At 66.7% G+C, this 56,864-nt stretch carries 48 protein-coding genes, 8 tRNA genes and 2 pseudogenes (1 of these 58 running past the window's edge); 18 read left to right on the top strand and 40 right to left on the bottom strand.

The window, feature by feature from the left end:
- Positions 1-607 carry the 3' portion of a helix-turn-helix transcriptional regulator gene (locus G3N62_RS11925; RefSeq protein WP_034188878.1) on the top strand. Its footprint begins 272 nt before the window's first position, so only the last 607 of its 879 coding nucleotides appear in the window; the start codon falls outside the window, past its left edge; its stop codon occupies positions 605-607.
- A gap of 23 nt (positions 608-630) precedes the next feature.
- On the opposite strand, the gene G3N62_RS11920 is transcribed toward G3N62_RS11925, so the two are convergent.
- From G3N62_RS11920 to gltX, 9 genes are all read right to left on the bottom strand, one after another.
- A complete protein-coding gene (locus G3N62_RS11920) occupies positions 631-1,095 on the bottom strand; it encodes a GNAT family N-acetyltransferase (RefSeq protein WP_034188879.1) in 465 nt (154 codons plus the stop codon).
- A 337-nt stretch (positions 1,096-1,432) separates the two neighbouring features.
- Positions 1,433-1,509: transfer RNA gene (locus G3N62_RS11915), tRNA-Asp, on the bottom strand.
- 73 nt (positions 1,510-1,582) lie between these two features.
- Positions 1,583-1,658: transfer RNA gene (locus G3N62_RS11910), tRNA-Glu, on the bottom strand.
- A gap of 65 nt (positions 1,659-1,723) precedes the next feature.
- A tRNA-Asp gene (locus tag G3N62_RS11905) sits at positions 1,724-1,800 on the bottom strand.
- A gap of 79 nt (positions 1,801-1,879) precedes the next feature.
- Positions 1,880-1,955: transfer RNA gene (locus G3N62_RS11900), tRNA-Glu, on the bottom strand.
- A 63-nt stretch (positions 1,956-2,018) separates the two neighbouring features.
- A tRNA-Asp gene (locus G3N62_RS11895) sits at positions 2,019-2,095 on the bottom strand.
- An 81-nt stretch (positions 2,096-2,176) separates the two neighbouring features.
- Positions 2,177-2,252, bottom strand: a tRNA-Glu gene (locus tag G3N62_RS11890).
- Positions 2,253-2,389: 137 nt separating this feature from the next.
- Positions 2,390-2,465 (bottom strand) — tRNA-Ala (locus G3N62_RS11885).
- A gap of 127 nt (positions 2,466-2,592) precedes the next feature.
- On the bottom strand, positions 2,593-4,002 hold the full coding sequence (gltX, locus tag G3N62_RS11880; protein WP_034188880.1) for a glutamate--tRNA ligase: 1,410 nt from the start codon (positions 4,000-4,002) through the stop codon (positions 2,593-2,595).
- A gap of 279 nt (positions 4,003-4,281) precedes the next feature.
- Between gltX and G3N62_RS11875 the strand changes: the two genes are divergently transcribed.
- The gene (locus G3N62_RS11875; protein ID WP_034188881.1) at positions 4,282-5,196 is read left to right on the top strand and encodes a patatin-like phospholipase family protein; all 915 of its coding nucleotides are present in this window, start codon (positions 4,282-4,284) and stop codon (positions 5,194-5,196) included.
- Positions 5,197-5,331: 135 nt separating this feature from the next.
- On the opposite strand, the gene G3N62_RS11870 is transcribed toward G3N62_RS11875, so the two are convergent.
- The 6 genes from G3N62_RS11870 to G3N62_RS11845 all read right to left on the bottom strand — a co-directional run bounded on the left by G3N62_RS11870 (position 5,332) and on the right by G3N62_RS11845 (position 12,394).
- Positions 5,332-6,006, bottom strand: a complete 675-nt coding sequence (locus tag G3N62_RS11870) for a C40 family peptidase (RefSeq protein WP_124670781.1) — start codon at positions 6,004-6,006, stop codon at positions 5,332-5,334.
- 128 nt (positions 6,007-6,134) lie between these two features.
- Complete coding sequence (locus G3N62_RS11865; RefSeq protein WP_124670782.1) at positions 6,135-7,757, bottom strand: dipeptide ABC transporter ATP-binding protein; 1,623 nt, start codon at positions 7,755-7,757, stop codon at positions 6,135-6,137.
- Positions 7,754-8,851 (bottom strand): ABC transporter permease, encoded by a 1,098-nt coding sequence (locus tag G3N62_RS11860; RefSeq protein ID WP_124670783.1) that lies wholly within the window; start codon positions 8,849-8,851, stop codon positions 7,754-7,756. Before G3N62_RS11860 ends, G3N62_RS11865 begins: the two co-directional genes overlap by 4 nt.
- A gap of 48 nt (positions 8,852-8,899) precedes the next feature.
- Positions 8,900-9,943: an ABC transporter permease subunit gene (locus G3N62_RS11855; protein ID WP_034188885.1), complete on the bottom strand. Its 1,044-nt coding sequence runs from the start codon at positions 9,941-9,943 to the stop codon at positions 8,900-8,902.
- Positions 9,944-9,994: 51 nt separating this feature from the next.
- Positions 9,995-11,878, bottom strand: a complete 1,884-nt coding sequence (locus tag G3N62_RS11850; RefSeq protein ID WP_034188886.1) for an extracellular solute-binding protein — start codon at positions 11,876-11,878, stop codon at positions 9,995-9,997.
- A gap of 150 nt (positions 11,879-12,028) precedes the next feature.
- Positions 12,029-12,394 (bottom strand): hypothetical protein, encoded by a 366-nt coding sequence (locus tag G3N62_RS11845; RefSeq protein ID WP_034188887.1) that lies wholly within the window; start codon positions 12,392-12,394, stop codon positions 12,029-12,031.
- A 296-nt stretch (positions 12,395-12,690) separates the two neighbouring features.
- On the opposite strand from G3N62_RS11845, the gene G3N62_RS11840 reads away from it, so the two are divergent.
- The 4 genes from G3N62_RS11840 to G3N62_RS11825 all read left to right on the top strand — a co-directional run bounded on the left by G3N62_RS11840 (position 12,691) and on the right by G3N62_RS11825 (position 18,850).
- Entirely contained in the window at positions 12,691-15,909 is a 3,219-nt protein-coding gene (locus tag G3N62_RS11840) for an efflux RND transporter permease subunit (RefSeq protein ID WP_124670784.1), read from the top strand.
- Positions 15,899-17,074 (top strand): efflux RND transporter periplasmic adaptor subunit, encoded by a 1,176-nt coding sequence (locus G3N62_RS11835; protein ID WP_124670785.1) that lies wholly within the window; start codon positions 15,899-15,901, stop codon positions 17,072-17,074. Before G3N62_RS11840 ends, G3N62_RS11835 begins: the two co-directional genes overlap by 11 nt.
- On the top strand, positions 17,067-18,482 hold the full coding sequence (locus G3N62_RS11830) for an efflux transporter outer membrane subunit (protein WP_124670786.1): 1,416 nt from the start codon (positions 17,067-17,069) through the stop codon (positions 18,480-18,482). Before G3N62_RS11835 ends, G3N62_RS11830 begins: the two co-directional genes overlap by 8 nt.
- Positions 18,483-18,592: 110 nt before the next feature.
- Entirely contained in the window at positions 18,593-18,850 is a 258-nt protein-coding gene (locus tag G3N62_RS11825) for a DUF4148 domain-containing protein (RefSeq protein ID WP_034188890.1), read from the top strand.
- Positions 18,851-18,923: 73 nt separating this feature from the next.
- On the opposite strand, the gene G3N62_RS11820 is transcribed toward G3N62_RS11825, so the two are convergent.
- Genes G3N62_RS11820 through G3N62_RS11810 form a run of 3 tightly spaced genes read right to left on the bottom strand, consistent with a single transcriptional unit; the run spans position 18,924 to position 21,686 of the window.
- Entirely contained in the window at positions 18,924-19,589 is a 666-nt protein-coding gene (locus tag G3N62_RS11820) for a winged helix-turn-helix domain-containing protein (protein WP_059561975.1), read from the bottom strand.
- Positions 19,590-19,608: 19 nt separating this feature from the next.
- Entirely contained in the window at positions 19,609-21,000 is a 1,392-nt protein-coding gene (locus G3N62_RS11815; RefSeq protein ID WP_206141238.1) for a HAMP domain-containing sensor histidine kinase, read from the bottom strand.
- An 11-nt stretch (positions 21,001-21,011) separates the two neighbouring features.
- Positions 21,012-21,686: a response regulator transcription factor gene (locus tag G3N62_RS11810; RefSeq protein ID WP_124670787.1), complete on the bottom strand. Its 675-nt coding sequence runs from the start codon at positions 21,684-21,686 to the stop codon at positions 21,012-21,014.
- A 218-nt stretch (positions 21,687-21,904) separates the two neighbouring features.
- On the opposite strand from G3N62_RS11810, the gene G3N62_RS11805 reads away from it, so the two are divergent.
- On the top strand, positions 21,905-22,204 hold the full coding sequence (locus G3N62_RS11805) for a DUF4148 domain-containing protein (protein WP_034188893.1): 300 nt from the start codon (positions 21,905-21,907) through the stop codon (positions 22,202-22,204).
- 113 nt (positions 22,205-22,317) lie between these two features.
- On the opposite strand, the gene cyoD is transcribed toward G3N62_RS11805, so the two are convergent.
- From cyoD to cysS, 12 genes are all read right to left on the bottom strand, one after another.
- Positions 22,318-22,650 carry a cytochrome o ubiquinol oxidase subunit IV gene (gene cyoD, locus G3N62_RS11800; RefSeq protein WP_011352504.1) on the bottom strand — a complete coding sequence of 111 codons (333 nt, stop codon included), beginning with the start codon at positions 22,648-22,650 and terminating at the stop codon, positions 22,318-22,320.
- Entirely contained in the window at positions 22,651-23,259 is a 609-nt protein-coding gene (gene cyoC / locus G3N62_RS11795; protein WP_034188894.1) for a cytochrome o ubiquinol oxidase subunit III, read from the bottom strand.
- The gene (cyoB, locus tag G3N62_RS11790; protein ID WP_034188895.1) at positions 23,259-25,265 is read right to left on the bottom strand and encodes a cytochrome o ubiquinol oxidase subunit I; all 2,007 of its coding nucleotides are present in this window, start codon (positions 25,263-25,265) and stop codon (positions 23,259-23,261) included. Before cyoB ends, cyoC begins: the two co-directional genes overlap by 1 nt.
- 3 nt (positions 25,266-25,268) lie before the next feature.
- The gene (gene cyoA, locus G3N62_RS11785; RefSeq protein WP_034188896.1) at positions 25,269-26,156 is read right to left on the bottom strand and encodes a ubiquinol oxidase subunit II; all 888 of its coding nucleotides are present in this window, start codon (positions 26,154-26,156) and stop codon (positions 25,269-25,271) included.
- A 269-nt stretch (positions 26,157-26,425) separates the two neighbouring features.
- Positions 26,426-27,955: an NADH-quinone oxidoreductase subunit M gene (locus G3N62_RS11780; RefSeq protein WP_034188897.1), complete on the bottom strand. Its 1,530-nt coding sequence runs from the start codon at positions 27,953-27,955 to the stop codon at positions 26,426-26,428.
- A 482-nt stretch (positions 27,956-28,437) separates the two neighbouring features.
- Positions 28,438-29,826 carry a hypothetical protein gene (locus tag G3N62_RS11775; protein WP_124670801.1) on the bottom strand — a complete coding sequence of 463 codons (1,389 nt, stop codon included), beginning with the start codon at positions 29,824-29,826 and terminating at the stop codon, positions 28,438-28,440.
- A 205-nt stretch (positions 29,827-30,031) separates the two neighbouring features.
- Positions 30,032-30,125 (bottom strand) — tRNA-Ser (locus tag G3N62_RS11770).
- A gap of 110 nt (positions 30,126-30,235) precedes the next feature.
- The gene (locus tag G3N62_RS11765) at positions 30,236-31,489 is read right to left on the bottom strand and encodes an aspartate kinase (RefSeq protein ID WP_034188899.1); all 1,254 of its coding nucleotides are present in this window, start codon (positions 31,487-31,489) and stop codon (positions 30,236-30,238) included.
- A 343-nt stretch (positions 31,490-31,832) separates the two neighbouring features.
- Complete coding sequence (gene tilS, locus G3N62_RS11760; RefSeq protein ID WP_124670788.1) at positions 31,833-33,254, bottom strand: tRNA lysidine(34) synthetase TilS; 1,422 nt, start codon at positions 33,252-33,254, stop codon at positions 31,833-31,835.
- 46 nt (positions 33,255-33,300) lie between these two features.
- Complete coding sequence (locus G3N62_RS11755; RefSeq protein WP_006478433.1) at positions 33,301-34,272, bottom strand: acetyl-CoA carboxylase carboxyltransferase subunit alpha; 972 nt, start codon at positions 34,270-34,272, stop codon at positions 33,301-33,303.
- 103 nt (positions 34,273-34,375) lie between these two features.
- Positions 34,376-35,203 (bottom strand): DNA-3-methyladenine glycosylase, encoded by an 828-nt coding sequence (locus G3N62_RS11750; protein ID WP_034188901.1) that lies wholly within the window; start codon positions 35,201-35,203, stop codon positions 34,376-34,378.
- Positions 35,204-35,246: 43 nt separating this feature from the next.
- Complete coding sequence (gene cysS / locus G3N62_RS11745; RefSeq protein WP_034188902.1) at positions 35,247-36,644, bottom strand: cysteine--tRNA ligase; 1,398 nt, start codon at positions 36,642-36,644, stop codon at positions 35,247-35,249.
- A 233-nt stretch (positions 36,645-36,877) separates the two neighbouring features.
- Here cysS and G3N62_RS11740 point away from each other — a divergent pair, with 233 nt between their 5' ends.
- The 4 genes from G3N62_RS11740 to G3N62_RS11725 all read left to right on the top strand — a co-directional run bounded on the left by G3N62_RS11740 (position 36,878) and on the right by G3N62_RS11725 (position 39,620).
- Positions 36,878-37,600 (top strand): tetratricopeptide repeat protein, encoded by a 723-nt coding sequence (locus G3N62_RS11740; protein WP_034188903.1) that lies wholly within the window; start codon positions 36,878-36,880, stop codon positions 37,598-37,600.
- Between the two features lie 40 nt (positions 37,601-37,640).
- On the top strand, positions 37,641-38,216 hold the full coding sequence (locus G3N62_RS11735) for a peptidylprolyl isomerase (RefSeq protein WP_034188904.1): 576 nt from the start codon (positions 37,641-37,643) through the stop codon (positions 38,214-38,216).
- Between the two features lie 88 nt (positions 38,217-38,304).
- Complete coding sequence (locus G3N62_RS11730) at positions 38,305-38,796, top strand: peptidylprolyl isomerase (protein WP_006478428.1); 492 nt, start codon at positions 38,305-38,307, stop codon at positions 38,794-38,796.
- Between the two features lie 23 nt (positions 38,797-38,819).
- A complete protein-coding gene (locus tag G3N62_RS11725) occupies positions 38,820-39,620 on the top strand; it encodes a UDP-2,3-diacylglucosamine diphosphatase (RefSeq protein ID WP_034188905.1) in 801 nt (266 codons plus the stop codon).
- A gap of 52 nt (positions 39,621-39,672) precedes the next feature.
- Here the strand turns inward: G3N62_RS11725 and cysE are convergent, their stop codons facing one another.
- Together cysE and G3N62_RS11715 are read right to left on the bottom strand one after the other, a co-directional pair.
- Positions 39,673-40,446, bottom strand: coding sequence for a serine O-acetyltransferase (cysE, locus tag G3N62_RS11720; protein WP_034188906.1), 774 nt, complete (start codon positions 40,444-40,446; stop codon positions 39,673-39,675).
- 292 nt (positions 40,447-40,738) lie between these two features.
- Positions 40,739-41,563, bottom strand: a complete 825-nt coding sequence (locus G3N62_RS11715; protein ID WP_034188907.1) for an RNA methyltransferase — start codon at positions 41,561-41,563, stop codon at positions 40,739-40,741.
- 280 nt (positions 41,564-41,843) lie between these two features.
- Between G3N62_RS11715 and G3N62_RS11710 the strand changes: the two genes are divergently transcribed.
- Positions 41,844-42,647, top strand: coding sequence for an inositol monophosphatase family protein (locus G3N62_RS11710; RefSeq protein ID WP_034188908.1), 804 nt, complete (start codon positions 41,844-41,846; stop codon positions 42,645-42,647).
- 317 nt (positions 42,648-42,964) lie between these two features.
- Positions 42,965-44,587, top strand: a complete 1,623-nt coding sequence (locus G3N62_RS11705; protein ID WP_034188909.1) for an NAD(P)/FAD-dependent oxidoreductase — start codon at positions 42,965-42,967, stop codon at positions 44,585-44,587.
- Positions 44,588-44,705: 118 nt separating this feature from the next.
- On the opposite strand, the gene G3N62_RS11700 is transcribed toward G3N62_RS11705, so the two are convergent.
- Positions 44,706-45,401, bottom strand: a complete 696-nt coding sequence (locus G3N62_RS11700) for an isoprenylcysteine carboxylmethyltransferase family protein (RefSeq protein ID WP_034188910.1) — start codon at positions 45,399-45,401, stop codon at positions 44,706-44,708.
- Positions 45,402-45,766: 365 nt separating this feature from the next.
- Between G3N62_RS11700 and G3N62_RS11695 the strand changes: the two genes are divergently transcribed.
- Entirely contained in the window at positions 45,767-46,303 is a 537-nt protein-coding gene (locus G3N62_RS11695) for a 2'-5' RNA ligase family protein (protein WP_082744779.1), read from the top strand.
- Positions 46,304-46,368: 65 nt separating this feature from the next.
- On the opposite strand, the gene G3N62_RS11690 is transcribed toward G3N62_RS11695, so the two are convergent.
- Positions 46,369-47,034: a nucleotidyltransferase family protein gene (locus tag G3N62_RS11690; RefSeq protein ID WP_319001520.1), complete on the bottom strand. Its 666-nt coding sequence runs from the start codon at positions 47,032-47,034 to the stop codon at positions 46,369-46,371.
- Positions 47,035-47,200: 166 nt separating this feature from the next.
- Here G3N62_RS11690 and mutS point away from each other — a divergent pair, with 166 nt between their 5' ends.
- Entirely contained in the window at positions 47,201-49,858 is a 2,658-nt protein-coding gene (mutS, locus tag G3N62_RS11685; protein WP_069706658.1) for a DNA mismatch repair protein MutS, read from the top strand.
- On the top strand, positions 49,839-51,110 hold the full coding sequence (locus G3N62_RS11680; RefSeq protein ID WP_124609700.1) for a hypothetical protein: 1,272 nt from the start codon (positions 49,839-49,841) through the stop codon (positions 51,108-51,110). The genes mutS and G3N62_RS11680 overlap by 20 nt, the downstream gene beginning before the upstream one ends.
- Here the strand turns inward: G3N62_RS11680 and G3N62_RS11675 are convergent.
- Positions 51,090-51,635, bottom strand: coding sequence for a peptidylprolyl isomerase (locus G3N62_RS11675; protein WP_034188913.1), 546 nt, complete (start codon positions 51,633-51,635; stop codon positions 51,090-51,092). The two genes, G3N62_RS11680 and G3N62_RS11675, sit on opposite strands and share 21 nt — an antisense overlap.
- A gap of 32 nt (positions 51,636-51,667) precedes the next feature.
- Between G3N62_RS11675 and G3N62_RS11670 the strand changes: the two genes are divergently transcribed.
- Positions 51,668-52,888, top strand: a complete 1,221-nt coding sequence (locus tag G3N62_RS11670; protein WP_124609699.1) for a cupin domain-containing protein — start codon at positions 51,668-51,670, stop codon at positions 52,886-52,888.
- A 56-nt stretch (positions 52,889-52,944) separates the two neighbouring features.
- Positions 52,945-53,191 (top strand): annotated as a pseudogene (locus G3N62_RS36420) (hypothetical protein).
- On the opposite strand, the gene G3N62_RS11665 reads toward G3N62_RS36420, so the two are convergent.
- The 5 genes and pseudogenes from G3N62_RS11665 to G3N62_RS11645 all read right to left on the bottom strand — a co-directional run.
- Positions 53,192-53,395: a hypothetical protein gene (locus tag G3N62_RS11665; protein WP_006487056.1), complete on the bottom strand. Its 204-nt coding sequence runs from the start codon at positions 53,393-53,395 to the stop codon at positions 53,192-53,194.
- A 109-nt stretch (positions 53,396-53,504) separates the two neighbouring features.
- Positions 53,505-54,281: an MBL fold metallo-hydrolase gene (locus G3N62_RS11660; protein WP_034188915.1), complete on the bottom strand. Its 777-nt coding sequence runs from the start codon at positions 54,279-54,281 to the stop codon at positions 53,505-53,507.
- A 4-nt stretch (positions 54,282-54,285) separates the two neighbouring features.
- Positions 54,286-55,431 (bottom strand): outer membrane protein assembly factor BamC, encoded by a 1,146-nt coding sequence (gene bamC, locus G3N62_RS11655; RefSeq protein ID WP_034188916.1) that lies wholly within the window; start codon positions 55,429-55,431, stop codon positions 54,286-54,288.
- A 111-nt stretch (positions 55,432-55,542) separates the two neighbouring features.
- Positions 55,543-56,445 carry a 4-hydroxy-tetrahydrodipicolinate synthase gene (gene dapA, locus G3N62_RS11650; protein ID WP_034188917.1) on the bottom strand — a complete coding sequence of 301 codons (903 nt, stop codon included), beginning with the start codon at positions 56,443-56,445 and terminating at the stop codon, positions 55,543-55,545.
- Between the two features lie 46 nt (positions 56,446-56,491).
- Positions 56,492-56,864 (bottom strand): annotated as a pseudogene (locus G3N62_RS11645) (SAM-dependent methyltransferase); the annotation flags it as partial.

Raw genomic sequence — 56,864 nt, 5'->3', positions numbered from 1 at the left:
CGAGGAGGCCTATCTGCGGACGCTGTATATCGACGAGTCGATCGTGCCGGACGGGCTCGACGCGTGCCGCGTCGTCGAGGTGACGGGGCTGCTGCGCGAGCTGATCGTCGCGCTCGACGCACGCGACCTGAGCGCCGCGCGCGAGCGGCTGCTGTGCGGGCTCGTGCTCGACGAGCTGAGCCACGCCGAACCGCTGCCGCTCGCGGTGCCGATGCCCGACGAGAAGCGTCTGCGCATGCTGTGCGAATCGGTGCTCGCGCACCCGGCGCATGCGGAGTCGCTCGAACACTGGGCGAGCGAGGTCGGCGCGAGCACACGCACGATTTCGCGGCTCTTCAAGCAGGAGCTGGGCGTGAGCTTTTCGCAGTGGCGCCAGCAGGCGCTGCTGGCGCGGGCGATCCCGCTGCTGAACCAGGGGCGCCCGCTGTCGCATATCGCGCGCGAACTCGGCTACCAGAGCCAGAGCGCGTTCTCGGCGATGTTCCGCCGTGCCTTCGGTCAAAGCCCGCGCGCGTTCATGCTGCGCGGCTACGAGCATCGCGGCGCGGAAGGCAGCCTCGCGGAAGACGAAACACCCGACGACAACGCGATCGACGCGGCTCGCTGACCGCGCGCCGCATCGCCGGACCTTCAGACCGGCCGCACCATGTGGCGGATCGAGCCCAGCTGCGAGAGCCGCGGCCCGGCGACCCGGTAGCCCATGCGCAGGTAAAGGCGCGCGGCGGGATTGTCGACGAACACGCGCAGCTGCAGTTCGTGCAGCCCGCGCGCACGCGCCCAGCGATGCGACATGTCGAGCATGTAGGTGCCGGCCCCCTGCCCGCGATGGCCGGCCGCGATCTGCACGTCGCGGATGTGCAGCGAATCGCCTTCCTCGGTCACGCGCAGCACGCCGATGCGCTCGCCGTCGGCCTCGAGGATGAAGTTCTCGGATTCACGCCAGCTCGCGTAGAACAGGTCGCTGCGCCACACGAGTCCATGGCGCTTGTAATAGCCGCCCATGTTGCCGTGCGTCAGCGCTTCGGCGAACGGGAAATCGCCGGGTTCCGCGGGCCGGAGCTGATACAGGAGTCGCAGGTCGGTCGGGTCGAGCATCACGCAGGGGTCAAGAACGCATCCCGCCACGATAGCGCAGTCGCGCGCGGATGCAATCGCGAATTTCTCGTAGCGGTGGGCGGGTGCGCGACCGGCGATATGCGCGACGACGATGCAAATGAAAAAGCCCGCACGAGGCGGGCTTCTTCATTTTTTGGCGGAGCGGACGGGACTCGCCTACATCCTGCAGGCCGCGGATGCGCGTGCACGCGCATCCCTTCGAGTCCCGCCGGAAGCCGCGCAGGCGGCTTCCTCCGCTCCGCGGTCACGCGCCCGCCAGCGGGCGCGACGACGATGCAAATGAAAAAGCCCGCACGAGGCGGGCTTCTTCATTTTTTGGCGGAGCGGACGGGACTCGAACCCGCGACCCCCGGCGTGACAGGCCGGTATTCTAACCGACTGAACTACCGCTCCAGTCTTGCTGCTTGCCTGGCAGGCGTCGGTTACTTCCTGCCGGCGCATCGTTTGTTCGAACGACGCCGAAATCTGGCGTCCCCTAGGGGATTCGAACCCCTGTACTCACCGTGAAAGGGTGATGTCCTAGGCCTCTAGACGAAGGGGACAACGTACTGCTTACATCCTTAACGAGAAAGCCCGTTCAAAAACGTTCTTTGAACGGGCTTCGTTCTGGCGGAGCGGACGGGGCTCGAACCCGCGACCCCCGGCGTGACAGGCCGGTATTCTAACCAACTGAACTACCGCTCCAGCTTTCTGCACCACCGCCTGCAGGATCTCGTCACGTTCCTGCACGCGTTGCGACACTTCGATGAAACGCCGCTGAATCTGGCGTCCCCTAGGGGATTCGAACCCCTGTACTCACCGTGAAAGGGTGATGTCCTAGGCCTCTAGACGAAGGGGACAACGTACTGCTTACATCCTTAATACAAAAGCCCGCTCAAAAACGTCTTGAACGGGCTTCGTTCTGGCGGAGCGGACGGGACTCGAACCCGCGACCCCCGGCGTGACAGGCCGGTATTCTAACCGACTGAACTACCGCTCCAGCTTTCTTACCCAACCCGCAGGACGTCGGTTACGTTCCTGCAAGCCTCGCGACACTTCTACGACGAAACGCCGCTGAATCTGGCGTCCCCTAGGGGATTCGAACCCCTGTACTCACCGTGAAAGGGTGATGTCCTAGGCCTCTAGACGAAGGGGACATGATCTTTTCAGATCCGTCTGACTTTCGCTATTCACTTCTGGTCAACAGCGAAGGCCGAAATTCTAACTGCTTTGAATCATTTTGTGAAGCATTTATTACCACCACTGCTTCGCAAATCAACTCAGCTTGTTCTGTTGGTGGAGGTAAGCGGGATCGAACCGCTGACCTCTTGCATGCCATGCAAGCGCTCTCCCAGCTGAGCTATACCCCCTTGCAGAACAGAAATGAGATTATATGGACCTACTTTGAACTTGTAAATACCCTTTTTGCGATTCGCGCGAAATATTTTGCGAAGCTGCCGCGCACCCGCACGCGGACAGCTTCGTCGACGCACGACCTCAGGCGAGCGCGGCCTCGATGCGCGACACCACGACGTCGCGACCGAACAGCACGAGCACCGCATCGATCGACGGCGTATGCGTCGTGCCCGCCACCAGCAGACGCACCGGCATCGCGAGCTGCGGCATCTTCAGCTTGTGCGTGGCAAGCGTCGCCTTCAGCGCGGCCGACACCGCTTCCTTCGTCCAGTCGGCCGCCTTCAGCGCGGCGGCGAGATCGGCCAGCGCCGGGCGCACCGCATCGGTCACGTGCTGAGCAAGTGCGTCGGCTTCCGGTGCCGGCACCCGGTAGAACATCGTCGCGCCTTCGGCGATCTCCTTGACCGTCGTCGCGCGATCCTTCATCAGGCCGACCACCGCGTCGAGCGCCGGACCCGTCGCGATCGCCGCGTCGTCGATGCCGAGCGCGTCGAGGAACGGCTTCGCGAGTTCGGCAAGGCGCGCGTTGTCGGCTTCCTTGATGTAATGCGCGTTCAGCCAGCTCAGCTTGCTGTGGTCGTACTGCGCGGGCGACTTGCCGAGATGCTCGAGATCGAACCATTCGACGAACTGCTCGCGCGAGAAGATCTCGGCGTCGCCGTGCGACCAGCCGAGGCGTGCGAGATAGTTGACGACCGCCTCCGGCAGGAAGCCCGCGTCGCGGTACGCCATCACGCTCATCGCGCCGTGCCGCTTGCTCATCTTCTCGCCCTGCTCGTTCAGCACGGTCGGCAGGTGCGCGTAGACGGGCGGCTCGCCGCCGAGCGCATTCAGGATGTTGATCTGGCGCGGCGTGTTGTTCACGTGGTCGTCGCCACGGATCACGTGCGTGATGCCCATGTCCATGTCGTCCACCACCACGCAGAAGTTGTAGATCGGCGTGCCGTCCGGGCGCGCGATCACGAGGTCGTCGAGTTCCTCGTTCGAGATCTCGACACGCCCCTTCACCGCGTCGTCCCACACGACCGTGCCCGTCAGCGGATTGCGGAAGCGCAGCACGGGCTTCACGCCGGCCGGCGGCTCCGGCAGCACCTTGCCGGGCTCCGGACGCCACGTGCCGTCATAACGCGGCTTCAGGCCGGCTTCGCGCTGGCGCTCACGCAGCGCGTCGAGTTCCTCGGCCGACATGTAGCACGGGTAGGCGAGGCCCTTCTCGAGCATCTGCGCGAGCACCTCGCGATAGCGGTCCATCCGCTGCATCTGGTAGATCGGGCCTTCGTCGAAATCCAGGCCGAGCCATTGCATCCCCTCGAGGATCGCGTCGACCGCTTCCTGCGACGAACGCTCGACGTCGGTATCCTCGATGCGCAGCACGAACGTGCCCTTCATCTTGCGGGCGAATGCCCACGGATACAGTGCGGAGCGGATGTTGCCGAGGTGAATGAAGCCGGTGGGACTCGGCGCGAAGCGGGTACGGACAGGACGGGTCATAAACGGTAACTCGAACGCCTGGGGCGCATGAATGATTCGACGCGGGACGGCGGCGGCAGCCCGGACAGCAACGGAGCCGGCGACGCCCGGAACGGGAAAGAAGCCGGAATTATACTCGCGCCGGACATCGCGCCAAGCGCGCCGCTTGCTTTATGATGTGCGCGCCGCGGCCGCCAGCCGGCGCGGCGCCGGCCGCCCGGAACCTGCCGCGCGGCCGCTCGGAACCTATCGCCGCCGCGGGCCGTGTAACCCGCCGCCAAGCCGCCGGAGAACCATTCGATGTCGTCCCCTCGCCTGTCGCGCCGCCACTTCACGATCGCCTGCGCGTCCGCCAGCCTCGCCGCCTGCACGTCATTCGGCGACAAGTCCCGCCCCAACCCGGCCCAGTCGCAGGAAAAGCCCGTGAAGATCGGCATCGCGCTCGGCGGCGGTGCCGCGCGCGGCTTCTCGCACATCGGTGTGCTGAAGGCGCTCGAAGCGCGCGGCATCCCGGTCGAGATCGTCGCCGGCACGAGCGCGGGATCGGTGGTCGGCGCGCTGTATGCGTCCGGCATGAGCGCGCTGCAGATCAACAAGATCGCGCTCGACATGGACCAGGCGGCCATCAGCGACTGGGCGCTGCCGTTCCGCTCGCGCGGCCTGCTGCAAGGCGTCGCGCTGCAGAACTTCCTGAACAAGACGCTCAACAACCGGCCGATCGAGAAGATGGCGAAGCCGCTCGGCGTCGTCGCGACGGATCTGCAGAGCGGCCAGCCGATCCTGTTTCAGCAGGGCAACACGGGCCTCGCGGTGCGCGCGTCGTGCAGCGTGCCGTCGGTGTTCGAACCGGTGAAGATCGGCAATCGCGAATATGTCGACGGCGGCCTCGTGAGCCCGGTGCCCGCGTCGTACGCGCGCAAGATGGGCGCGAGCTTCGTGATCGCGGTCGACATCTCGGCGCGGCCGGACGGCGCGGCAACCAACAACCCGATCGAGATGCTGCTGCAGACCTTCACGATCATGGGCCAGACGATCAAGACCTACGAGCTCGACAAGTACGCGGACGTCGTGATCCGCCCGAACCTCGCGGCGATGGGCGGCAGCGACTTCAACCAGCGCAACGCGGCGATCCTCGCGGGCGAGGAAGCGGTCGCGCGGATCATGCCGGAACTGCAACGCAAGCTCGCGGCCGCGCGCGGCGTGGCTGCCGCGTAAGCCCGGCTGTCGCCGCAACGGGCGGCCCGGGCCGCCGCCCCGCGACCCGCCTCGCCACCAACGCCGGCCCCAAAAACAAAAAACCCTGCCGCCTTTCGGTGACAGGGTTTTTCCGGTCCGACCGACCGGCGAACGTCAGTTGTTGCCGTTCGCCGAATCGTCGCCGATCGTCGCGCGCACGCGCCGCAGGTCTTCCGGCCTCATCGCCGGGAATTCCGATTCGATGCGGCGCGCGCCGGTGAACCGCTTTTCCCAGTAGCCGCTGTCGAGATCGTCGACGCGAACGGTGCTGCCCGTCGACGGGGAGTGCACGAACTTGTTGTCGCCGATGTAGATGCCGACGTGCGAGAACGTACGGCGCATCGTGTTGAAGAACACCAGATCGCCCGGCTTCAGGTTGCTCATGCTCACCTTCTCGCCGACGCGGCTCATCTCTTCCGCGCGACGCGGCAGCGACATGCCGAGCGTGTCCTGGAACACGTAGCGGACGAAGCCGCTGCAGTCGAGGCCCGAATCCGGCGAGTTGCCGCCCCAGCGATAACGCACGCCGATCATGTTCAGCGCGCCGACGACCACGTCGCCCGCCTTGCCGGCCATGCCGGCGAGGAACGACTTCGCGCCGCCGCTCGACGGCTGCGTGCTGGCCTGCTGGAGGGAGGAACCCGACCCGATCTGAGTCGAATTGGTGACATTCTGGTTAAAACTGCTGACTTCGTCGGCGAACGCGCCGGGAGCTGCTGCGAACAGGGCGCCGATGAATAGCCCGGCGATGGTGCGCGCGCATGCCTGGGTCAGGGATCGATGCTGCATTGGTCGATGGAATGTGCTTAAAAATCAGCTGATTGGCGGAAAATTTCGGTCGATACTAGCCAGCGCGTAATCGTTTGTCAAAACAAATTAATAAATACAATCGAGATGATCAGACCATTGGACGCCTATCACGCTTTCCAGACCGCTTTCAACAGCTTTTGTGTGTAAGGATGTGACGGTCTCGCGAAGATGTCGGACACGTCCCCCGACTCGACGACGGCGCCGCCCTGCATCACCGCGACGCGGTGCGCCATCGCGCCGATCACCTCCAGGTCGTGGCTGATGAACACGTAGCCGAGGTTGTATTTCTGTTGCAAATTCGCGAGCAGCTTCAGCACCTGCTGCTGGATCGACACGTCGAGCGCCGACGTCGGCTCGTCGAGGATCAGGATCCGCGGCTCCAACACCAGCGCCCGCGCGATCGCGATCCGCTGGCGCTGGCCGCCCGAGAATTCGTGCGGATAACGCTGCAGCACCGTGCGGTCGAGGCCCACCTCGCGCAGCACCGCGAGCGACTTCGCGCGGCGCGCGTCGGGCGTCATGTCCGGGCGATGCAGTTCGAGCCCCTCGCCGACGATCCGCTCGATCGTGTGACGCGGCGAAAGCGAACTGAACGGATCCTGAAAGACCACCTGCATGTTCGAGCGCAGCGCGGTCTGCTCGCGGCCGCGATAGCTCGACAGCGCGCGCCCCTGGAATTCGATCTCGCCGCCGGCCGTCTTCTGCAGCCCGAGCAGCGCCATCGCGAGCGTCGACTTCCCCGACCCGGATTCCCCGACGATGCCGAGCGTCTCGCCCTGCCGCACCGACACCGACACGTCGGCGACGGCCGTCACCGGCACCGTGCCGAACCAGCCCGCGAAACCCGGCCGCTTGCGCGCGAACTGCACGCTCACGTGCCGCGCGTCGAGCACGACGGGCGCGATCGGCATCACCGGCATGACCGTGCGCTGCGGCCGGCTGTTCAGCAGCCGCTGCGTATATGGATGCTCGGGTTGCGCGAAGATCCGCTCGACCGGCCCGCTCTCGACGAGCCGGCCATGCTCCATCACCGCGACGCGCTCGGCGAAATGCCGCACCAGATTCAGGTCGTGCGTGATCAGCAGGATCGCCATCCCGCGCTTTTCCGCTTCCTCGCGCTGCAGCTCCAGCAACAGGTCGACGATCTGCGCGCGGATCGTCACGTCGAGCGCGGTGGTCGGCTCGTCGGCGAGCAGCAGCCGCGGCCGGCACGCGAGCGCCATCGCGATCATCGCGCGCTGCCGCTGGCCGCCCGACAACTGGTGCGGATAGCTGTCGACGCGCCGGTCCGGCTCCGCGATGCCCGTGCGCGCGAGCAGCGCGATCGCGCGCTTGCGCGCCTCGACGGCCGAGACGCCGTCGTGCAGCACGATCGTCTCGCCGATCTGCACGCCGATCGTATACAGCGGGTTGAGCGCCGTCATCGGCTCCTGGAAGATCATCGCGATGTCCGAGCCGCGCAGCCCGCGCATCTCGCGCTCGCTCCTGGTCGAAAGGTCCTGCCCCGCGAAGCGGATCGCGCCGCTGACCTCCGCGTCGCGCAGCAACCGCAGGATCGACAGCGCGGTCACGCTCTTGCCGGAACCCGACTCGCCGACGAGCGCGACGCGCTCGCCGCGGCCGATCGCCAGCGTCACGTCGTCCACCGCGACCGTGTCGCCGAAGCGCACGCGCAGATGCTCGAGCGACAGCAGCAGCTCGTGCTGCGTCGATACGGTCGGCTTGCTCATCGCTGCCCTCCCGCCGCGCGCACCGAATCGGCGATCCGCGTGTCGAGCGCATTGCGCAGCGCATCGCCCATGAAGGTCAGCAGCAGCAGCGTCGCGACCAGCACGCCGAACGTCGACAGCGAGATCCACCACGCGTCGAGGTTGCCCTTGCCCTGCGCGAGCAATTCGCCGAGGCTCGGCGTCGGCGGCGGCACGCCCAGCCCGAGGAAATCGAGGCTCGTGAGCGCGAGGATCGAGCCGCTCATCCGGAACGGCAGGAACGTGATCACCGGCGTGAGGCTGTTCGGCAGCACGTGGCGCCAGATGATCTGCCAGTTCGTGAGCCCCATCGCGCGGGCCGCGCGCACGTAGTCCTGCGTGCGGTTGCGCAGGAACTCCGCGCGCACGTAGTCGGCGAGCCCGATCCAGCCGAACAGCGACAGCAGCACGATCAGCAGCAGGAAGCTCGGCTCGAAGATCGACGCGAAGATGATCAGCAGGTACAGCTCGGGCAGCGAGCTCCAGATCTCGATCAGCCGCTGCCCGACGATGTCGATGCGCCCGCCGAAGAAGCCCTGCACGGCGCCCGCGGCGATCCCGAGCAGCGTGCCGATCACGGTCAGGATCAGCCCGAACTCGACCGAGATGCGAAACCCGTAGACGAGCCGCGCGAGCAGGTCGCGCCCCTGCGCGTCGGTGCCGAGCCAGTTCTCGCGCGACGGCGGCGCCGGGTTCGGCACGTTCGAGAAGTAGTTCAGCGTGTCGTAGTAATAGCGGTTCGGCGGATAGACGACGAAGTTGCCGGGCGCCTCGAGCCGCTTGCGCACGTACGGATCGAGGTAGTCGGCCGGCGTCGGGAAATCGCCGCCGAAGGTCGTTTCCGGATACGCATGGAACATCGGGAAATAGGTCTGGCCGTCGTAGCGCACGACGAGCGGCTTGTCGTTCGACCACAGCGGCGCCGCGAGGCTCGCGACGAACGCGACGACGAAGATCACGAAGCTCCAGTAGCCGAGACGCTGCTGCCTGAAGCGCTGCCACACGCGGCGCGCGGGCGACGGCGACACGCGCGCGCGCGCGGCGTCGATGCGGGATGACGCGACGGCCCGGTTCATCGCGCCCCTCGCCCGATCACGCCGGGCATGCGAATGGATCGTTTCATGTCAGCGTTCCAGGTTGTCGAATTGAATGCGCGGATCGACCCACACGTAGCAGAGATCGGAGAGCAGCTTGGTCGCGAGCCCGATCAGCGTGAACAGGTACAGCGTGCCGAGCACGACCGGATAGTCGCGCCGCACGACCGACTCGTACGACAGCAGCCCGAGGCCGTCGAGCGAGAACAGCGTCTCGATCAGCAGGCTGCCGGTGAAGAACGCGCCGATGAACGCAGCCGGGAAGCCGACGATCAGCGGCAGCATCGCGTTGCGGAACACGTGCTTCCACAGCACGCTGCGCTCGGAGAGCCCCTTCGCGCGCGCGGTCAGCACGTATTGCCGGCGGATCTGGTCGAGGAACGCGTTCTTCGTGAGCATCGTGACGACCGCGAAGCTGCCGACGACCGACGCCGTGATCGGCAGCGCGATGTGCCACAGGTAGTCGAGCACCTTGCCGACGAGCGACAGCTGCGCGAAATTGTCCGACGTGAGGCCGCGCAGCGGAAAGAGCTGCCAGAACGAGCCGCCGCCGAACAGCACGAGCAGCAGCACGCCGAGCACGAAACCCGGGATCGCATAACCGACGAGCACGACGAGGCTGGTCGCGACGTCGAACGGCGAACCGTTGCGCACGGCCTTCGCGATGCCGAGCGGCACCGAGATCAGGTACGTGAGGAAGAAGGTCCACAGCCCGATGCTGATCGACACGGGCAGCTTCTGCACGACCAGCGACCACACGCTCTGGTGGCGAAAGTAACTGTCGCCGAGATCGAAGCGCGCGAAGCGCTTGAGCATCAGCCAGTAGCGTTCGAGCGGCGGCTTGTCGAACCCGTACAGCGCCTTGAGCTGCGCGAGCTGCTGCGCGTCGACGCCGGTGTGCGCGCGCATGCCGAACGGCACCGCGCCCTGCTCCGTCGCGCCCTTGCGCAATTCCTGCACGGCCTGCTCGACGGGGCCGCCCGGCACGAACTGGATCACCGCGAACGTCAGCGTCAGCACGCCGACGAGCGTCGGGATCATCAGCAGCAGGCGTTTGAGGATGTAGCTCCACATAGGGCGTCGACTCGTGATCGGTTGGGCGATTGGACGAAAGGCGGGTGCGGGTCAGTGATCGGGCTTCGCCCACCATGTCGACACGACCCAGCCTTCGGCCGAATAGTACAGCGGCAGCGTCTGCGGATAGGCGAGCGAGCGCTTGTAGGCGATCCGGTGCGTCGTGCTGTACCACTGAGGTACCGCGTAGTAGCCGTGCATCAGCACGCGGTCGAGCGCGTGCGTCGCGTCGAGCAGATCCTCGCGCGTCTGCGCGGTGCCGAGCGCGTGCAGCAATGCGTCGACGGCCGGCGACTTCAGCCCGATGAGGTTGTCGGAGCCCGGCTCGTCGGCGAACTTGCTCGCGTAACGCGAATATTGCTCGGCGCCCGGCACCTGCACGCCCGGCAGGCGGATCGTCGTCATGTCGTAGTCGAACGCGTCGAGACGCTTCTGCAGCAGCGCGAAATCGGCCGTGCGAAAACGTACGGCGATGCCGAGCTTCGCGAGGTTGCGCTGGTACGCGGTCACGACGCCTTCCATCGCGCCCCCCGCATCGTCGAGGATCTCGAACGCGAACGGCTCGCCCTTCGCGTTGCGCAGCGCGCCGTCGCGATAGGTCCAGCCGGCCTGCGCGAGCAATGCGCGCGCCTTCAGCAGGTTCGCGCGCAGCGAACCCGGCGGATTCGTGTCCGGCTGCGTGACCATCGGGCCGAACACGGCCGGATCGAGCTGCGCGCGCAGCGGCTCGAGCAGCTTCAGCTCGCCCTCGCCCGGCATGCCGGTCGCCTGCAGGTCGGTGTCGGCGAAATAGCTGTCGAGGCGCGTGTACGCGCTGTAGAACAGCTGGCGGTTCAGCCATTCGAAGTCGAACGCGAGGTCGAGCGCCTGGCGCACGCGCGCGTCGCGAAACAGCGGACGGCGCAGGTTCATGAAGAAACCCTGCATGCCGGCGCCGTTGTGCTGGCGGAATTCGCGCTTGACGAGCTCGCCGCTGTCGAAACGCTTGCCGACATCGCGCCGCGTCCAGTTCCGCGCGATGTACTCGACGAGCACGTCGTATTCGCCGGCCTTGAACGCCTCGAGCCGCGCGACGCCGTCGCCGTACAGCTTGTAGACGATCCGCTCGAAGTTGTTGGTGCCGATCCGCACCGGCAGGTCGGCGCCCCAGTACGCGGGGTTGCGCCGATAGGTGATCGTGCGGCCGTTGTCGTAGCGCTCGATCAGATACGGGCCGCTGCCGATCGGCTGCTCGAACGCGAGCTGGTCGAACGGGATGCGCGAGCCGTCCGCGCGCACGCCCCACTTGCGCGAGAACACCGGCACGCCGCCGGCGATCAGCGGCAGCTCGCGGTTCGCGCTGCGGAACTCGAAGCGCACGGTGGCCGGATCGACCACCACGGCCTTCGCGATTTCCGCGAAATACGCGCCGAACTGCGGCGCGGCCTGCTTGCTCTTCAGCGTATCGAACGAAAACTTGACGTCGTCGGCCGTGACGCGATCGCCGTTCGAGAAACGCGCGCGCGGATTCAGGTGGAACGTGACCGAACGACGATCGGGCGCGACGTCGATGTCGTCGGCCAGCAGCCCGTAGGCGGATGCCGGTTCGTCCGAGCTGCCGGTCGCGAGGCTCTCGAACAGCATGTCGATGCCCGGCGCCGGATTGCCGCGCATCGTGAACGGATTGAACTTGTCGAACGACGTCAGCCGGTTCGGGTTCGCAAGCACGAGCGTGCCGCCCTTCGGCGCATCGGGGTTGACGTAGTCGAAATGCTTGAAACCCGGCGGATACTTCGGCTCGCCGTACTGCGCGATCGCATAGGCCGCGTGCGCGGCCGGCGTGGCCAGCGCGGCGCATAGCGCAAACGCCGCGGCCGCGCGGCCGGCAGCCCGTACGGCACGCAGCGCGCCGGAACCGGCCCGCACGGCGGCGGCCCGGGGCGAACCCTTCGTCATAGAGGCCCTGTCGGTCGAATGAGGGTAGTAACGTGGGACGATTCTACCCATTCAATCGGCCGGGCCAAAAGAAAACCGCCACGCGGGCGGTTTCCGGTCTTGTTGACGGGCAGACGGCGCGCACGCGTCACGCGCGCGCACCGCGCCATATCAGCGCCAGCCGTTGTGGCGGCCGTTGTCCCAGTGACCGTGACCGCGGTCCCAGCCGGGACGCCCGCCATGGTGGCGATACCAGTCGTCGCGGCCCCAGTAACGGCGGCCGTCCCAGTAGCGGTCGCCGTGCCAGCCGATCACGATCGCCGGTCCCGGCGCGTACACGGGCGCCGGCGCATACACCGGCGCAGGCTGGTAGACGACCGGCGGCGGGGGCGGCGGCGCATACACGGGCGCGGGCGCGACGTAGACCGGCGCCGGCACGCCGACGTTGATCCCGACATTGACTCCCGCCATTGCTGCGCCCGACACGAGCAAGGCCGTCATACCGGTCAAGAGCGAGGCAACACGCAAGGTCTTCATGGATTCCTCTTCTGGTTGTGTCATGTGTGACTGGACTATAACGGCAAGCCCCGCCTCCGCATATTTCAAGTTTGTAAGAACTGATGCGTCACATCGCAACGGAAAGCCCGCGCTAACGTCTTGTAACAATCGGCGCCCGCCCGCCCCCGCCGTGCCCTTTCCTAAAACATCTTTCATCCTGCCTCGCGCCCGGCGTTAAGCACCGCCTCGCACACTGCGCGAGCCGGATCGGGCGCCCGCCACGCTTCGGCACTTTGCTGACAGGCCGGCGCCCCGCGCCGGCGGAGACCTCGCCGATGCTGAAACTCGTCCGACTCGCGCTCGCGCGCCCCTACACGTTCATCGTCCTCGCGCTGCTGATCCTGATCGCGGGGCCGCTCGCCGCGCTGCGCACGCCAACCGACATCTTTCCCGACATCCGGATCCCGGTCATCAGCGTCGTATGGAACTACGCGGGCCTGCAGCCGGCCGACATGTCCGGGCGCATCGTCACGTATTACGAGCGCACGCTCGGCACGACGGTCAACGACGTCGCGCACATCGAGTCGCAATCGTTCCGCAGCTTCGGGATCGTCAAGATCTTCTTCCAGCCGAGCGTCGACATCCGCACCGCGACCGCGCAGGTCACGTCGATCTCGCAAACCGTGCTCAAGCAGATGCCGCCCGGCACCACGCCGCCGCAGATCCTCAACTACAACGCGTCGACGGTACCGGTGCTGCGGCTCGCGCTGACGAGCGACACGCTGAACGAACAGCAGCTCGGCGACTACGCGACCAACGTGATCCGGCCGCAGTTGCTGTCCGTCGCGGGTGTCGCGATTCCGTCGCCGTACGGCGGCAAGGTGCGCCAGGTGCAGATCGACCTCGACCCGCAGGCGCTGCAGGCCAAGGGGCTGTCCGCGCAGGATGTCGCGACCGCGCTCGCGCAGCAGAACCAGATCATCCCGGCCGGCACGCAGAAGATCGGCGGCTTCGAATACAACATCCGCCTCAACGACAGCCCGCTGACCATCGACCAGCTCAACGCGCTGCCGATCCGGACGGTTAACGGCGCGGTGATCTTCATGCGCGACGTCGCGCATGTCCGCGACGGCTTTCCGCCGCAGGGCAACATCGTGCGCGTCGACGGCCGCCGCGCGGTGCTGATGAGCGTGCTGAAAAGCGGCTCGGCGTCGACGCTCGACATCATCGCGGGCGTCAAGGCGCAGTTGCCGCGCATCGAGGCGACGCTGCCGCCGTCGCTGCGGCTCGTCGTGATGGGCGACCAGTCGGTGTTCGTCAAGGGCGCCGTGAGCGGCGTCGCGCGCGAAGGCCTGATCGCCGCGGCGCTCACTTCCGCGATGATCCTGCTGTTTCTCGGCAGCTGGCGCTCGACGCTGATCATCGCCGCATCCATCCCGCTCGCGGTGCTGGCGGCGATCGCCGCGCTGGCGGCCGCGGGCGAGACGCTCAACGTGATGACGCTCGGCGGGCTCGCGCTCGCCGTCGGTATTCTGGTCGACGACGCGACCGTCACGATCGAGAACGTCAACTGGCACCTGGAACAGGGCAAGGACGTGCGCAGCGCGATCCTCGACGGCGCGTCGCAGATCGTCGCGCCGGCCTTCGTGTCGCTGCTGTGCATCTGCATCGTGTTCGTGCCGATGCTGCTGCTCGACGGCGTCGCGCGCTTCCTGTTCGTGCCGATGGCCGAGGCCGTGATCTTCGCGATGATCGCGTCGTTCGTGCTGTCCCGCACGTTCGTGCCGATGATGGCCCGTTACCTGCTGAAACCGCATGCCGCCCATCCGGCCGCCGTGCTCGCGCCGCACGGCGCGCCGTTCGCGCCGCCGCGCGCACGCAATCCGCTCGTCGCGTTCCAGCAGGGCTTCGAACGCCGCTTCGCCGCGCTGCGCGCCGGCTACCGCGTCGTGCTCGGGCTGGCCCTCGCCCACCGCGGCCGCTTCGTCGCACTGTTCCTCGCCGCGGTCGCCGTGTCGTTCGTGCTGGTGCCGGGGCTCGGCCGCAATTTCTTCCCGTCGGTCGACTCGGGCGAGATCGCGATCCACGTGCGCGCACCGATCGGCACGCGCATCGAGGAAACGGCCGCGCTGTTCGACCGCGTCGAACGCACGGTGCGCGGCGTCGTGCCGCCGCGCGCGCTCGCGAGCATCGTCGACAACATGGGCCTGCCGAACAGCGGGATCAACCTCACGTACAGCAACAGCGGCACGATCGGCCCGCAGGACGGCGACATCCTCGTGTCGCTCACCGGCGACCACGCGCCGACGGCCGGCTACGTGAAGCAACTGCGCACCGCGCTGCCGCGCGCGTTTCCGGGCGTGACGTTCTCGTTCCTGCCCGCCGACATCGTGAGCCAGATCCTCAACTTCGGCGCCCCGGCGCCGATCGACGTGCAGGTGACCGGCCCCGACCGGGCAGCCAACCGCGCGTACGCGACCGAGCTGCTGCGCCGCATCCGCACGGTGCCGGGCGTCGCCGATGCGCGCGTGCAGCAGGCGTCGACCTATCCGCAGTTCACGGTGTCGGTCGACCGCGCGCGCGCCGCGCAGCTCGGCGTCACCGAGCAGGACGTCACCAATGCGGTGGTCGCCAGCCTGTCCGGCACGAGCCAGGTGTCGCCGACCTACTGGCTCGATCCGCACAACGGCGTGTCCTATCCGATCGTCGCGCAGACGCCGCAGTACCGGATGACGTCGCTGTCGGACCTGCGCGCGTTGCCCGTCACGGGCCGCACGGGCGCCCCGCAACTGCTCGGCGGCCTCGCGACGATCGTGCGCGGTCAGACCGACGCGGTCGTCTCGCACTACGACATCGCGCCGCTGTACGACATCTTCGCGACGACGCAGGATCGCGATCTCGGCGCGGTCAGCGCCGACATCGAACGCGTGCTGCGCGCGAATGCCGCCGGCCTGCCGAAGGGCTCGCGCGTGACCGTGCGCGGCCAGGTGCAGACGATGAACGGCGCATTCGGCGGACTGCTCGCCGGCCTCGCCGGCGCGGTGCTGCTGATCTACCTGCTGATCGTCGTGAACTTCCATTCGTGGCGCGACGCGTTCGTGATCGTGAGCGGGCTGCCCGCGGCGCTCGCCGGCATCGTCTGGATGCTGTTCGTCACGCGCACGCCGCTGTCGGTGCCGGCGCTGACGGGCGCGATCCTGTGCATGGGGGTCGCGACCGCGAACAGCATCCTCGTCGTCACCTTCGCGCGCGAACGGCTCGCGCACACCGCCGACGCGGCCGTCGCCGCGCTCGAGGCCGGCTTCACGCGCTTTCGGCCCGTGATGATGACCGCGCTCGCGATGATCATCGGCATGGCGCCGATGGCGCTCGGTCTCGGCGACGGCGGCGAACAGAACGCCCCGCTCGGCCGCGCGGTCATCGGCGGCCTGCTGTGCGCGACCGTCGCGACGCTGGTGTTCGTGCCGGTCGTGTTCAGCCTCGTCCACCGGCGCGATCGCGCGCCGCGCCCCGAATCCCTTTCCGTCACTCCGGGAGAACAGCATGTCCACTGAATTCGAAGTCCGTCCCCCCGGCACGCCGCGCTACCTGAAGCCGCTCGCGATCGCAGGCGCCGTCGCCGCGCTCGCGGTCGCGGCCGCCGGCGTCCTCGCCCGCGTGCACGATGCCCATGCGGTCGCCGCGTGGACCGCGCAGCAAGCGATCCCGACCGTCGCCACGGTCGCGCCGCAGCCGGCCGCGGCCGACGCACTCGTGCTGCCGGGCCGGCTCGACGCCTATGTCGACGCCCCGATCTACGCACGCGTGCCGGGCTACCTGCATGCGTGGTACGCGGACATCGGCGCGCACGTGAAGGCGGGCCAGCTGCTTGCGTCGATCGACACGCCCGATCTCGACCAGCAGTTGCAGCAGGCCCGCGCGGACCTGCAAAGCGCGAGCGCGAACGAGCGGCTCGCCGCGATCACGGCCGCCCGCTGGGCCGAGATGCTTGCGCAGGATTCGGTGTCGCAGCAGGAGGCCGACGAGAAACGCAGCGACCTCGATGCGAAACGCGCGGCCGTCGCCGCGCGCACCGCCGACGTACGGCGGCTCGAAGCGCTCGAATCGTTCAAGCGGCTCACCGCGCCGTTCGACGGCGTCGTGACGGCCCGCAAGACCGACGTCGGCGCGCTGATCGACGCGGGCAGCGGCAACGGCGCCGAGCTCTTCACCGTGTCGGATGCGCGGCGACTGCGGCTGTACGTCCACGTGCCGCAGGACGACGCGGCCGCGATCCGCGCGGGCATGCAGGCCGTGCTGACCGTACCCGAGCGCCCGGGCCAGACGTTCGACGCCACGCTCGCGGATTCCGCGCAGTCGATCGACCCGGCGTCCGGCACGCTGCTCGCGCAGTTTTCGATCGCCAATCCGGCGGGCACGCTCTTTCCCGGCGAATACGCGCAGGTGCGGCTTGCGATGCCCGGCGCCGCGCATGCGCTGACGATTCCGGCCAGTACGCTGATCTTCCGTCACGACGGGTTGCAGGTCGCGGTGCTCGACGCGAACGGGCATGCGAGGTTGCGCAACGTGTCGATCGCGACCGATCTCGGCACGCGCGTCGAGATCGCCTCGGGACTCGCGGCCGGCGATCGCGTGATCGACAATCCGCCCGATTCGCTCGCGGACGGCGACCCCGTACGCATCGCCGGCACCGCCACGACGGAGCACGCACATGGCTGACCGACTGCTTGCCGCGTGGCTGGGCAGCATCGCGCTGCTCGCCGGCTGTTCGCTCGCACCGGCCTACCGCGTGCCGGCCGTTCCGGTGCCGGCCGCGTTTCGCGAAACGGGCCCGTGGGTCGATGCCGCGCCGGCCGACCGCCTGCCGCGCGACGGCTGGTGGCGCGTGTACGGCGACGCGACGCTCGACCGGCTCGAACCGCTCGTCGCACGCGCGAATCCCGACCTCGCGGCCGCCGTCGCGCGGCACGACGAGGCGACCGCACTGTTCGACGAAGCGCATGCGGCGTTGCTGCCGAGCGTGGGTATCGAAGCCGAACCCGACCGCGACCGGCAGTCGGCGCGCCGGCCGCTGCGCGGCAGCGGCCAGCCCGACGTCTACGAGTCGAACACGCTCGAAGCCGGCATCGGCTACGACGTCGATCTGTGGGGCAAGGTCCGCAACACGGTCGCGGCCGGCCGCGACGACGCGCAGGCGGCCGACGACGATCTCGCGTCGGTCCGGCTCAGCCTGCAGGCCAGCGTGGCCGCCACCTACTTCGACCTCGCGGGCCTCGACCGCGAAGCGGCCACGCTCACGCAAACGATCGACACGTATCGCCGCGCGTGGCAACTCACGGTCAGCCGTCATCGCGGCGGCCTCGCGTCGGGGCTCGACGTGTCGCGCGCACGGACACAACTCGCGCTCGCCCGGGCACGCGCCTCCGACATCGCCGCCCGCCGCGCACTCGACGAACACGCGATCGCCGCGCTCGTCGGCGCATCCGCGTCGACGTTCACGCTGCCGCCCGTCGCGGCGCTGCCCGGCGTGCCGGCGATTCCGACCGGCCTCGCGTCGACGCTGCTCGAACGCCGGCCGGACATCGCCGCCGCCGAACGTCGCGTCGCGGCGGCGAACGCGCGAATCGGCGTCGCCCGCGCCGCCTATTTCCCCGACCTGTCGCTCGGCCTCGCTGCCGGCTTCCAGAGCGATACGTTTTCGCCGTGGCTCGCCGCGCCGAACGAGATCTGGTCGATCGGGCCGCGTCTCGCGGCGACGCTGTTCGACGGCGGCCTGCGCGCCGCGGGCGTACGCAAATCACGTGCGCAATTCGCCGAGCAGGGCGCGCGCTATCGCGCCGTCGTGCTGCAGGCATTCCGGGAAGTCGAGGACGATCTCGCGCTGCTGCACCGCCTCGGCGACGAATCCGACCAGGACGACGCGGCGCTCGTCGCGGCGCGGCAGTCGCTCGCACTCGCGATGTCGCGCTATCGCGACGGCGCGGTCAGCTATCTCGACGTGGTCACGGCGCAGACGACCGAACTCGATACGCAGATCGCGTCGCTCGATGCCGATGCGCGACGCCTGCAGGCATCCGTCGGGCTCGTGCGCGCGCTCGGCGGCGGCTGGCACGGCACGCATTCATGAACGTTTCTTCATCGGCGCGCCCGGCGCCCGCACGGGCGCGCCCGATAACGTGGTGCCTGCCGGCATCGCCATCACGTCACCGGCTACTGTCACTTGAAAAGGACCACGCCATGAAGACCCTGATGTTCACCTCCCTCCTCTGCGCCCTCTGCGTCACGTTGCCCGGCCGGGCCAGCGCGATGCCGCCCGCCGCGGCAACAGCACCGCACACGTTCGCGTCGGCCGCACCCGCACCGCTGCCGTCGCGACCGGCATGGGCGGCCTCGCCAGCCGCGCCGCTCACGCGCGCGCAGGTCTATCGCGAACTCGTCCACGCCGAACGCGACGGGCAGCTCGCGCAACTCAACCGCGAACTGTATTCGCACTGACTGCACGCACACGGACGTGTCGCGCGACGCGCGGCACGCCTGCGCTCGTCGCACGCAACGCGCTACCGCGCCGTCATCCGCCCGCGTCGAACCTGAACCCGAATCGCGCGACGGTCTCGATCCGCGCGGTGAATGCGTGGGCGGCCAGCTTGCGCCGTAACCGCACGACCAGCGCATTGACCGTTTCGGGTTCGATATCGGCGTCGCCCCATGCGTAACGCAGCACGGCATCGCGCCCGACCGGCCGGCCCGATTCGCGCAGCAGGCATTCGACGAGACGGAATTCCCGCGCACTGAGCGCGAGCCGCCTGCCGTGCTCCTCGAGCGCTCGCGTCGCCGCGTCGAGCCGGACCGGCTCGCGCGTCCCGATCGCGCCGGTCCGGCGCCACAGCGCGCGCAACCGTTCGTGCAGCTCGACGAACGAACACGGATGGGCAAGACACACGTCGCACCCGGCCTGCAGCATCCGCGCGCGCTGCACGGGCGTGGCGCCGGTGACGATCGCGGCGATCGTCGCGCCGCCGGCCGACACGGCAAGGTGCGGCAATCCCGTGAGGATCGCCGGATCGGCCGCCGCATCGGGTGCAACGATCACGATGGCGTCGAAGCGGTCCTGCGTCGCCGCGAAGCAGCCGTCGCGCCATCCGTCGACCCGCTCGACGCCGTGCATGCTCTCGCGAAACGCCTTGTCGAGCCGCGCGGCCTCCGGCGTCGACGGAGCAATCAGCAGGATGCGCATCGATCGCTCCCCGGCGCCGTCACGCGAGCGAGTGCGGCCAGCATTCGACCGTGATCGCCGTGCCGGCCGGCTGCGCATCGCCGATCCGCAGTGCGAAATCGTGCACGCGCATCACGGCCGACACGACGCTCAAGCCGAGCCCCGACCCGTTCACGTGGCGCGTGCGCTCGCCGCGATAGAAGCGTTCGAGCACCGCGTCGCGCTCGCCTGGCGGGATGCCCGGACCGGTGTCCTCGAACCGGACGAGCGGGCCGTTCGGCGTCGTGTGGAGCACGACGTGCACGCGCCCGCCCGGCGGCGTGAACTTGATGGCATTGTCCGCGAGATTGCTGAACGCCTCGAACAGCAATGCGCGGTCGCCGTGAATGCCGTCGACGCGTGCGGCATCGAGTTCGAACGACACGTCGACGGCTTCGGCCAGCGGCTCGTAGAGGTCGCACACGTCGCGCAGCAACGCCGCGACGTCGACCGCGGCAAAGCCGCCGCGCCGGCTCAGCGTGCCGATCTCCGAGATGCGCAGCATCGCGCGAAAGCGTTCGAGCAGCCGGTCGGTTTCGTCGCGCGCGGACGCCAGCAGTGCCGCCGACGCAGGATCGTCCGCGCAGAACGGCTGGTCGGCCAGCCGCGCCAGCATCGTATGCACGCGTGCGAGCGGCGTGCGCAGGTCGTGCGCGATGCCGTCGCAGGTATGGCGCACCTCGCCCATCAGCCGCTCGACTTCGTCGAGCATGTGGTTCACGAGATGCGCGAGCAGGTCGAGTTCGTCGTAGCGGCCGACCGGCAGCCGCTTGCCGAGATCGCCTTCGGCGATCTGCCGCGTGACGCGCCGGATCGCGGCAACGCGGCGCATCTGCCGCATGCCGAGCATGCTGCCGCCCGCGATGCCCGCGATCAGGATCATCACGCCGCCGATCACGAGCCCGCGGATCGCGACATCGCGAATCTGGATGAAATGCGACAGGTCGCGCGCGACGACCAGCGTCATCCCGTTGTCGCGGCGCACGGCCATCGCGCGCGTGATCGGCGCGGGCTGGCCGTCGAGCGGCGCGAGCGTGCGGTTCAGCGTGCGGCCGTCGCGATCCGTGCGCAGCGCGGGCAGCGTCGCGATGTCGCCGGCCACGCGATGCCCGGCCGCGTCGAACAGCCCGTAGAAACTCGTATGCATGCGCTCGTGCTCGAGCCGCCGGTGGATCGCGAGCGGCAGCGCCGCATCGGGGATCGAATCGAAATAGATCAGCTGCCACGCGAGCACCTCGTCGGTGTCGTGCGTCATCGTGTGTGTCGCCGCCGCGTTGATGACGCCCGCGAGCAGCAGCAGCGACACCGAGAAGATCGCCGCATACGCGCACAGCCAGCGAAACGTCGTCGTATGCCAGCGGCGCGTGAAATTCGCCGCGCGAGCCGTGTCCATCGCCGCCTCCGTCACGCGAGCATGTAGCCCGAGCCGCGCACCGTCTGGATCATCGGTTCCGCGCCCGGCGGATCGATCTTCTTGCGCAGCCGGCCCATGTGGACGTCGATCAGGTTGGTGCCGGGATCGAAGTGATAACCCCACACGGTCTCGAACAGCATCGTGCGCGTGATCGTCTGGCCCGCGTTGCGCATCATGAACTCGAGCACGCGAAATTCGGTCGGCAGCAGCGGAATCTCGTCGCCGCCGCGCCGTGCGCAGCGCGAAATGAGGTCGAGCTCGAGTGCGCCGACCTTCAGCAGCGTCTGCTGCGGCACGCCCGATGCCTGCCGGCGGCGCAGCAGCACCTCGATGCGCGCGCTCAGCTCGCCGGAATCGAACGGCTTCGTCAGGTAATCGTCGCCGCCCGCGCGCAGCCCGCGGATGCGCTCGTCGACATCGCCGAGCGCACTCAGCATCAGCACCGGCGTATCGATGCCGACCGTGCGCATCGCGGTCAGGATCGCGAGGCCGTCCGCGCCCGGCAGCATCCGGTCGAGCGTGATCGCGTCGTACGATGCGCTCATCGCGCGCATCATCCCTTCGCGGCCGTTGTCGACCCAGTCGACCTCGAACCCGCGCGCGGTCAGCTCGCCGACGATCTCGTTCGCGGTCACCGCATCGTCCTCGACCGTCAGTACTCGCATGGTTGTCCTCTCAATGAACGTCGCGACGGGCGCACACGACGCGCCCGCGACTATCGTAGGCGACGCGCTCGCCGTCCGGCGTTACATGAAAAATGCTTCATCCCGCGCCGCGACAAGCACGCGTGAAACATGTTTCATCCGTGCGTCGCCCGCCTCGTCGTGCGGGCCGCCTACGCTGACGTCATGCGGCATCGAGCCGCGCAACCAGGAGCCACCGGATGAAACTGTCGACCACCGTCGCCTGCATGCTGCTCGCATGCGCCAGCACCGCCGCGTTCGCGGGCCCCCGCCTCACCCCGCAGGAATGTCGTGCGTACCCGTTCGTTCACACGGGCCACGACGTCACGCATGCGGACCTCGTGCGCGAACTGACCGAGCTCGAACAGGTCGGCTACAACCCGGCTCACGCGAGCCCCTACTACCCCGACGATCTCGACGATGCGAAGCAGCGCCTCGCCGCCGAATACCGCGCGGACTGCACCCATGCGCTGACGGCCGACGCCGGCGTGCGGCACTGACCGCGCACGGCCCGGCGCAACGCGGCCGGGGGAGAAATGAAAAAGGCGGCACGCGAGTGCCGCCTTTTCGTCATGAGCGCGCATGGATATCGACCGCCGCGCCGCGACGCCGATCAACGCGACATCATGTTCATGCTGACGTTGTGCATCACCCACAACGTGCCGACGATCAGGATCGCCGCGGTCAGCACCGTGTAGCTGAACGCCATCACGTTCCAGCGCTGGCCCGACGAGCCGTTCATGTGCAGGAAGTACACGAGGTGCACGACGATCTGCACGAAGGCGAGCACGGCCAGCGCGATCAGCGACGCATGCGGCGACAGCACGCCGCCCATCACGAGGCCGAACGACGCGGCCGTGAGCAGCACCGACAGGATGAAGCCGGCGACGTAGCCGCCGACGCTGCCGTGCCCTTCTTCGAGTTGAGACGAATGCGAATGGGCCATTTAGATCACGCTCGCGAGATAGACAAAGGAAAACACGCAGATCCACACGATGTCGAGGAAGTGCCAGAACAGGCTCAGGCACGTGAGGCGCCGCAGGTCGCGATCGGTCAGGTCGCCGCCGCGGAACACGATCTGCCCGGCGAGCACGATCATCCACAGCAGGCCGGCCGTCACATGCAGCCCGTGCGTGCCGACCAGCGTGAAGAACGCCGACAGGAACGCGCTGCGCTGCGGGCCCGCGCCTTCCGCGATCAGGTGCGAGAACTCGCGCAGTTCCATCGCGAGAAACGCCGCGCCGAGCACGAACGTCACCGCGAGCCATGCGAGCAGCGCGCCGCGCCGCTGCTTGTACGCCGCGAGCATCGCGAAACCGTACGTGATGCTCGACAGCAGCAGCGCGGCGGTTTCCACCGCGACGCCCGGAATGTCGAACAGCTCCTTCGCGGTCTGGCCGCCCGCGTACTGGTGGCCCAGCACCGCGAACGTCGCGAACAGCGCCGCGAAGATCACGCAGTCGGTCATCAGGTACAGCCAGAAACCGAACACCGAATGCGACGGCGGATGGTCGTCGTGCTCGAGCAGGGTTGCGCTCAAGGTTTTCTGCAACATCAGTTGGCCTCCAGTTCCACGTCGTCGACGCGCGCGGCCGTGCGCGTCGTCGGCTGCTTGTCCTCGATCTTCCGCACCGTCGACGCGGGGATGTAATAACCGTCGTTATCGCGCGAGCTGTAGATCACGAGCGTCGCGATGATCCCGACGAGTCCGCCGATCGCCATCCACCAGATGTGCCACACCAGCGCGAAGCCGAGCACCAGGCTGAAGATCGCGATCACGAGACCCGCGCAGGTATTCGACGGCATGTGGATGTCGCGGAACGTCGCCGGGTTCGGCCGCCCTTCGCCGCGCGCCTTCATGTCCGCGTACGCGTCGAGCGTGCGCACCTGCGGGATCACCGCGAAGTTGTAGTCGGCCGGCGGCGACGACGTCGCCCACTCCAGCGTGCGGCCGCCCCACGGATCGCCCGTCGTGTCGCGGTACTCGGGCAGGTGGCGATTGCGGATGCTGACCACCAGTTGCAGCAGCTGGCACGCGATGCCGATCGCGATCAGCACGGCGCCGAACGCGGCGACCAGCAGCCACGGATGCCAGGCCGGGTTGTCGTAGTGGTTCAGGCGGCGCGTCATGCCCATGAAGCCGAGCACGTAGAGCGGCACGAACGCGACGTAGAAGCCGATCTGCCAGAACCAGAACGCGGCCTTGCCGAGCTTCTCGTTCAGCTTGAAGCCGAACGCCTTCGGGAACCAGTAGTTGAAGCCCGCGAGATAGCCGAACAGCACGCCGCCGATGATCACGTTGTGAAAGTGCGCAATCAGGAACAGGCTGTTGTGCAGCACGAAGTCCGCGCCGGGAATCGCCATCATCACGCCGGTCATGCCGCCGAGCGTGAACGTGACCATGAAGCCGATCGTCCACAGCACGGGCGTCGTGAATTCGATCCGGCCGCGATACATCGTGAACAGCCAGTTGAACACCTTCACGCCGGTCGGGATCGCGATGATCATCGTCATGATCCCGAAGAACGCGTTCACGTTCGCCCCGGAGCCCATCGTGAAGAAGTGATGCAGCCACACGAGAAACGACAGCACCATGATCGCGCAGGTCGCGTACACCATCGTCTTGTAGCCGAACAGCGGCTTCTTCGCGAACGTCGCGATCACTTCCGAGAAGATCCCGAACGCCGGCAGGATCAGGATGTACACCTCCGGATGGCCCCACGCCCAGATCAGGTTCAGGTACAGCATCGCGTTGCCGCCGGCGTCGTTCGTGAAGAAGTGCATGCCGAGGTAACGGTCGAGGCCGAGCAGCGCGAGCGTCGCGGTCAGGATCGGGAACGACGCCATGATCAGCACGTTCGTGCAGAGCGCGGTCCACGTGAACACCGGCATCTTCATCAGCGTCATGCCGGGCGCGCGCATCTTGATGATCGTCACGAAGAAGTTCACGCCGGTCAGCAGCGTGCCGACGCCCGAGATCTGCAGCGCCCACAGGTAGTAGTCGACCCCTACCCCCGGACTGAACTGCAGCTCCGACAGCGGCGGGTACGCGAGCCAGCCCGTCTGCGCGAATTCGCCGATCACGAGCGACACGTTGATCAGGATCGCGCTGACGGCCGTCATCCAGAACGAGAGCGAGTTGATGAACGGGAACGCGACGTCGCGCGCGCCGATCTGCAGCGGCACGATCAGGTTCATCAGGCCGACCATGAACACCATCGCCATGAAGAAGATCATGATCACGCCGTGCGCCGTGAAGACCTGGTCATAGTGGTGCGGCGGCAGGTAGCCGGGCCCGTTGTACGCGAGCGCGAGCTGCATGCGCATCATGATCGCGTCGGCGAAGCCGCGCAGCAGCATGATCAGCGCGACGATGATGTACATCACGCCGAGTCTCTTGTGGTCGACCGTGGTCAGCCATTCCGTCCACAGCCATTTCCACCGGCCGGTGATCGTCAGCGCGGCGAGAATGCCCAGCACGACCAGCCCCATGAAGGCGCCTGCCCCCATGATGATGGGCTGATCGAACGGGATCGCCGAAAGTGTGAGTTTGCCGAACATGCGTTACCCCTTCGTGCCGCAGGCGGCGTCCTTCAGGTCGAGGACGTGGCCATCGTTGTATTTCGCGATGATGTTGTGGAAGAGCCGCGGATCGACCGACGAGAAGTAGCGCACCGGCGCCTTCTCGCTCGGCTGCGCGACGGTGCCGTACACGGTCGCGTCGAGCCGGTCCGGCGACGCCTTGACCTTCTGCACCCAGGCATCGAACTGTTCGCGCGGCTCCGCGAGCGTGCGGAACTTCATGTCGGAGAAACCGCGGCCGCTGAAGTTGGCGGACGTGCCCGCGTAGTTGCCGGGTTCGTCGGCGATCAGGTGCAGGCGCGTCTGCATCCCGGCCATCGCATAGACCTGGCCGCCGAGCTGCGGAATGAAGAACGAGTTCATCACCGAATCCGACGTGATGCGGAAATTCACCGGCGTGCCCACCGGAATCGCGAGCTGGTTGACCGACGCGATGCCGAGCTCCGGATAGATGAACAGCCACTTCCAGTCGAGCGCGACGACCTCGACGTCGATCGGCTTCACCGACGACTCGAGCGGCTTGTACGGGTCGAGCTCGTGCGTGGTCTTCCACGTGAGCACCCCAAGGAACAGGATGATCAGCGTCGGCACCGTCCAGATCACGACCTCGATCGCGGTCGAATGCGACCAGTTCGGCGCATAGGTCGCGTTCCGGTTCGATGCGCGATAACGCCACGCGAACCACAGCGTGAGCAGGATCACCGGCACGACGACGACCAGCATCGCCCAGGTGGACGTCGCGATCAGCGCCTTTTCGGCGGCGCCCACGCTACCTTTCGGATTTAGTACGTCTAAATTACAGCCTGACAGGCTCAACGCCGCGCCGATCGACATCAGCGCCGCCCAGCCTCTTGAAGCTTTTCTTTTCATCACACAGCCCGAGGGTCATTGAATCCGTTTGCGTATGCCCGATGCGCATTCGATCCACGAAAGTGGCCGAATCATACGTCGCGCGGGTGTGATGAAAAACCGGTGGATGCGGCAAATCATCATTGCAAAATCTGCCGTGAGTCACATTGTCGCGGGGCAATTTCACGCAGCCGGAAGCAGGCCCGGCGCCCCTGCGCCGGACCTCGATCGATGTGCGCGCAACGACCGCGTCGCCACGCGATGCGGCCTGCGTGGCGCGCGCGCCGCGCTCAGTCGTGCGTCGACGCCATGTACGACGGCAGCGCCGGCACGGGGCCGTCCCCTGCCGGCACCTTCGAGTGGCTCGCTTCCTGGATCAGCTTGCCGACGGTCGGATCGATCGCGTCGGTAAACGGCTTCGGATCGATGCCGATCGCCAGCACGATCAGCGCGAGCGACGCGAACATCACGATCTCGCGACGGTTAAGGTCGGCGAGCTTCGCGATCCGCTGGCTCGCGACCTTGCCGAACACCACGCGCTTGAGCATCCACAGCGTGTACGACGCGCTGAGGATCAGCGTGAGCGCCGCGATCGCGCCGATCCAGAAGTTGAAGCGGATCGCCCCCATGATGACCATGAACTCGCCGACGAAACCCGACGTGCCCGGCAGGCCGACGTTGGCCATCGCGAACAGCAGCGTGAAGGTCGCGAAACGCGGCATCACGCCCGCCACGCCGCCGTACGCGGCGATCTCGCGCTGCTTCGTGCGATCGACGAGCACGTTCACGCACAGCAGCATCGCGCCGGCGACGAAGCCGTACGACACGAGCTGCACGATCGCGCCTTCGACGCCGATCCGGTTGAACAGGAACAGCCCGAGCGTGACGATGCCCATGTGTGCAACGGTCGAATACGCGAGCAGCTTGCCGAGATCGGTCTGCGCGAGCGCGATCAGGCTCGCATAGACGATCGCGAACAGCGACAGCGCGATCACGGCCGGTGCGAAGAAGTGGCTCGCATCGGGCGTGACCGGCAGCGCGAAGCGCAGGAACCCGTAGCCGCCGAGCTTGAGCATCGCGAGCATCAGCGCGGCACCGGTCGGGCCGTCGGTATAGACGTCGCTCAGCCACGTATGGACCGGCCACATCGGCACCTTCACCGCGAACGCCGCGAAGAAGCCGAGGAACACCAGCAACTGCGGCGCGAAGCCGAGTTGCAGCGTGCGCCACGCGGCCATGTCGAACGTATGCGACTGCGCATACAGGTACAGCATCGCCATCAACAGCAGCAGCGAGCCGGCGAACGAGATGAAGAAGAACTTCACGGCCGCATAGACGCGGCGCTCGCGCCCCCACGTGCCGATCAGCAGGTACAGCGGGATCAGCGTCGCCTCGAAGAAGATGAAGAACAGCAGCCCGTCCTGCGCGACGAACACGCCGACCATCAGCCCCGACAGGATCAGGAACGACGCGTAGTACTGCGCGACGCGCACCGTGACCGACTCCCACGACGCGATCACCACCACGAGCGTCGTGAAGGCGGTCAGCACGACGAGCCACAGCGACGCGCCGTCGATGCCGACACGCCATCCGGAATTGAACGCCGCCAGCCAGTCGCGGCTTTCGACAAACTGCATCGCCGCCGAATGTGCGTCGAAGCCGGCAACCAGCGGGACGACGGCCGCCAGCCCCACGATCGCGCCCGCGAGCGCGATCAGCCGCGTCCGGCGCGGGTGATGGTCGGAACCGACGCGCAGCAGGCACGCGCCTAACAGGATCGGAGCCCAGATGGCCAGGCTCAGGAAGGGGAAATCATGCATGTCAACAAAGCCTTGAGGAGGTCGCGCACTGTATCGGGGACAGGCGAGACGAAAGGTACGAAATCAAATCGACAGGTAGATTTCGTGAATCGCCAGCGTTGGCAAAATGTAAAGCGGCATCACGGAAAAACTTGATGCCGCTCAAACGCGATCGGGTTAACGAGCATAAGGCGATTGATTATTTTCTGCAGCGCAGCAGAACCTCAATTTTCCACGTCGACACATGACGCTGATTTTATTGAGTAATTTTTTGTATTACGCGCCGGGGCTCATCATGAAAAACGACGCAATGCCGCATTTTTGGCACCGGCGGTTCATTTCGTGGGGCCGGAATGGAATTATCGAGGCCGGGCAGGACGATGGTCGGGCGCACCTCTTTTTCTTACATCGATACTTACATTTGTATTTCTATCGGCCGAGCGAATGGCCACCCTGCCCGCCCACCGTCACGGCAGCCCGCGCATGCTTCATGCTCCGGGCCGTCAGCGCCGATGGCTTTGCCGGTCCCACACGCGCATCGTCACCGCTCGATAGTGGTCGTGTTGCGCGGGGAAATGAACGAAGCGGCTGTCGCGCGTCGCGTAGACCGGCGACGCCGCAAGCGTCGTCGCGTCGACGATATGACGCGCATCGATCATGCCGGACTCCAGCAGTTCCACATAGATCGCCTGCTGGTCGCCGCCGCTCGCGTAGACCGACGACCGATCGTCGAAGCGCTCGATGCGCGCGCAGATGCGCTCGACGAGTGCGCGCATCGGCGCCACGTTGCGCACGCCGATCATGCATGAATTGATCGCCCAGGCCGTGTGATCGGTACCGATCAGGAAGTCGCGGCCCTCGATCACGCCGTCGATGGACCGACTCTGGTCGATTGCCAGGATGTCCGCATCGACCCAGAACACGAATTCGTGGTGCGGCAGATGTTCGCGAATCAGATGCAGCTTCGCCCAGTTCGCATCGATGCCGCCCGGCAGAAACGCGGGCGCCTCGCGATACGTGTGGTACGCATAACCGTGCCGCGTGCAGTAGCGGACGAAGTTTTCCTCGTGCAGATCGCCATAGCCCGCGATATGCGGCGTATGCAGGCTCACGAACGCAATACGCGCGTGCGGATTCACGTGCCGCTCCGCTTCGCGCGTTCGCTGCTGCGCGGCGCGCCAGTCGTCCAGCGCGCGCGGGGAATCGCCGCGCTGGTACCGCTCGGCATCGTCGACGAGCGCGACCACGTAGCGAAAGTCGTAGTCGGCCGCCGGCGCCCAGCCACCGTCCACGTCCTGCCACTCGGGCGCGTGGTGCGCGACCAGCGGCCGAGCGCCGGCGATCGAATCGATCGCGATGCCCTCGCTCCAGACCGTCTGCACCGACGCGAAATGCCCGTTCGCGAGCGGTACATCGAACGGCAGTGGCGCAAAGTGCTCCGCGAGCAGCGTCGCCTCGCACGCGTGACGCCGTTCCGGAAGGCGCATCGCCCACTTGCCCAGTTCGAGCGCGAGCTCGCGCAATCGCTCCCGCACGCCGGGCACGTTGCGGAAAATCATGCCGCTCGCGGCAGGCAGCGGCGACTTCGACGTCTGGGTGGTGACGATTGCGTCGTAACCGTGCGCGACGTCCGGCAGCGCGTGCGGATCGAACACGACGGAGAACGGATCGAGCACGAGCAGCAACGCGCCCGGCTCCATCGCGACGAGCTGCGCGATGAGCGCGTGGTACTTGTGCAGGATCTGCTGGCGCTCGCCGTACACGTGCGTGCCGTCGACGATCGCATGCCGGTAGCCGTGCAACTGCGCGTAACGCGCGTGATTGTCGACGAGTCCGTCGACAGGCCGATGAGAGCGGAACGTCAGAACTGCATGCGGGCTTGCCACGAGCATCACCTTGAATTGCGCCGGTCGATACGCGTATGTTGCGCATGACAGGGGCTCAAGTCGAGCATTCATTGCCCGAGGGGCCGCGACGAGGTTCGCGTGAGGACGCGATCCGGCAGCATCGGACCTGTCGCGCGCGACACGGCACGACGGGCCGGAAAAAGAAAAAGCCCCGCAAGTCCGAGAACTTGCGGGGCTTTGTCACCGCTTTTGGCGGAGACGGAGGGATTCGAACCCTCGATCCAGGTTTTGGCCCAGATGCTCCCTTAGCAGGGGAGTGCCTTCGACCTCTCGGCCACGTCTCCCAAACTTTCGCTCGCACCAGGGAGGCAGTGCGACGAGAACGAGATATTATAGGGTTTCGAACCGTGCGTCAATTTCGGTGATGCATTTTCTTCAATGCATCACGAAAAATTCACGACGCCTGGTCGAGTTCGAATGCCTTGTGCAGTGCGCGGACGGCCAGCTCCATGTATTTCTCGTCGATCAGCACCGAAATCTTGATTTCGGACGTCGAGATCATCTGGATGTTGATGCCCTCTTCCGACAGCGTGCGGAACATCTTGCTCGCGACGCCCACGTGCGAACGCATGCCGACGCCGACGACCGACACCTTCGACACCTTCGGGTCGCCCTGCACGCGCTCGGCGCTGACATGGCCCTGCACCTGGTTGGTGAGGATGTCCATCGCCTTCTGGTAGTCGCCGCGGCCGACCGTGAACGTGAAGTCGGTTTTGCCTTCGACGCTCTGGTTCTGGATGATCATGTCGACGTCGACGTTCGCGTCGGCGACCGGGCCGAGGATCTGATATGCGATGCCCGGCTTGTCGGGCACGCCCATCACAGCAATGCGTGCTTCGTCGCGCTGGAACGCGATGCCGGAAATGACTGCCTTTTCCATGGTCTCGTCTTCTTCAAAAGTAATCAGGGTGCCCGAGCGCATTTCTTCGTCGAGCGCAATCAGCGGATCGGTCAGGCTCGACAGCACACGCGTCTTCACCTGGTATTTGCCGGCGAATTCGACCGAGCGGATCTGCAGGACCTTCGAGCCGAGGCTGGCCATTTCCAGCATCTCTTCGAACGTCACGCGATCGAGGCGGCGCGCCTCTTCGACGACGCGCGGGTCGGTCGTGTAGACGCCGTCGACGTCCGTGTAGATCAGGCACTCTTCGGCATCCAGCGCGGCCGCGACCGCCACCGCCGACGTATCGGAGCCGCCCCGGCCCAGCGTCGTGATGTGGCCGTCCGGATCGACGCCCTGGAAGCCCGTGATGATCACGACCTTGCCGGCGTTCAGATCGGCCTTCACGCGCTCGTCGTCGATCGAGTGGATGCGCGCTTTCGTGAACGCGCTGTCGGTCTTGATCGGTACTTGCCAGCCGGCGTAGCTCACGGCCTCGACGCCGATTTCCTGCAGCGCGATCGACAGCAGGCCGACGCTGACCTGCTCGCCGGTCGACGCGATCATGTCGAGCTCACGCGGGCTCGGCTGGCTCGAAATCTCTTTCGCAAGACCGAGCAGACGGTTGGTTTCGCCGGACATCGCCGAAGGCACGACCACCATCTGGTGCCCGGCCTGATGCCATTTTGCGACGCGTTTCGCGACGTTCTTGATGCGCTCGACCGAGCCCATCGAAGTGCCGCCGTATTTGTGTACGATGAGTGCCATTGTCGTTCTGAACTGGAGGAGAAACCGCACGGGCGCGCTGGGCAGGCCGCGTAGCCGTTCGGTCACGCGGCTTGTGGCTGTGGACGGACGACAAGGGGGACGGCTGGGACGCAACACGCAAGCGTGACGGATTTTGCCCGGAAGGCCGATCAGGCCGCGCAAACCGGGTACGTCACGCGGAAAACCTGCACAAAACGCTCAAAAATCGAGCCGAGCAAACGACCGAGCGTACCCGATAGAAGCCCGCTTGACAAGCCGCCCGCCGTGCTGGGAGCCGTTCAGGCGCTGTTTACCAAATGGTGAAAATGGGCGCGCCATCGCGCCGCCGGACGTGTGCCGACCACTACGCGATCAGCAGGTCGGGGCGCCATTCGATCCGACGCCAGTCGCCGTTGCCGGCCGCCTCGCTCCCGGACAGGCCGATATCGCGATCGAGGCCAAGCCGCGGCACGTAGAGCAGCCGGTCGCCCGCGAACAGAAGCGGCACGTCGCGCTGCCAGGCCGGCACGCCGCGCTCCTGGAACAGGTTCTTCAGCGTGCGGCCCGGGCCGCCCGGCGACATGCGCATCCGCTCGCCGCCCGCGCGGGCGCGTACCGTGAGCCTGGCGCCGCGCAGCAGCGCCTCCGGCACCGCGCCGGCGCTCGCCGCGTCGGCCGGCGCGAACACGAACGTGCCGCGCCAGCCCGGCACGTGCCAGACCTCCTGCCCATCCCACGCGAGCGCTGCTTCCGGGTGCGGCGTGCCCGTGCCGTCATCGGCCGGTTCGCTGCTGTCGCCCGCTTCCCAGTAAACGGTATCGCGATAGAGCCGCAGGCACTGCCCTGCGTGATCGACACGCAGCGCGTGCGCGTCATGCGCGGCGCGCAGCTGCCGCATCATGTTGGCGAGCCGCGCGGCCGACGCGCCCGGCAAGCCGAGCCGGCGCATCCAGAAGCGCAGCAGGTTCGCGCCGCGCGTGTCGTCGAACGCGACCAGCGCGTCGCGCGACAGCGCATGCCCGTCGTCGCGCGCAACGGCGGCGAAATCCAGTTCGGCCAGATCGTCGAGCAGCTTCTGCGCGGCGGCCGCATGCTGCGCCGCGCGGCCGAGCGCATCGCGAAAACCCGGGAAATGCACGGCCAGCGCCGGCAGCACGTCGATGCGCAGCGCATTGCGCGCATAACGCGTGTCGCCGTTCGATTCGTCGTCGATCCATGCGAGCGCATGCTGCTCCGCGTAGCGCTCAAGTTGCGCGCGCAACAATCGCAGCAACGGGCGCACCCGTTCGACGCTCACGCCGTCGGGGCGATAGCGCGGCGCCATCGCGGCGAGCCCGGCGATGCCCGCGCCGCGCAACAGCTGCAGCAGCACGGTCTCCGCCTGATCGTCCGCATGTTGCGCGAGCCACAGCGTGGCCGCGCCATGGCGCTCGCACATCGCGTCGAGCGCCGCGTAACGACGCTCGCGTGCCGTGGCCTCGATACCGAGGCCGCTGTCGCGCGGCACGTCGACGCGCATCGATTCGAACGCGACGCCGAGCCGCGCGGCTTCCGCTTCGGCATGTGCAACCCATGCATCGGCGTTCGCGCTCAGGCCGTGATGCACATGCAGCGCGACGCAACGCGACGCGCCCGCGACGCGCACGGCCGCATCGAGCAGCACCGTCGAGTCGAGGCCGCCGCTGAAGGCGATCGCGATGCGCGCATCGGCCGGCATGCCGGAAAGCGCAACGCCAACCGCGTCGAGGACGGCGCGGTCGGCGGAGAATTCGGTCGGTGGGATCACGAGAGGAACGCGCGCGCAGCGGCGCGCGAATCGAATACGCAGCCGGTCATGCGCCCGGCGTGGTTTCCTTGAACTTGCCGTAGGCCATCAGGCGCTCGAAACGGCGCTCGCGCAGCGCATCGATGCTCATGCCCTGGAACTGGCGCAGCGAATCGGCGAGCGCGCGGCGCAGCAGTGCGGCCATGCCCTTCGGGTCGCGATGCGCGCCGCCGAGCGGCTCGTTGATGATCTTGTCGATCAGGCCGAGCGCCTTCAGGCGGTGCGCGGTCAGGCCCAGCGCTTCCGCGGCTTCCGGCGCCTTCGCGGCGCTCTTCCACAGGATCGACGCGCAACCTTCCGGCGAGATCACCGAATAGGTCGAGAACTGCAGCATCATCACGGTATCGGCCACGGCGATCGCGAGCGCGCCGCCCGAACCGCCCTCGCCGATCACGGTGGTGATGATCGGCGTCTTCAGCTCGGCCATCACGTACAGGTTGCGACCGATCGCCTCCGACTGGCCACGCTCTTCCGCGCCGATGCCCGGGTACGCGCCCGGCGTGTCGACGAACGTGAAGATCGGCAGCCCGAACTTCTCGGCGAGACGCATCAGGCGTTCGGCCTTGCGATAGCCTTCCGGACGCGGCATCCCGAAATTGCGCGCGGCGCGCTCCTTCGTGTCGCGGCCTTTCTGGTGACCGATCACCATGCACGGATGACCGCCGAAGCGCGCGAGACCGCCGACGATCGACAGGTCGTCCGCGAATGCGCGGTCGCCATGCAGCTCGTGAAAATCGGTAAACAGTTCCGCAACGTAATCGAGCGTGTACGGACGCTGCGGATGCCGCGCGATCTGCGACACCTGCCACGGCGACAGGTTCGCGTAGAGGTCTTTCGTCAGTTGCTGGCTTTTCTTCGACAGCCGCTCGATTTCTTCCGAAATATCGACAGCCGAGTCGTCCTGCACGAATCGCAGCTCTTCGATCTTGGCCTCGAGTTCGGCGATCGGCTGTTCGAAATCCAGAAACGTGGTCTTCATGTGTTCGAATCCTTGGGTCTTGCGGCAGCGCGTATTCTACCCGCGCGGGCGACGCTCAAAACCGGCTCTCAACTATTGACATTCAAAACCCGATAGTCGACGCTCAGGCGTCGGCGTCGGGCGCATCGAGGCTGCGCCACATGTACCAGGTCGCGACGGTGCGCCACGGCTCCCAGTTGGCGGCGACTTCACGCGCCTCGCTGCGTGTGACGGGTTCCCCGCTGAAGTAATTGACGCTGATCGCGCGGATCAGGCCCGGGTCGTCGAGCGGCAGCACGTCCGGCCGCGACAGGTTGAAGATCAGGAACATCTCGGCCGTCCAGCGGCTGATACCGCGGATCTGCGTGAGTTCCGCGATCACGTCCTCGTCGTCCATCGACGTCCATTTGTCGACGTGCAGCGCCCCCGAGACGAAATGCTGCGCCAGATCCAGGATGTATTCCGTCTTGCGTTTCGACAGCCCGCATGCGATCAGCTTGTCCGCACCGAGCCGTATCACCGGCTGCGGCGCGAGCTTCGGACACGCGTCCTCGATGCGCGCCCACAGCGACTGCGCGGACGGCACCGAAATCTGCTGACCGACGACCGAGCGTGCGAGCGTGACGAACGGGTCGCCGCGCTTCACGAGATGCGCGGGACCGAACTTCGGAATCAGTTTCTTCAGGATGCGGTCGCGCTTGACGAGATCGGCGCACGCCTTGTCCCAGTAGGCAGGACGCACGACGACCTCCTCGCCGCCCGCTTCGGGCGCACGCGTCTTGCGGGCCGCGTCGGCGGCCGGCTGCGCAGCCGCCGGCTGCGCGTGACCGTTCAGCGCACCGTTCGGCACGGCGCGCGTCGCGTCCGCCTTCGCCGCCGGCACGCGCCTGGCTGCCGGACGTGCGGCGACCGCGGTCGCGCGCCTGACCGGCGCTTTTCTAGCCGTTGCCATCTTGCCTCCTACCTGACGGATCGGTCAGTGGAACGCGCCGCGCTCATACGCGACGCCATTCGGTCGATCCGCCCGGTTTGTCTTCAAGTGCGATCCCGGCTTCGAGCAGCTGCGCCCGGATCCGGTCCGCTTCGGCATAGTCCTTCGCTTGCTTCGCCGCGACACGCGCGGCGATCTTCGCTTCGATCTCGTCGGCTGCGAGCGCGCCCGCCTGCGCGGCGCCGGACGCCTGCTGCAGGAATGCGCGCGGTTCGCGGCCCAGCAGGCCGAGCAGGCCCGCCAGCTGTTTCAGCTGCCGCGCGAGCGACGCGTCGCGCGTGCGATTCACTTCGCCGGCGAGCTCGAACAGTGTCGCCACCGCGACCGGCGTGTTGAAGTCGTCGTTCATCGCGGCCGCGAAACGCTGCGCATGCGGCTCGTTCCAGTCGAGCGCGAGCGTGTCGGCCTCGACGTCCTTCAACGCCGTATACAGGCGCGTGAGCGATGCGCGCGCGTCGTCGAGATGCACGTCGCTGTAGTTGAGCGGCGACCGGTAGTGCGTGCGCACGATGAAGAAGCGCATGACTTCCGCGTCGTAGCGCTCGAGCACCTCGCGGATCGTGAAGAAGTTGCCGAGCGATTTCGACATCTTCTCGTTGTCGACCTGCACGAAGCCGTTGTGCATCCAGTAGTTGACGAACGTCTCGCCGGTCGCGCCTTCACTCTGCGCGATCTCGTTCTCGTGGTGCGGGAATTGCAGATCCTGCCCGCCGCCGTGGATGTCGAAGTGATTGCCGAGCAGCGAGCAGCCCATCGCCGAGCACTCGATGTGCCAGCCCGGGCGGCCCATCCCGTACTTCGACGCCCACGACGCGCCTTCCGGCTCGTCCTCCTTCGCGCGTTTCCACAGCACGAAGTCGAGCGGATCCTGCTTCGCGTCGTTCGCCGCGACGCGCTCGCCCGCGCGAAGGTCGTCGAGCGACTTGCCCGACAGCTTCCCGTAGTTCGCGAACTTGCGCACCGAGTAATTGACGTCGCCGTCGGTCGCCTGGTACGCGTAGCCGTTCGCCTCGAGCGTCTCGATCATGCCGAGCATCTGCGGGATGAACTGCGTCGCGCGCGGCTCGAGGTCGGGCCGCTGGATACCGAGCGCGGCTTCGTCCTCGTGCATCGCGTTGATGAACCGGTCGGTCAGCGACTTGATCGTCTCGCCGTTCTCGACCGCGCGGCGGATGATCTTGTCCTCGATGTCGGTGATGTTGCGCACGTACGTGACCCGATAGCCGATCGCACGCAGCCAGCGCTGGACGAGGTCGAACACGACCAGCATGCGCGCGTGGCCCACGTGACAATAGTCGTAGACGGTGATCCCGCATACGTACATCCGCACTTCGCCGGACTGGCGCGGCACGAAGACTTGCTTGTCACGCGCGAGCGTGTTGTAGATGCGCAGTGATTCCATAGAGATGAACCGTGAGCCGAAGGAAACCGCCCTGGCGAAGCTCGCCCAGCATGCGACACGGACGGACCATCTGCTGCGGCACCGGGCCGAGCGTCCTCGTATCACATGGGGCGGTCAGGCTGCAAGCACAGCGGTGACGGCCACGAGAGGCTAAGAAAGACTGTCTGCGGCTCGCCGGAACGCGCAGACGTTTTGTTAGAATGGCTCGGAGTATAACATTCCGATTTACGCCTATGAAACCTCATCGCGGCCGCGCGCCGAGCGCTGCGACCCTCGTTGCGACCACCGTCATGGGCGTCGTGCTGACGCTTTTCGCGGCCCCCGCGGCGCATGCGCAGAAAGCCCCGGCCGTCGCCGACGGCACCCCCGAAATCGACTCGTCCATCGCCGGCAAGCAGTGGAAGCAGGCGCTCGCGCAACTCGACGCGCGCATCGCGTCGAACCCGCACGACGTTCAGGCGCAGTTCAAGCGCGGCACCGTGCTGGCCCGCCTGAACCGCGACGACGACGCGATCCAGCAGTTCGTCGCGATCACGCAGGCGTACCCGGAACTGCCCGAGCCGTACAACAATCTCGCGGCGCTTTACGCGAAGCATGGCCGCTACGACGAAGCGCGCACCGCGCTCGTCACCGCGACGCAATCGAACCCGAGCTATTCGCTCGCATACGAGAACCTCGGCGATCTCTACCTGCGCCTCGCGGCCGAGTCGTACAAGCGCGCGCAGTCGCTCGGCCGCACGAGCGGCGCGACCGCGCAACGCCTCGCCGATCTCCAGAAGATCGTGTCGCCGCCGAAAGCCGCGCCGAATGCGCGCGCGGTGACGCCGGCCACGCGCGACTACACCGACCGCGCCGCCGCGAACGTGAGCACCACCACGCTGCCGATGTCGCCGACGTTCCAGTTCAACGGTCCGTCGGGCGCGCTGGCGGCGCCGTACGTCGCGCCGTCGCAATAAGCGGCGCGGCCTTCTTTCCCCTCCCAACCTGAGGATCGCAATGAAACGTCTGTTGCTGGCGCTTGGCGGCGCCGCCCTTCTCGCGACCGCACCCGCGTTCGCGCAATCGGCCACCGCGCACCCCGTCGTGCAGCTGAAGACCTCGCAGGGCGACATCCGTGTCGAGCTCTACCCGGAGAAGGCGCCGAAGTCGGTCGCCAACTTCCTCGATTACGTGAAGGCCGGCCAGTACAACGGCACGATCTTCCATCGCGTGATCAAGGGCTTCATGATCCAGGGCGGCGGCTACAAGACCAACTTCGAGGAGAAGCCGACCCGCGCGCCGATCCCGCTGGAGAGCCGCAATGGTCTGAAGAACCTGACGGGCACGATCGCGATGGCCCGCACGAGCGATCCGAATTCGGCCACCGCGCAGTTCTTCATCAACACGGTCGACAACAGCGGCCTCGACTACCCGAACCCGGACGGCAACGGCTACGCGGTGTTCGGCAAGGTCGTGTCGGGTCTCGACGTCGTGAAGAAGATCGAAGGCGTGGCGACGACCTCGCGCGGCCCGATGCAGGACGTGCCGGCGCAACCGGTCGTGATCGAATCGGCCAGCATCGTCTCGAAGTAAGAACCTGCCGGCACGTCCGGCGACTCACGCGGCCGCGTCGCACGACCGGCCGCGTGCCATTTAAACCGCCTCACCGAAGGAATTCATCATGGTTGAACTGCATACAAACCACGGCGTGATCAAGCTCGAACTCGACGCCGCGAAGGCACCGAAGACGGTCGAGAACTTCCTGAACTACGTGAAGAAGGGTCACTACGACGGCACCGTGTTCCATCGCGTGATCAACGGCTTCATGATCCAGGGCGGCGGCTTCGAGCCGGGCCTGAAGCAGAAGCCGACCGACGCGCCGATCGACAACGAGGCGAACAACGGCCTGAAGAACGACAACTACACGGTCGCGATGGCGCGCACGAACGATCCGCACTCGGCGACCGCCCAGTTCTTCATCAACGTGAACGACAACGACTTCCTGAACCACTCGTCGCCGACGCCGCAAGGCTGGGGCTACGCGGTGTTCGGCAAGGTCGTCGAAGGCCAGGACGTGGTCGACAAGATCAAGGGCGTCAAGACGGGCAACGCTGGTTTCCACCAGGACGTGCCGACCGACGACGTCGTGATCGAAAAGGCCGTCGTGGTCTGACGCACGGTTACGGAGACACTTCGATGTTGCAGGAGAGTCCGCCGCGAAGCGTCTCCGCGGGCGTGCCTGGCGAACGCCAGTACGCGCAAGCCGCACGCCCGTTCCTGTTTCTGTCCGATCTGCATCTGAGCGAAGCGATTCCGAAGACGGTCGCCGCGTTCGAGCATTTCGTGAAGTACACCGCCGACAGCGCCGACTCGGTGTTCATCCTCGGCGATCTATTCGAATACTGGATCGGCGACGACCTCCTCGACGACGATCCGTTCGCGGCCCGCATGGCCGCGCTGATGCACACGTTCTCCGAGCGCGGGATCGCGCTCTACGTGATGCACGGCAATCGCGATTTCCTGCTCGGCCGGCGCTTCATGAAGGCAGCCGGCGCGATGCTGCTGCCCGACCCGTCGCTGATCATGGCGTTCGGCCAGCGTATCGTGCTCGCGCACGGCGACGCGCAATGCACGGCCGACCGCGGCTACCAGGTGTTCCGCCGCTTCGCGCGCAACCGCGTCGCGCAATGGCTGTTTCTCGCGTGGCCGTTCCGCTGGCGCCGCGCGCTCGCGCAACGCATGCGCTCGAACAGCGAAGCGGGCCGGATGCGCCCTGCCTCGGCCATCTACGACGTCACGCGCGAAGGCGTGGCCGCCCTGTTCCGCAAGAGCCGCGCGAGCGTGATCATTCACGGCCACACGCACCGCCCCGCGCGCCATCTGGAACCCGGCGGCATCCGCTGGGTGCTGCCCGACTGGGATCTCGATCACGGCACGCCGCGTGGCGGCTACCTGCGCGTCGATGCGGAAGGCATCCACGCCATGCCGCTCGAGTGACGCCGCCGCTGCCGTTGCATTGACCGGCCGCCGTCGGCGCCCGCCGCGTGGATTACATCTGGCGCTCGACCGTCTTGCCTTCCAGCACCGCCGACAGCCGGCGCAGATCGAGGCGCGCCGCATCGGCGCCCTGCAGCGTTTCCAGATGCGTGCCGAGTTGCTCGAGCGCCGCGACGATCTCGTCGACACGACGGCTTTCCTTCGCCGCGTGATCGATCAGGCCGTGGATCGCGAGCGACATCGGATCGTCGGCGTTCGGCGTGATCCCGTAGGCGCAGAATGCCGCACGCTCGGGCTGCGGCTTCGGCTGCGCCGGCATCACGATGCGCGCCGGATTGCCGACCGCCGTGCCGCCTGCCGGCACCGGCTTCACGACGACCGCGTTCGAGCCGATCTTCGCCCCCGCCCCGACCGTGAAACCGCCGAGCACCTTCGCGCCCGCGCCGACGATCACGCCGGCTTCGAGTGTGGGGTGGCGCTTCGCGCCGCGCGTGAGCGACGTGCCGCCCAGCGTCACGCCCTGATAGATCGTGCAGTCGTCGCCGATGATCGCCGTTTCACCGATCACGACACCCATGCCGTGGTCGATGAACACCCGCCGGCCGATCGTCGCGCCGGGGTGGATCTCGATCCCCGTCAGGAACCGCCCGGCCTGCGACGCGAAACGCGCGAGCCAGTAGCGCTTCGCGCGCCAGCAGGCGTGCGCGAAACGATGCAGCACGAGCGCATGCAGCCCCGGGTAACAGGTCAGCACTTCCCATGCACTGCGAGCGGCGGGATCCCGCTCGCGAATCGTGGCAACGTCTTCGCGCAGTCTCGTGAACATGATGTGGTCTGGGAAAAGGCCGGCGGGCATCGCCGGCAATGCCCGGCCGTTATCGCACCGGGTAATTTGCTTATGACGTCCGGCGATTGTAGGGCCAGTCGCGCATGGCCGCACACGGTCGCGCGTTCACCCCGCCGCCGGCGCGGGTATTCGAACGACAGGCTTGCTGCAACAGGCTTGCGGGGAGGATCGGCCGGATGGAATGGACCGGACCCGGCGCCGCCGGTCGACCGACGCACGGCCCGACGCGATACCCGGGCGGCGACCGACCGGCAACCGGTGCGCCGGCCGCTTACGCGTCGCCGTCGGGCTTGCCCGACTTCAGCAGGATGTGCTTCGCGACGCCGCGCAGGATGTTGACCTCCTCGCGCTCGAGGCCCGTGCGCGCGAACAGGCGCCGCAACCGCGGCATCAGCTTCTTCGGATTGCGCGGATCGAGGAAATCGAGCGCGATCAGCGCGTGCTCGAGGTGGACGTACATCCGCTCGATCTCGTCGCTCTGCGCGAGCGTGCCGGCTTCGGCCGACGGTTGCGCCGACGGCTCGCTCGCCTGTTCGAGAAACGCGACGCGCAGCTCGTACGCGAGCACCTGCACGGCCTGCGCGAGGTTCAGCGAGCTGTAGGCCGGGTTCGCCGGAATATGCGCGAGCGCGCTGCACTGCTCGACATGCTCATTGGCCAGGCCCGTGCGCTCGTTGCCGAACACGAGCGCGATGTCGCCCGTACCGACCTGCGCACACGCCTGCGTGGCGGCCGCGCGCGGCGCAAGGCGCGGCGGCCCGTATTCGCGCGTACGCGCGGTCAGCGCGATCGACCAGTGGACGCCCGATAGCGCGTCGCCGAGCGTCGGCACGACATGCGCGGACGCGAGGACGTCGTCCGCGCCGCTGGCCATCGCGATCGCCTCGGGGTCGCTCTGCACGTGCGGCACGCGCGGCGCGACCAGCACGAGACGCGAGAAGCCCATCGTCTTCAGCGCACGGGCGGCCGCCCCGACATTGCCGGGATGGCTCGGCTCGACGAGCACGAAGCGGGTGGACGTGAAGCCGCCGGACGGCGGCGGAGACGAGGCCGCGCCCGGCTCGGCCGGCGCGGCGGTGTTCTGCGGGGTTTCCACTACGATACGACTCGGTTCATCAGAATGGCAGTATGGTATCGCCATCGCCGCGGCAAACCCACTCGTCCGGACGGACAGTGGGGGTTTCCCCGTATCCCGGTCGCCTGAAACCGTCAAAAATCGGGTAAAATCATGCCTTTACGCGTCGCACACCGTGCGGCGCGGGTCGTACCCCGCTCTTTGTCAATTCGCGTCTCACCTCGCCCGGCATGCTTGCGCCGTTCCGGGCGGTTGTTCCACTTCGTGGCGGCCCGTGCCGCCGGCTACAGGATCCAGGCCCATGCATCCCATGCTCAACATCGCTGTCAAGGCTGCGCGCCGCGCCGGACAGATCATCAACCGCGCGTCCCTCGATCTCGACCTGATCGAGATCCGCAAGAAGCAGCAGAACGACTTCGTCACCGAAGTGGACAAGGCCGCCGAAGAGGCGATCATCGAGACGCTGAAGACCGCCTACCCCGATCACGCGATCCTCGCGGAAGAATCGGGCGAATCCGACAACGAATCCGAATTCAAGTGGATCATCGATCCGCTCGACGGCACGACCAACTTCATCCACGGCTTTCCGTACTACTGCGTGTCGATCGCGCTCGAGCACAAGGGCGTCGTCACGCAGGCCGTCGTCTACGATCCGAACAAGAACGACCTGTTCACGGCCACGCGCGGCCGCGGCGCGTACCTGAACGATCGCCGCATCCGCGTCGGCCGCCGCGACCGCCTGGCGGACGCCCTGGTCGGCACCGGCTTCCCGTTCCGCGAGAAGGACGGCCTCGACGCATACGCACGCCTCTTCACCGAAATGACGCAGGCCTGCACGGGCCTGCGCCGCCCGGGCGCGGCGGCACTCGATCTCGCGAACGTCGCGGCCGGCCGCCTCGACGCGTTCTTCGAGCAGGGCATCAACGTGTGGGACATGGCGGCGGGCAGCCTGCTGATCACCGAGGCCGGCGGCCTCGTCGGCAACTACACGGGCGACGCCGATTTCCTGCATCGTCATGAGATCGTCGCGGCGAACCCGAAGATCTACGCGCAGATGATCCCGATCCTCAACCGCTACAGCCGCTTGCATCCGGCAGCGGAGTAAACGCCCGGGCCGCGCCCGCATGGCGCGGCTTTCGCGCAAACGCTCGCGGGCATCGCCAGGATCGCGTGCCGTCCGCCTCCCGGTCACCCGGGAGGCGCGGTAATCTTCCGTGCGCAAGGCGCGCTTCGTGCGCCTATCCTGAAGTTGCCCGAGTTGTCCGGACGGGCCGGCGCGCTGCCGCTCGCACCGCTTGCCCGTAATGACAACGAATGGTTTGCGCCCGGCAGGCGCGCGCGGCGAACAACGCCGTCATCGGCATGCCGGCCCCACCTGTATCAACATCGCCACGGCGCCGTGGCAATCGCATCCGAGTCCCCATGTTACGGCTAAGCGAAATCAAACTCCCCCTCGACCACCCCGAAAGCGCGCTCGAGGCCGCGATTCGCGCGCGCCTCGCCGAGCTCGGCGTGGCGGCGGACGCGCTCCTCCGTTACACCGTGTTCCGTCGCGCGCACGATGCGCGCAAGCGTTCGGACATCAAGCTCACGTATATCGTCGATCTCGAGGTCAAGGACGAAGCGGCCGCGCTCGAGCGCATCGCCGGCAAGCCGCATTGCGGCGTGACGCCCGACATGGCCTACCACTTCGTCGCGAAGGCGCCCGAGCGCGCCGATTTCCTGCGCCCGGTCGTCATCGGCATGGGGCCGTGCGGCCTGTTCGCGGGCCTGATCCTCGCGCAGATGGGCTTCCGCCCCATCATCCTCGAACGCGGCAAGGCCGTGCGCGAGCGCACCAAGGACACCTTCGGCCTGTGGCGCAAGAGCGTGCTCAACCCCGAATCCAACGTGCAGTTCGGCGAAGGCGGCGCCGGGACCTTTTCCGACGGCAAGCTGTACAGCCAGATCAAGGATCCCCACCACTATGGCCGCAAGGTGCTGGACGAGTTCGTCAAGGCCGGCGCGCCGGAAGACATCCTGTACCTGAGCCGGCCGCACATCGGCACGTTCCGCCTCGTCAGCATGGTGGAAAAGATGCGCGCGTCCATCCACGAACTCGGTGGCGAAGTGCGTTTCGAAACGCGGGTCGACGACATCGAGATCGACCAGGGCAAGGTGCGCTCGCTCAAGCTGTCGAACGGCGAAACGCTCCGGTGCGACCATGTCGTGCTGGCCGTCGGCCACAGCGCGCGCGACACGTTCCAGATGCTGCACGATCGCGGCGTCCATATCGAGGCGAAGCCGTTCTCGCTGGGTTTCCGGATCGAACATCCGCAGGGGCTGATCGACCGCAGCCGCTTCGGCAAGTTTGCGGGCCACAAGCAGCTCGGCGCGGCCGACTACAAGGTGGTCCATCACTGCAGTAACGGCCGGGCCGTCTACAGCTTCTGCATGTGCCCGGGCGGCACGGTGGTCGCGGCGACCTCCGAGCCGGGCCGCGTCGTCACCAACGGGATGAGCCAGTATTCGCGCGCCGAGCGCAATGCGAACGCCGGCATCGTCGTCGGCATCACGCCGGACGACTATCCCGGCGGCCCGCTGGCGGGCATCGCGTTCCAGCGCAAATGGGAGGAACGCGCGTTCGAACTCGGCGGCGGCGACTACCGCGCGCCGGGCCAGCTGGTCGGCGATTTCATCGCAGGCCGGCCGTCGACCTCGCTGGGTTCCGTGGAGCCGTCGTACAAGCCCGGCGTGAATCCGACCGACCTCAGCACCGCGCTGCCGGACTACGTGATCGAAGCCATCCGTGAAGCCCTGCCCGAGATCGACAAGAAGATCGCCGGCTTCGCGATGCACGACGCCGTGCTGACCGGCGTGGAGACACGCACGTCTTCACCGATCCGGATTCGACGCAAGGACGACTACCAGAGCATGAACGTCGAAGGCCTGTATCCGGCCGGCGAAGGCGCCGGATATGCGGGCGGCATCTATTCGGCCGCCATCGACGGCATCGAAGTCGCGCAGGCGGTCGCACTCAGCATGACGTCGGGGCACACGTCCTGACGGGCCGGAAGGGGTCGGCGCGCGAAGGTCCGTGACCTGAGCCCGCCGACTTTTTTCATGTCTGCCGCACGGGCGCGCTTCGTCGACGCTCGGCCATTGCGCGCTTTCCGCATTCCCGTCAAAACACGCCCGGAATCAGCCGGTACCGGACTGTCGCCTTGTACGCGCGATAATCGGCGTCTTCCGACAGCACCCGTTCTTCCATGCTGATTCGGCCGATCTGCAACAGCATCCAGACGCCGATCGTGACCAGGTTTCGGGTGCTGAAGTTAGCCAGCAGGAAGCCGATTTCGGACAACAGATAACCGGTGTAGATCGGGTGCCGCATGAACCGGTACGCGCCGGTCGAGACGACCCCGCGATTCGCCGGCAGCAAGCCGAACGAGCGCCCGAGCGACAGTTTGGCGAACAGCTGCCACGCGATCCCGATAATTTGCCAGGTGCCCCCCGCCCACTCCGGAATCAGTTGGGTACTGGCGGTCAGCTGATAGGTCAGGCAGTAGAACGAGCCGCCCAGAGAAAAGCACACCGCGACGGGATGCCAGTCGCGCTGTTTCGGCAGTTTCGCAAAAGCCGACATGCCGACGGTCAGTACCGCGGAAACCAGCAGCAGGATCAGCGTGATCCGGCTCGGGTCCGATCGCCACGGTATATAGATCAGATAGGCAAATACGCCCAGCACGGTGACCGACGCCACGCGAGCGCAAAGCTCGATCCAGTTGATCCGCTCCGACTCATCCGCGACCGCCGTAACGTGCGGCACCAGGGTATTCTGCGCGCACGCGCCCCCCGCGTCCTGTATGGCCTGCTTCATGGTTGTGCCCCGTAACTCATTGCGTTTTTATATATTGCCGTTTCAGACTAGCACGCTCCCCTCCTTGAAACTTGTCTAAGTTTCAGTTTAGAGAGGTTGATTGGTGTAAGTCCCGAGAGAACAGGCGATTAAAACGGCCGAGTCACTGGAGCAGGTGGCGTGCCAAACGTTTCACAGTTTGCGGCACTCTTCGGCGGACGAAATCGCCTGCAGTCTCCGGTAACGGGCGGCTGGTGTCTTCGATGAAATGGGGGCCTGATTATCCGCACTGTTAAGGCTCTGATCGGAAGGTTACGCTGCAAGCTACGCCACCGCATTCCTACCGTATTGCCGCAATGCGGCGGCCGCCAAAAGAGGATCGCAGTATGGTCACGACAGCGTTTGTCGTCGAAGTTTCCGCAGCCGAACCTGCAGTCGCCGACCTGCGGCGGCGCTTCGATGCTTCTGCAAGCCTGGGCGTCCCGCCACATATCACGCTTCTGTTCCCTTTCATGTCACCCGACGAAATTACGTCGACCGTAATACGACAATCCGAAAGCGCGTTGAGCTTTGTGCCATCGTTCGATTTTTCGTTGACGCAGATTGGTCGGTTTCCGACCACCACCTATCTCACCCCCGACCCTGCCGAGCCGTTCGTCGCACTGACAACTGCTTTAGTCGAACGCTTTCCCGGATATCGTCCGTACGGCGGCGTACACGATGGCACGATTCCGCATCTGACTGTCGCGCACGGTGACGCCGCAACCGCAAATTCCGCAGCCATCGCGCTGGAAGAACGTCTGCGCATGCTTGCGCCGATTCGAACGCGGTGTAGTTCCGTGTCTTTGCTTGAAAACACCTCAGGGCGCTGGAAACAGATGCATGTATTCGAACTTCCCGCAATCAACGTGCGGAGCCGATAGGCCCAGCCCCACCACGCCCGCAACACCTATTGAATGCGCCAGTGACACCGGTACGCCTCGGATAATCAGCAAGGTACGATGACAACTCGAGGCCAGCGCTTTCGGTATTGCTTTTCCGCTACACGCTTTCGATATGTCTCGACACTCACTCGCCGTGGGTTGCGCCGAATGACCATTGAAAAAAGATCGTCCAGCCCATGAGGCGCAATAACGTCGACCGAGTCGTCATCACGAAGCACGACCCCGACCGAGGTCGCAAATTCGGGCCACGACGCGACTGACTCCTCCAGCGAACCCAGTGGTGAAACTGGATGGCCAAAGGTTCGCTCGAACCAGAGGTGAACGGCGGCCTGATTGGTTACCTCCCAGCGCACACCGGGAAGCATGTCGGTCAAACGAAGCTTGAAGCGCGCGTCCCGTGCGGCGGAGAAATCGGTCGAGTCAAAGTAAGCAACATCGATGTCCGATAGCGCAGACGGCGTCCGAAACGCGTGCAGTTCATCCCACACCAGGTTGCGTACCGCTCCTGCCCCAATACACCATGAGGTGAGCTTCAGGCTACGCGTGGCGACGAGTGCCGCCCAGAACCATTCCGATTGGCGCACGATACTCGTGAGACGTGCTTCCAAGTCGACTGCTGACATGGGCGCTTTTTCTCCATTGACGACGCGTTGACTGCCGGCCAAACAGCGCAAGATCCAATAGCGGAAATCGGCAATCAACTTGCCCACCCTTCCGGACGATTGTCGTCCCATCCGAGCGTCATCGTCCAACTATTCGGACACGTGATCTGCCACGCTCCCTCGCCCGCACTTGGCCAAACGGCGAACTTCGCGCGTGCACGTGGACGCGACTGGTAAACTCGGGCAACCCAAGCAACAACTTCCCGCCTGACCTATGACCACGCTGTCGCCCGAAGCCTTCGCCGGCCATACTCCGATGATGCAGCAGTACCTGCGCATCAAGGCCGATCATCCCGACACACTCGTCTTCTACCGGATGGGCGACTTCTACGAGCTGTTCTTCGAGGACGCGGAAAAGGCCGCACGCCTGCTCGACCTGACCCTCACGCAGCGCGGCGCGTCGGCCGGCACGCCGATCAAGATGGCCGGCGTGCCGCATCACGCGGTCGAACAGTATCTGGCGAAGCTCGTGAAGATGGGCGAATCGGTCGCGATCTGCGAGCAGATCGGCGACCCTGCCACATCGAAGGGGCCGGTCGAGCGCAAGGTCGTGCGTGTCGTCACGCCCGGCACGCTGACCGATGCCGCGCTGCTGTCCGACAAGAACGACGTATACCTGCTCGCGATGTGCACGGGCCACAACAAGCGCGGCGTCGCGGTCAATGTCGGCCTCGCCTGGCTGAATCTCGCCAGCGGCGCGCTGCGGCTCGCCGAAATCGAACCCGATCAGCTCGCAGCCGCGCTCGAGCGCATCCGGCCGGCCGAAATCCTGACGCCGGACGGTGCGACCGACGCCGTACCCGCAAGTGCCGGCGCGAGCAAGCGCGTGCCGGCCTGGCACTTCGACATCGCATCGGGCACGCAGCGCCTGTGCGACCAGCTCGACGTCGCGAGCCTCGACGGATTCGGCGCGCATTCACTGACGAGCGCATGCGGCGCAGCCGGCGCGCTGCTGCTCTATGCGGCAGCCACGCAAGGCCAGCAGTTGCGGCACGTGCGCAGCCTGAAGGTCGAGAACGAAACCGAATACATCGGACTCGATCCGGCCACGCGCCGCAACCTCGAACTGACCGAGACGCTGCGCGGCACCGAATCGCCGACGCTGTATTCGCTGCTCGACACCTGCTGCACGACGATGGGCAGCCGCCTGCTGCGTCACTGGCTGCATCACCCGCCGCGCGCGTCGGTCGCCGCGCAATCGCGCCAGCAGGCAATCGGCGCGCTGCTCGATGCGCCGGCGAACGCGAGCCTCGACGCGCTGCGCGGCGCGCTGCGCCAGATCGCCGACGTCGAACGGATCACCGGGCGGCTCGCGCTGCTGTCCGCGCGCCCGCGCGACCTGTCGAGCCTGCGCGATACGTTCGCCGCGCTGCCGGCACTGCGCGAGCGCATCAGCGCGATCGTCGCGAATGCCGATGCGCTCACGCGCGTCGACGCGGCGCTCGCACCGCCCGCGGAATGCCTCGACCTGCTCACCAGCGCGATTGCGCCCGAGCCTGCCGCGATGGTGCGCGACGGCGGCGTGATCGCGCGCGGCTACGACGCGGAACTCGACGAACTGCGCGACATCTCGGAGAACTGCGGGCAGTTCCTGATCGACCTCGAAGCGCGCGAACGCGCGCGCACCGGCATCGCGAACCTGCGCGTCGAATACAACAAGGTGCACGGCTTCTACATCGAGGTCACGCGCGGCCAGACGGACAAGGTGCCCGACGATTACCGCCGCCGCCAGACGCTGAAGAACGCCGAGCGCTACATCACGCCCGAACTGAAAACCTTCGAGGACAAGGCGTTGTCCGCGCAGGAACGCGCGCTCGCGCGCGAGCGCGCGCTGTACGACTCGGTGCTGCAGGCACTGCTGCCGTTCATCCCCGAATGCCAGCGCGTCGCGTCGGCACTCGCCGAGCTCGACCTGCTCGCCGCCTTCGCCGAACGTGCACGCGCACTCGACTGGGTCGCGCCCACCTTCACCGACGAGATCGGCATCGACATCGAACAGGGGCGCCACCCGGTCGTCGAAGCGCAGGTCGAGCAGTTCATCGCGAACGACTGCCGGTTCGGGCCCGAGCGCAAGCTGCTGCTGATCACCGGCCCGAACATGGGCGGTAAATCGACGTTCATGCGGCAGACCGCGCTGATCGCGCTGATGGCTTACGTCGGCAGCTACGTGCCGGCGAAGTCGGCGTGCTTCGGCCCGATCGACCGGATCTTCACGCGCATCGGCGCAGCCGACGATCTCGCGGGCGGCCGCTCGACGTTCATGGTCGAGATGACCGAAGCCGCGGCCATCCTCAACGATGCGACACCGCAAAGCCTCGTGCTGATGGACGAGATCGGGCGCGGCACGTCGACGTTCGACGGCCTCGCACTCGCGTGGGCGATCGCCCGCCATCTGCTCGCGCACAACGCGTGCTACACGCTGTTCGCGACACACTACTTCGAGCTGACCCAGTTGCCGGCCGAATTCCCGCAAGCGGCCAACGTCCACCTGTCGGCCGTCGAACACGGCCACGGCATCGTGTTCCTGCACGCGGTCAACGAAGGCCCGGCGAACCAGAGCTACGGCCTGCAGGTCGCGCAGCTCGCCGGCGTCCCGGCCCCGGTGATCCGCGCCGCACGCAAGCACCTCGCGTATCTCGAACAGCAGTCGGCATCGCAGCACACGCCGCAACTCGACCTGTTCAGCGCGCCGCAGGCGGTCGTCGACGATCTCGAATGCGCGGATGCGCCGGCGTTGCCGGACACGACGCATCCGGCGCTCGACAAGCTGCGCGACATCGATCCCGACGATCTCAAGCCGCGCGAGGCGCTCGACCTGCTGTACGAACTGCGCACGCTGGTCCGGTCGCACGATGCCGACGGCCACGCTTGAACGCGTCTCGCCGGGCCTGCCGGCTCGCGCGGCCGCCGCGCTCGTCGCGGCGGTACTCGTGCTCGCGCAGGCCGGCGCGCAGGCTGCACCGCCGAAGCGCACCGCCGCGCCCTACTCGTTCGCGGTCGTGTCGGGCGTCATCAACGGCCCGGCGGACGAACCGTCCGCCCAGCGGCTGCTCGATGCGATCGCGCGCGAGCGCAACCTCGCTTTCGTCGTCTATGCGGGCGATCTCAAGGGTTCGAAGGAAGCGTGCCGCGACGCGCTGTATTCGCAGCGCGGCGCGATCCTGGATTCGGCACGCGTGCCGCTCGTGTTCATTCCCGGCCACGACGACTGGTTGACGTGCAATACGGCAGCCGGCGGCGGTTACGATCCGGTCGAGCGGCTCGACTTCCTGCGGCAGACGCTGCTCGCCGATGCGGCATTGCCCGACCCCGGCGCGCTGCAGATCACGCGGGAGAGCGAAGTCGCACGGTTCCGGCCATATCGCGAGAATGCCCGCTGGATGCGCGACGACATCGTCTACGTCGCGCTCAACGCACCGGCACCGAACAACCATTACCTGACGGCCGGCGGCCGCAACGGCGAATTCGAGGATCGCATCATCGCGAACGGTTTCTGGATCGACCACGCGGCCGAATACGCGAAGCGGCGCGAAGCGCGCGCGATGGTGGTGATTTTTGAAGGCGATCCGCAGTTCGAACGCTACGAACGCGCGGAACGCTTTGCGTGGCTGCGTTTCAACCGGCCGCGCGTACGCGACGGCTTCCGTGAACTGAAACGTACGCTGGTGAAGGCGGCGGCGACGTTCCGCGGCCCGATACTGGTGATGCACGCGAGCGGCGAACCGCTGGCGAACGGTTTCCTGATCGACCGGCCGCTGCGTGCCGACGACGGTGCGCTGATAGGAAACGTGACGCGCGTCGCGATCGGCCCGCGCCATCCGGCGAATCAGTGGGTCAAGGTGAGCGTGTCGCCATCGCGGCAGACGATCTTCAACGTCAGCCTGCAGGAGGTGCCGAAGAACCTGCCGGTGCCGCCCACGCTGCCGCTCGTGCCGCATGACGACGTGCCGCTGCCGCAGATGCCGGAAATCCCCGCGCTGCCGGCACTGCCCGACTCGTCGTCGGTCGCGCCGCCGCTGCAGGGTGACGGCGCCGCTCCGGGCGGCGCGTCGTGGCCGGCGCCGCCCCCTGCATCGGGGCCGGCGCCCGGCCTGCCTGCAAGCTCAGTGCAGGGTACGCCCTGACGACGGCGCTTCGCCGTCTTCGTCTTCGTCCTCGTCGACGATCTCGAGCCCTTCGGCGCCATGCGCGTGCTCATGCTCGATTTCGTCTTCGGTGGCTTCGCGAACGTCCTTCACGGTCAGCGCGAAACGCAGCGCCATGCCGGCCAGCGGGTGATTGCCGTCGAGCACGACCTTGTCTTCGGCGATGTCGGTGACCGTATAGATCAGCGAGTCGACTTCCTCGTCGCCGTCTTCCGGCGTGCCTTCGAACTGCATGCCCACTTCGAGCGGCTCGGGAAAACGATCGCGCGGCTCGACCTTCACGAGTTCCGGATCGTAGTCGCCGAACGCGTCCTGCGGCTCGAGCTGCACCTGCGCCTCGTAACCCGGCTCGTGGCCGTCGAGCTGTTCCTCGATCTTGGGGAACGTGCCATCATAGCCGCCGTGCAGATAGACCATCGGCTCGTCGCTTTCCTCGATCAGATTGCCCTGTGCATCCGACAGCTTGTAAGTGACCGACACGACGGTGTTTTTTGCGATTTTCATCCAATTCTCCCAAATACAACTGTCATTATACGATGCGCAACCGGTCTCAAGCCGAACCGCGGGATGCCGCTGCCGCCCCGCTCGGCGCGCCGCCTTCCGATCTTCCCACACCGCTGCTCGGCGGTCTTACGCCGGCGCAATTCATGCGCGGCTACTGGCAGAAGAAGCCGCTGCTGATCCGCCAGGCGATCCCCGGCGTCGCTTCACCGGTCTCGCGCGACGCGCTGTTCGAGCTCGCCGCCGACTATGACGCGGAATCGCGACTCATCACCCATTTTCGTAACAAGTGGCAACTGTCGCACGGCCCGTTCGAACCGGGCTCGCTGCCGGCCGTCACGCGCAAGGCATGGACCCTGCTCGTGCAGGGGCTCGACCTGCACGTCGACGCGGCGCGCGCGCTGCTCGACCGCTTCCGCTTCATCCCCGACGCGCGGCTGGACGACCTGATGATCTCGTATGCGACGGACGGCGGCGGCGTCGGCCCACATTTCGATTCATACGACGTCTTCCTGCTGCAGGTCGAAGGCCGGCGCCGCTGGCGCGTCGGCGCGCAGAAGGATCTGTCGCTGCAACCGGACGTGCCGCTGAAGATCCTCGAAAACTTCGAGCCGAGCGACGAATGGGTGCTGGAGCCCGGCGACATGCTCTACCTGCCGCCGCACATCGCGCACGACGGCGTCGCCGAAGGCGAGTGCATGACCTGCTCGATCGGCTTCCGGGCCCCGTCCGCCGGCGAACTGGGCGCCCAGTTCCTGTACTATCTCGCGGAGCGCGGCGGCCTGCGCGACGGGGGCGGCGACGACCTCTACCGCGACCCGAAGCAACCGGCCGTCGACACGCCCGCGCAATTGCCTCCGGCGATGGTCGAGCGTGTCGCCGAGATCGTCGACGCGATCCGCTGGCGCAAGCGCGACGTCGCCGAATTCCTCGGTTGCTACCTGAGCGAGCCCAAGCCGAACGTCGTCTTCGACCCGCCGGCGCGCCCGTTGTCCGAGTCCGCGTTCGTCACGCAAGCGTCACGGCGTGGCGTGTGTCTCGACAGAAGGGCCGCATTGATGTATAACGCGCGCTCGTACTTCATTAATGGCGAGGAAGGACCGCTCGAGCAGGCCGATGAATGGCTGCCCGAACTGGCCAATCAACGCCAGATGGAGGCGAAACGGTTTGTAACACTATCCCGGGTTCCCTCGATGACAGCCTTGTTGCACGAGTGGTATTGTGCGGGCTGGATACGGGTCGGAAGCCGGAATTAGTGTGAGTCGCCCCGTATGCCCGTACAGATCAAATTCTGTATGGGAAAGACAACGTATTGACCCCGCATTTGTCGACGGTCGATAGGAAAGTGCATATAATTTCCGCCCAAGCCGTAGGGAAGATTCACGCTCTAAGAAGTGCATCTCCACCAGCGGCCCAGGTCGGTGTTGGAGCACATTACCGGTATTGTTTCGCGCTGTTGCTTACCTTTAACCATAAAAGGACGTGATCATGAAGAAATCCCTCCTCGTAGCTTCCCTGTTGGCTGCTGTTGCACTGGCTGCTTGCAACAAGAGCGCTGATCAAGCTGCTTCGTCGGCTGCAAGCGACGCGGCTGCTGCTGCTTCGTCGGCTGCTTCGGCAGTTGCTGGTGCTGCGAGCGACGCTTCGGCTGCTGCTTCGTCGGCAACGGCTGCTGCGAGCGACGCTGCTGCTGCAGTGGCGTCGGCTGCTTCGGCAGCGACGGCTGCTCCGGCTTCGGGCGCAAGCCAGTAAGCCTTCAGCATCAGCTGAAAAAAAACCGGCCCGAGGGCCGGTTTTTTTTACGTCTGCCGTTTCCGAACACCGCGCCCGGCAGCCGCACCGGGCCGCAGCAGCGGCCCTGCCCTGCCCTGCTCATCCGAGCATCAGCCAGTCGAAGCCCGCGTCCTGCGAGGCCACGATCACGTCCTCTCCGTCCGTCCCCAGCACGCCGCCAAACGCCCGGCGGGCCAGTTCCGGCAGGTTGTTCTGCTGGCTCAGGTGAGCCGCGACCAGGTGCTGGAGGCGGCTGCGCTCGAGCGACGCGAGAATGTCGGCCGCCGCGTCGTTGCTCAGGTGGCCATGGTTGCCGCCGATCCGCGCCTTCAGCGATTGCGGATAGCGGCTCGCGGCCAGCATCGCGGTATCGTGGTTGGATTCGAGCACCAGCGCGTCACAGCCGCTCAGGACGGCCGTAATGTGCGGCGTGGCCATCCCGACGTCCGTCAGCACGCCGAGCCGGCTGCAGCCGTCCATGAAAACGAACTGGAGCGGCTCCCGCGCATCGTGGGGGACCGTATAGGGCATCACGGCCAGATCGCGGATCGGGGCCGTCTCGTCGCCCCACAGCACGTGGAGATCGACATCGGCCTCGTCCGCGCCCACCGCGCGCGCGGTGCCCCAGCTCATGTAGAGCGGCAGCGACGCACGGCGGGCGAGCGTCAGCGCGCTGCCGACGTGGTCGCTATGTTCGTGGGTGATGAGAATCGCATCGAGATCGTCGATGGCGAGATTCAGTCGGCCGAGCCGGCGCTCGACCTCCTTGGCGGAAAAGCCGCAGTCGAGCAGCACGCGGGTGGTCGTCGTGCCGCTCGAGGCCTCGACGACCAGCGCATTGCCTTCGCTGCCGCTTCCGAGGCTGGCGAATCGCACGCGCTCAGTTCAGCTGAGCGTGCAGCAGCGAGATGATCCGCTGCGCGTCCGACGAGTTGTCGATCTGGCCGTTCGCACCGACCACCGCGACCTGCGTACCGCCGGCGCCCTGCGCGCGCACGTTGACGAGATATTCCTTGCCCGGCTTCGCCGCCGACGGGCCGCCGTAGAACAGCTTGCCGAACAGGCCGTCACGCTTGAGCTCTTCCATCGAATTCGCATAGCGCACGGTGTACACGCCCTTCTCGCGGTCGCGATTGTCGACCGTGAAGTTGGTGCGGTCGAGCGCCAGGCCCACGCGCAGCCACGCGCGATCGAACGACTCGGCCAGTTGCAGCGTCGCCGCGCCGCTGCTCGTGTCGCTGACCTGCGCCGGCGCCGTCGCGGGGCGCGCATCGGTCAGCAGTTGCTTCGCCTGGGCGTCGGTCAGGCCGAACTTCTGCATCAGCTTCGACAGGAACACGGCTTCGAGCACCGGGTTGCGCGGACGCTCTTCCCAGCGCGACGACGTGCCGCCCTGCGGGCCGACCATCATTTCCTCCATCGCGCTGTGCGTGATCGAGATGTCGGTGTTGCCGTCCGACGTACGGTTCACGAGCGTGCGGAAACGGTCGCGCGTGCCCGACGAATACGCGAAATCGATGACCTTGCCGATCGTGCGGCGGAACCAGTCGTCCGGAATGTTCGCGCGGTTTTCGGCCCAGTCGGTGGCCATGATGCCGGTCGACGGCGCGTCGGTCTTCAGCGAGAAGCCGTTCTCCTGCCAGAACTCCTTCAGGATCGGCCACAGCTGCTCGGGCGTGCGGCCATCGACGACGAGCCAGCGGCGATCGCCGTCGCGCTCGATGTGCATGCCGAGCGGATCCTGCGCGCTCGGGATGCCGTCGGTCGCGTTGCCGGCCTGCGTCGTGACCCGCGGCGGCAGCGTGCCGAGCCCGGCGTTGCTCGGCGGCGCAACGAACTGCTGCGTCGTCGGCACCGGCTTCAGGTCGCTCGGCACGGCCAGCGGCGGCGCCGACCCGGTGTTCTTGTAGTTGACCCGGTCGGGGGCCAGGTAATCGTTCAGCGTATCGCAGCCAGCGAGCGCGCCCAGCGCCAGCGCCACCACCGACAGCTGGATGGCGCGAGAGGAAATGGCGAAACGTTTCATGAAATCCTTCGTCTTGCTAGAACGCTCGTCAGGAGCGGCGCCGGACGGAGCCGGCCGGTGCGGGTTGATCAGGGGTCGAGCCGGCGGCCGCAGGACGCGGCCGCCTCGGCATCAGAGGACGCCGGCCTCGACGAGGGCCGAACGCACGGCATCGTGGCAGCGCTCGTCGAGCGCCGTGAGCGGCAGCCGGATGCCGCCCTGCATCTTGCCCATCGCCTGCAGCGCCCACTTCACGGGGATCGGGTTCGCCTCGATGAACAGGTTCTTGTGCAGCGACAGCAGCTTCATGTGCAGCGCGCGGGCCGTCTGGACGTCGCCGGCCAGCGCCGCGCGGCACAGATCGCTCATCGCACGCGGTGCGACGTTCGCCGTCACCGAGATATTGCCGTGGCCGCCGAGCAGCATCAGCGCGATCGCGGTCGGATCGTCGCCGCTGTAGATCGCGAAATGCTTCGGCGCGGCCTTGATCAGGTGCGCGGCGCGATCGATGTTGCCGGTCGCTTCCTTCACGCCGATGATGCCCGGCACTTGCGCGAGGCGCAGCGTCGTCTCGTTCGCCATGTCGGCGACCGTGCGGCCCGGCACGTTGTACAGGATCACCGGCAGGTCGACCGCTTCGGCGATCGTCCGGAAATGGCGGTACATGCCTTCCTGCGTCGGCTTGTTGTAGTACGGCACGACCTGCAGCGTCGCGTCCGCGCCGACGGCCTTCGCGTGCTTCGTCAGCTCGATCGCCTCGGCGGTCGAGTTGCCGCCCGCGCCCGCGATGATCGGGATGCGCTTCGCCGCGTGCTCGACCGCCGTGCGGATCATCAGGATGTGCTCTTCGACGTTGAGCGTTGCCGACTCGCCGCTCGTCCCGACCACGACGAGCGCATCGGTGCCTTCCGCGATGTGCCAGTCGATCAGTTTGCGAAACGCCGGCAGGTCGAGACTGCCGTCTTCGAGCATCGGGGTGACGATCGCGGGGATGCTGCCGCGGATTTGAATGCCGTCTTGGGTGCCGTTAGCCATGAAACGCGATTGAATGTGTACCGGTAAACGTTGAGATTGTAGCGGATTAGCCGGGCAGTTCGTAACGTGGAATTCCCGCCCCCGCCTTCGGGGTCGCGCCCTCGCGCACCGCGCTGAGACGCTGGACGAACGCCTCGCGCGGCGCGGCGACGAAACCGTCCTCGTACGCAACCACCCGCAGGTGGCCGTGCACGGCGTCCAGCAACTCGCCCGGGGCGAGCAGGAACGCGGGGTTGGACGGTTTGCCGACCGTTTCGTTTCCTTGCGCGAAGGTTTCGTAGATCAGCACGCCGCCCGGCGCCACCGCATCGAGCAGATGGGGCCAGAGCGGACGATGCAGGTAGTTGGTGACGAGCACGGCCGAAAACCGCTCGCCGGCCGGCAGCGGCCACGGCGCGCCTTCGAGATCTGCCGCACGA

Source organism: Burkholderia sp. Tr-20355 (assembly GCF_017104685.1).
Lineage (GTDB): Bacteria > Pseudomonadota > Gammaproteobacteria > Burkholderiales > Burkholderiaceae > Burkholderia > Burkholderia seminalis.
This window is presented reverse-complemented; position numbering and strand designations above follow the sequence as displayed.

Bases quoted from the DNA above. Each gene is read 5' to 3' on its own strand.
- G3N62_RS11920 (WP_034188879.1), bottom strand. From the start codon at position 1,095: ATGCTCGACCCGACCGACCTGCGACTCCTGTATCAGCTCCGGCCCGCG.
- gltX (WP_034188880.1), bottom strand. From the start codon at position 4,002: ATGACCCGTCCTGTCCGTACCCGCTTCGCGCCGAGTCCCACCGGCTTC.
- G3N62_RS11875 (WP_034188881.1), top strand. From the start codon at position 4,282: ATGTCGTCCCCTCGCCTGTCGCGCCGCCACTTCACGATCGCCTGCGCG.
- G3N62_RS11870 (WP_124670781.1), bottom strand. From the start codon at position 6,006: ATGCAGCATCGATCCCTGACCCAGGCATGCGCGCGCACCATCGCCGGG.
- G3N62_RS11865 (WP_124670782.1), bottom strand. From the start codon at position 7,757: ATGAGCAAGCCGACCGTATCGACGCAGCACGAGCTGCTGCTGTCGCTC.
- G3N62_RS11860 (WP_124670783.1), bottom strand. From the start codon at position 8,851: ATGAACCGGGCCGTCGCGTCATCCCGCATCGACGCCGCGCGCGCGCGC.
- G3N62_RS11855 (WP_034188885.1), bottom strand. From the start codon at position 9,943: ATGTGGAGCTACATCCTCAAACGCCTGCTGCTGATGATCCCGACGCTC.
- G3N62_RS11850 (WP_034188886.1), bottom strand. From the start codon at position 11,878: ATGACGAAGGGTTCGCCCCGGGCCGCCGCCGTGCGGGCCGGTTCCGGC.
- G3N62_RS11845 (WP_034188887.1), bottom strand. From the start codon at position 12,394: ATGAAGACCTTGCGTGTTGCCTCGCTCTTGACCGGTATGACGGCCTTG.
- G3N62_RS11840 (WP_124670784.1), top strand. From the start codon at position 12,691: ATGCTGAAACTCGTCCGACTCGCGCTCGCGCGCCCCTACACGTTCATC.
- G3N62_RS11835 (WP_124670785.1), top strand. From the start codon at position 15,899: ATGTCCACTGAATTCGAAGTCCGTCCCCCCGGCACGCCGCGCTACCTG.
- G3N62_RS11830 (WP_124670786.1), top strand. From the start codon at position 17,067: ATGGCTGACCGACTGCTTGCCGCGTGGCTGGGCAGCATCGCGCTGCTC.
- G3N62_RS11825 (WP_034188890.1), top strand. From the start codon at position 18,593: ATGAAGACCCTGATGTTCACCTCCCTCCTCTGCGCCCTCTGCGTCACG.
- G3N62_RS11820 (WP_059561975.1), bottom strand. From the start codon at position 19,589: ATGCGCATCCTGCTGATTGCTCCGTCGACGCCGGAGGCCGCGCGGCTC.
- G3N62_RS11815 (WP_206141238.1), bottom strand. From the start codon at position 21,000: ATGGACACGGCTCGCGCGGCGAATTTCACGCGCCGCTGGCATACGACG.
- G3N62_RS11810 (WP_124670787.1), bottom strand. From the start codon at position 21,686: ATGCGAGTACTGACGGTCGAGGACGATGCGGTGACCGCGAACGAGATC.
- G3N62_RS11805 (WP_034188893.1), top strand. From the start codon at position 21,905: ATGAAACTGTCGACCACCGTCGCCTGCATGCTGCTCGCATGCGCCAGC.
- cyoD (WP_011352504.1), bottom strand. From the start codon at position 22,650: ATGGCCCATTCGCATTCGTCTCAACTCGAAGAAGGGCACGGCAGCGTC.
- cyoC (WP_034188894.1), bottom strand. From the start codon at position 23,259: ATGTTGCAGAAAACCTTGAGCGCAACCCTGCTCGAGCACGACGACCAT.
- cyoB (WP_034188895.1), bottom strand. From the start codon at position 25,265: ATGTTCGGCAAACTCACACTTTCGGCGATCCCGTTCGATCAGCCCATC.
- cyoA (WP_034188896.1), bottom strand. From the start codon at position 26,156: ATGAAAAGAAAAGCTTCAAGAGGCTGGGCGGCGCTGATGTCGATCGGC.
- G3N62_RS11780 (WP_034188897.1), bottom strand. From the start codon at position 27,955: ATGCATGATTTCCCCTTCCTGAGCCTGGCCATCTGGGCTCCGATCCTG.
- G3N62_RS11775 (WP_124670801.1), bottom strand. From the start codon at position 29,826: ATGCTCGTGGCAAGCCCGCATGCAGTTCTGACGTTCCGCTCTCATCGG.
- G3N62_RS11765 (WP_034188899.1), bottom strand. From the start codon at position 31,489: ATGGCACTCATCGTACACAAATACGGCGGCACTTCGATGGGCTCGGTC.
- G3N62_RS11755 (WP_006478433.1), bottom strand. From the start codon at position 34,272: ATGAAGACCACGTTTCTGGATTTCGAACAGCCGATCGCCGAACTCGAG.
- G3N62_RS11750 (WP_034188901.1), bottom strand. From the start codon at position 35,203: ATGGCAACGGCTAGAAAAGCGCCGGTCAGGCGCGCGACCGCGGTCGCC.
- cysS (WP_034188902.1), bottom strand. From the start codon at position 36,644: ATGGAATCACTGCGCATCTACAACACGCTCGCGCGTGACAAGCAAGTC.
- G3N62_RS11740 (WP_034188903.1), top strand. From the start codon at position 36,878: ATGAAACCTCATCGCGGCCGCGCGCCGAGCGCTGCGACCCTCGTTGCG.
- G3N62_RS11735 (WP_034188904.1), top strand. From the start codon at position 37,641: ATGAAACGTCTGTTGCTGGCGCTTGGCGGCGCCGCCCTTCTCGCGACC.
- G3N62_RS11730 (WP_006478428.1), top strand. From the start codon at position 38,305: ATGGTTGAACTGCATACAAACCACGGCGTGATCAAGCTCGAACTCGAC.
- G3N62_RS11725 (WP_034188905.1), top strand. From the start codon at position 38,820: ATGTTGCAGGAGAGTCCGCCGCGAAGCGTCTCCGCGGGCGTGCCTGGC.
- cysE (WP_034188906.1), bottom strand. From the start codon at position 40,446: ATGTTCACGAGACTGCGCGAAGACGTTGCCACGATTCGCGAGCGGGAT.
- G3N62_RS11710 (WP_034188908.1), top strand. From the start codon at position 41,844: ATGCATCCCATGCTCAACATCGCTGTCAAGGCTGCGCGCCGCGCCGGA.
- G3N62_RS11705 (WP_034188909.1), top strand. From the start codon at position 42,965: ATGTTACGGCTAAGCGAAATCAAACTCCCCCTCGACCACCCCGAAAGC.
- G3N62_RS11700 (WP_034188910.1), bottom strand. From the start codon at position 45,401: ATGAAGCAGGCCATACAGGACGCGGGGGGCGCGTGCGCGCAGAATACC.
- G3N62_RS11695 (WP_082744779.1), top strand. From the start codon at position 45,767: ATGGTCACGACAGCGTTTGTCGTCGAAGTTTCCGCAGCCGAACCTGCA.
- mutS (WP_069706658.1), top strand. From the start codon at position 47,201: ATGACCACGCTGTCGCCCGAAGCCTTCGCCGGCCATACTCCGATGATG.
- G3N62_RS11680 (WP_124609700.1), top strand. From the start codon at position 49,839: ATGCCGACGGCCACGCTTGAACGCGTCTCGCCGGGCCTGCCGGCTCGC.
- G3N62_RS11675 (WP_034188913.1), bottom strand. From the start codon at position 51,635: ATGAAAATCGCAAAAAACACCGTCGTGTCGGTCACTTACAAGCTGTCG.
- G3N62_RS11670 (WP_124609699.1), top strand. From the start codon at position 51,668: ATGCGCAACCGGTCTCAAGCCGAACCGCGGGATGCCGCTGCCGCCCCG.
- G3N62_RS11665 (WP_006487056.1), bottom strand. From the start codon at position 53,395: ATGCTGAAGGCTTACTGGCTTGCGCCCGAAGCCGGAGCAGCCGTCGCT.
- bamC (WP_034188916.1), bottom strand. From the start codon at position 55,431: ATGAAACGTTTCGCCATTTCCTCTCGCGCCATCCAGCTGTCGGTGGTG.
- dapA (WP_034188917.1), bottom strand. From the start codon at position 56,445: ATGGCTAACGGCACCCAAGACGGCATTCAAATCCGCGGCAGCATCCCC.